Here is a 57671-nt window from a genome sequence, read left to right on the forward strand (position 1 = left end):
GCAAAGAAGACCCCGGCAAAGAAGTCGGCGGCAAGGAAGGCGCCCGCCAAGAGGGCGGCCAGCTAGCCATATCGCGACAACAGTCATTGTTACATTGGTTAGGATGGGAAAAACTCCCCTCCCAAGGAGGTACTTACACATGCCCGCCGCGAGAACCGACGACGTCCTCGACGTCCTCATTGTGGGAGCCGGTCTCTCTGGCATCGACGCCGCATACCGGCTGACCGAGCGCAACCCCGCCTTGGCCTACACGGTTGTCGAGCAGCGTGACCGGCTCGGCGGCACCTGGGACCTGTTTCGTTACCCGGGTGTGCGCAGCGACTCCGACATTTTCACGCTCAGCTTTCCGTGGTACCCGTGGAAGGGCACGCGCACCGTCGCCCTCGGCCATGAGATCCGGGAGTATCTCGCCGACGCGGCCCAACATTTCGGGATCGACAAGCACATCGACTTCGGCGTCAAAGTCATCGCCGCCAACTTCGATACCTCGACCGACCGGTGGACCGTGACCACCGAAGTCGACGGCGAGACCCGCGAATATGTCGCACGATTCCTCTACGTCTGCTCCGGCTACTACCGCTATGACCGCGGCTACGACCCGGCTTTCCCGGGCATCGACCAGTTCGCCGGGCAGGTGGTGCATCCGCAGTTCTGGCCGCGAGACCTGGACTATCGAGGCAAGAAGGTCGTCGTCATCGGCTCGGGCGCCACCGCTGTGACGCTGATTCCGTCCATGGCCGACGAGGTCGAGAAGATCACCATGCTGCAGCGTTCGCCGACCTACATGCTCGCGCTGCCGTGGGACGATCCGATGACCAAGATCGCACTCAAGGTGCTTCCCGGCAAGGCCGCCCACCACCTCATTCGTGTGCGCAACGCCTTGGGTACCTATGCGTTCTACATGTACTGCCGCCGTTTCCCGAAGTTGTCGCGTCGGACCCTGCGGCGGATGGCCAAATGGCAGCTACCGAAGGACTACCCGGTGGATGTGCATTTCAAGCCACAGTATGAGCCGTGGGATCAGCGGCTCTGCGTGATTCCGGCCGGCGATCTATACACCGCAATACGCAGTGGGAAAGCCGACGTTGTCACCGACCAGATCGAGACATTCACGCCGACGGGCCTCGACCTGAAGTCGGGCAAGCACCTCGATGCTGACATCGTCGTTACGGCCACCGGACTGGAACTCGTCGCGATGGGCGGCGCGACGGTATCGATCGACGGGGCGGAACAGAAGCCGGGCGACAAGTACGCCTACCGCGGCTACATGCTCAACGACGTCCCGAACATGGCGTGGGCCGTCGGCTACACCAATGCCTCATGGACGTTGCGCGTCGATCTGACCGCGCAGGCGGTGGCCAAGTTGATTGAGCACATGCGACGGGAAGATTACACACACGCCTATCCGAGTACGGGTGGAGCAGTCCTGCAGGATGCGCCGCTACTCGAGCTCGATTCTGGTTACGTCGCACGTGCTGAGGGCAATTTACCCAAGGCGGCGCGGACACAGCCGTGGGTCGTGCGGCATAACCTGGTGCTCGACGCGTACGACGCGCGCCGCTACGACATCACCGAATCGATGGTCTTCGGTACGGTCGAGGACCGGGAGGCCGCTGATGCCTGAGAACGACGCTGCCGGGCAGATACTGGCCCGAGTCGACTCCGGGGAGATGAACTCGCGCGAAGCGCTGGATCAACTGTGGGCGCAACTGCCGACGGTCCGGATCGACGAGATTCTCGGCGCGTGGCGCGGCGGCGAACTGCCCACCGGCCACCCGATGGACGGTCAACTGGAACAGGTCGGCTGGCACGGCAAGACATTTCGATCGGCTCTCGACGTGCAGCCGTTGGTATGTCGGGGCGCCGACGGTGAGTTGTATTCGAACAAGGAGCTCGGCAACGGTGAGGCCAGTCTGTGGCATGTCGAGTTCCGCGGTGAGGTCACCGCGTCGATGGTCTATGACGGGCAAGCGGTCATCGATCATTTCAAGCGCGTCGACGATCAGACGCTCATGGGCATCATGAACGGCAAGTCCTCACTCGTGCGCGAGCACCACTTCTACTTCTACCTGGTGCGGGACTGAGATCGTGGCACGTATTCCCAGTACTCATCGGCGATAGGCGGCGAGCGTGGACCAGGGTTGGGGCCGGGAGCGGCAGAACGCCATCTACCGGGCGGGTATTGCCGATGCGCGTCCCACGGTCCCCACTGACTTCGGCGAGCTCGAGCGGCGGGCGCGGCAGGCCATGTCCCCCAAGGCGTGGGCCTACATCGCGGGTGGGGCCGGCGAAGGCGCGACGATGCGCGCTAACCGTCGGGCCCTCGATCGGTGGGCGATCGTGCCCCGGGTGTTGCGCGATACCTCGCAGCGATCGCTGAGCATCGAACTGTTCGGCCAGACCCTTCCGGCACCACTGCTGCTGTCACCAGTCGGGGCGGGTGGGCTCGTCGCGCGCAACGCCGACATCGCGATCGGCAAGGCTGCGGCGTCGCTCGGATTGCCCTACATTCTGTCCAACCAGGGCAGTTCGGCGATGGAGGACGTCACCACCGCGATGGATACCGTCGCCGCGGGTGCGCCGCGCTGGTTTCAGCTGTACTGGTCGGTCGACGAAGGCCTCGTCGACAGCTTCCTGCGTCGCGCCGAGGCCACCGGGGCGTCGGCGGTCGCGGTGACCCTCGACACGACGATGCTGGGGTGGCGCCCGCAGGACCTCAACCTCGGCTCGTTGCCGTTCGCCCAAGGCGAGGGCATAGCGCAGTACACCGGCGATCCGCGGTTCCGGGCCATCGTCGACGAGAAGGTGGCTAACCCGGACCCCGAGGCCGAATCGCCGAAGCCGTCGCTGGGCGCGATCAAGACGCTGGTCTCGATCGCCCGCAACGCGCCGGGAGCCTGGTGGCGCAACCTCGTCGACAAGCATCCGAGGGCCGCGGTTGAGACGTTCCTGGAGATCTATTCACGGCCCAGTCTGTCGTGGACCGATATTGCGGGGTTGCGCGCGCGGACGTCGCTACCCATTGTGCTGAAGGGGATTCTGCACCCCGACGACGCGCGGCAGGCGGTCGGACTCGGGGTTGACGGAATCATCGTGTCCAACCACGGCGGGCGCCAGGTCGACGGGTCGATCGGGTCGATCGACGCCCTCGTCGACGTCGTGGATGCGGTGGGCGGTCAAACAAAGATTCTGGTCGATTCGGGCATCCGCACCGGTGCCGACGTGTTCAAGGCGCTGGCCCTCGGTGCCGACGCCGCGTGCATCGGCCGGCCGCACATGTACGGGTTGGCGCTCAGGGGGCAGGCGGGAGTGGCCGAGGTCATGGCGAACATCACCGCCGAATTGGACCTGACGATGGGGTTGTCGGGGCACACCGACGTCGCGTCGCTGGACCGAGGTGCGCTGAGCAAGCTCGACTACTAGCCAGCAGAATTCGAGTAGTCGACTACTCGAACGATCGCGAACCGGGCACAGGATGATCGAGTGTATGAAAATAACAACCACGAAGTCGACGACTCGGATTTGCGTACTCGCGACCACGCTGGCAGTGGCCGCCACGGTCTCCATCGGAGCGGGGTCCGCAAGTGCGACGACGTGCTCGCAATGGGCGTTTACCGGTAAGACCAACTTGAACCAAGAGAATGGCTGGTACACCGGGTTCACGGCGAACGGTACCAAGGTTTCCGCGCCCGCGGTTGCATCGGCTTACCACAACAGGGTGTCCTGGATCCCGTTCTCCAGCATGCTTGGCGACTCGATCAACCAGAGCTTTGGCGATGCCACCTATGAAGCGGCACGGATGCATGGGACTGCGACCGGAGGAATTGTCGGCAAGAAGTTCCAGATGACCGTGAAATGGTCTAACGGTCCGGTTGGCATCTACCGAGGCGCAGTCCAGTCTGACGGATACGCCAAGGGGACGACTTATGACGCCAAAGCCGCCAACGTCCCTACCGATTGGCAAGTCGATAAGCCACTCCGCTGCGTGAAGGCGTAGCCCAGCCTGGTACGCCGCGACTACTGGGTTAGATCAGTGGTCGGCCAGTGCGTCGGCGCCACCGGGTCTCTTCGAGGAGCAGGCGGAATGGCAGCACTTGAATCGAGTTGGGTGTCACCCGGCTGGTCAGCCGGATGGCCTTGTTGTTCGCTTGGAAGAGCCGCTGCTGGCCACGGGATGGGTACCAGTTCATCTTGTCCCGAAACTCCGGGGGCAGATAGCCAAGCGTGAGCGCTTCGCTGAACCAACTAAAGACGCGGCCGACTCGTGGTCCAAGTAGGCGGAGCTGGGTCAGCTTCATGAGGTAGTCGCGGACTTCGGGGTCGATCTCGATTCCCTCGACTGTTTCATCCCAATACCGCTGGAAATCGGCGCGGGTCGCCGGCCACATCTCCCGTGGAACCTGCAGCGTCGTACCCATCACCGCACCCTGCTGGTAAGCCTCTTCGGTCACTTCCCCCGGCTTGCCGTAGAGGAGTGCGACATCCTCCCAGCCCTTGTACAGGCACGCCGCGACCCACAGCTGAAGCTTGGGGTCCATGGCGTTGTACTTGATCGGGGAGTCGGCGGTTGAGTGAACCTGCCGGTGGGCCGAGTTCACGGCCTCGCGGTAGGCCTTACGGTCTTCGGCGTTGCCCAGTGCGGCCACCGAAAGGTAGCTCAACGTCGTTCGCGTGCGTTTCACCGGATGCTTCAGCAGGTTGCCGGATTCGACCTTGCTCTCCACCACCCCGCGACCCACCGGGGCGTTGGCGAGCTGCATGATGACGTTGGTCACGCCGGCCAGTAGTGCGGCACTGTGGATCTTGATGTCCGGCGAGGTCAGGGCATCCATGTCCTCGCGCGACATGCGTGCCGGACGCTGCTCCGGGGGGACGTAAGACTTCATGGCCATGCTCACTCCTCGGTTGTACTCATGATTGTGTCATCGGCTGGCGAGCCGCAGTGTGACAACGGTCGTTATCAGTTCAATTCAACGCGCTCGGCCCGGCGGTGTCAACGTCGATGTCACAATGGGGTGCATGCCTGCTCAATCGATGACTGCGCTGCGCACCTATGCCGGCGAGCACGGCGACGAACGTGTCGCACGGCGACGCGAACAGCTCCTGGACGCTGCGCTGGAATCCCTGGGGTCCAGTGCGGGCGGCTCGATCAGTGTGCGCGGCGTGTGCCGCGAGGCGCGCCTGACCGCGCGCTATTTCTACGAGAGCTTCGTATCGGTCGACGATCTTGTGGCCGCAACCTACGACCGGGTCATCGACGAGATCATGCGCAGTGCGAGCACGGCCTTTTCTCGGCGGGCCAGCATTCATGCCAGGGTGCGCGGAGCCGTCGCCGCCATCGTCGACGTGATCGACGGCGACCGCCGAAAGGGGCGCCTGTTGTTCACGCCGACGCTCGTCTCCGCGACGCTGGCCGCCCGTCGTCTCGCCGCGACCGAGAACCTCGCCGCACTGACCGCCCAGTCCACCGCCGGGGTACACCATCCCGCATCATCCGAGGATGTCGCGGCGGCCTACTACCGCGTCGGGGGACTGGGGAACCTCTTGGCCGCGTGGCTCGATGATCGGGTGCCGATGGCGCGCGAGGAACTGATCGGCTCCTGCACCGCGTTGCTGATCGGTGAGTAGCACGGTCAGTGGCGGGTGGCGGATCTACGGACCGCGGACACTGCCCGCACCACTGGAGGCCGCGCTGCTGGCGTTCGCCGAGCACGGCTATCACGGCACGTCGGTCCGCGAAATCGCAGCTCGGGCGAAGCTGTCGGTCCCCGGGCTCTATCATCACTACCCGTCGAAACAGTCACTGCTGCAGGGACTACTCGAGCTCACCATGCTTGATCTGGTGGCGCGCTGTGAGCAGGCCGTCGCCGAGGCCGGCGCCAAACCGGTCGCCCAATTCGATGCCGTTGTCGAGTCGCTGTTGCGCTTCCACATGTTTCGTCAGGAGCAGGCGTTCATTGGCTCCACCGAGATTCGCAGCATCGATGACGGCTACCGCGACACCTATGTCGGTTTGCGCGATCGCCAGCAGCGGATTGTCGACGACATCATTGCCGCCGGGGTGGCCGGCGGCGACTTCACGACGACCGCGGCCAAGGGGGCGGGGCGCGCGATCACGACAATGTGTGTCGGAGTGTCCACCTGGTACCGCGTCGACGGTGCGATGAGCCCCGACGAGTTGATCGCCGAGAATCTCGGCTTTGCTCGCGCGATCGTCGGGCTGACCGCGTAGCTGCTGAGAACCGCACCAGGACGACTGGTCGAGGTGATAATCACGTTCGTGGTTCGCCAGGGGGAGGTTTTCAGCAGTGGCCGACCGGTCTCGGCGCTAGGGTGACCAGCATGACTGCCACTCCCGCGAACGACGCTGTGTACGTCGACGTCCCGACGCATTGGTACAACCTCGCCGCCGAGCTCGCCGAGCCCATCCCGCCGCATCTGCACCCGGGAACCAAGGAGCCGGTCGGGCCCGACGACCTCGCCGCCCTGTTCCCGATGGGGCTGATCATGCAGGAGGTGGCCAGCGAGCCGTACATCGAGATCCCCGAGCCGGTTCGGGAGATCTACCAGATGTGGCGGCCGTCGCCGCTGTTGCGGGCACGCAGATTCGAGGAGGCGCTGAACACCAAAGCGCGCATCTACGTCAAGTACGAGGGCGTTAGCCCCGTCGGCAGTCACAAGACGAATTCGGCGGTTGCGCAGGCGTATTACAACTACGTCGACGGTGTCACCAAGCTGACCACCGAGACGGGAGCGGGCCAGTGGGGCAGCGCGCTCGCCTTCGCGGGCGCCCAGTTCGGCATCGACGTAGAGGTATGGCAGGTGCGGGCCTCCTACGACTCAAAGCCCTACCGCGGCTACCTCATGCGCACCTACGGCGCGACTGTGCACCCGAGTCCATCGGACCTCACCGAGTCGGGCCGGGCGATGCTGGCGAAGGACCCCACCACGACGGGGAGTCTGGGAATGGCGGTCAGCGAGGCTGTCGAGGTCGCCGCGAAGGACCCCTCGACGCGGTATGCCCTGGGCAGCGTGCTCAACCATGTGGTGCTGCATCAGAGTGTGATCGGGCAGGAGGCCGTCGAACAATTGGCCCTCGTCGAACCGGATGGGGCCGATGTGATCTTCGGCTGCGCGGGGGGCGGGTCGAATCTCGGTGGATTGGCCTTCCCGTTTATCCGCGAGTTGATCCATGGACGGTCCAACCCGCGCATCGTCGCGGCCGAGCCGGCGGCCTGTCCGTCGATCACCCAAGGCGAGTATCGCTACGACCACGGCGACGTCGCAGGTCTCACGCCGCTACTGAAGATGCACACGCTGGGCATGGATTTCGTACCCGACCCCATTCATGCCGGCGGTCTGCGCTATCACGGAATGGCGCCGGCGCTGAGCCACACCGTCGAGCTGGGGCTCGTCGAGGGGGTGGCGATCAGCCAGCACGACGCATTCGCCGCGGGCGTGCAGTTCGCGCGGACTCAGGGGATCGTGCCCGCACCCGAGTCGACGCATGCGATCGCGGCCTGCGCGGCTCATGTCGCCGACAGCGACAAAGAGGAAGTCGTGGTGATCGGGCTATCCGGGCATGGTCAGCTCGACCTGCCCGCCTACGCGGAGTTCCTCGACGGCAAGTTCTGACGGCCCTAGCTCCGCCGACTGGGCCCGAGCTTCGCCGACTGGGCCCGGCGACGGCAGCGCGTGCTTAGCTGAAGCCCGGCGGAAGGGATGGCATGACGCTGACTGAAGCGGAGGAATCGATGGTCGCGCTGGTGCGCGACTTCATCGACCAGCGGGTTGTCGGGAACGTCCGAGAGTTCGACGAGGACGATGTCTATCCCGAAGAGTTCATCGAGGAGATGAAAAAGCTCGGGTTCTTCGGCCTGCTCGCGCCCGCCGAGTATGGCGGCGTGGATGTCAGCATGGCGTGCTTCGCACGCGTCTGCGAAGAGTTGGCCCGCGGCTGGATGAGTCTGGCTGGAGCGATTGGCGGCCACTCGGTGATCACCTACCTGATCAAGACCTTCGGCACGCCGGAGCAGCAGGACAAGTATCTCGGTGCGATGGCAGAGGGGGCGATCCGTGCCACCATGGCGCTCACCGAACCGGGTGGCGGCAGCGACCTTCAGGCGATGCGCACCAACGCCGTCCCCACCGGCGACGGCTACGTCATCACCGGCTCGAAGACGTGGATCTCCAATGCCGCACACTCGGGCCTCGTCGGACTCCTGTGCCGCACCGACCGCGACGTCACACCGGCACACACGGGCATGAGCGTCTTGCTCGTCGAACCGGGCGAGGGGTTCGCGATATCCCGGAAGCTCCCCAAGCTCGGGTATCGCGGGGTCGAAGCCTGCGAGCTGGTATTCGACGCGATGCCGGTGCCCGCCGATGCCGTGCTCGGCGGTGAGCCGAACCGGGGGTGGGCGCACATGATGCGCGGACTGGAAGTCGGGCGCATCCAGGTGGCTTCACGTGCATTGGGCGTCGGACAGGCCGCGCTCGAGGCGGCGACAAAGTATGCACAGGAACGAGAATCCTTCGGCCAGCCGATTTGGAAGCACCAGTCGGTGGGCAACATGCTCGCCGATATGGCGACCAAGCAGCAGGCCGCGCGACTGCTCACCGTCGATGCGGCGCAGAAGCTCGACCGCGGCGAGCGGGCCGACATGGAAGCCGGCATGGCGAAACTCTTCGCGTCGGAGACGGCCATGGAGATCGCGCTGGATGCGGTCCGCGTGCACGGCGGCTACGGCTATTCCAAGGAGTTTGACGTCGAGCGGTACTTTCGGGATGCGCCGCTGATGATCGTCGGCGAGGGCACCAATGAAATTCAGCGCAACGTGATCGCCGCGCAGTTGATCGCCCGCAACAAGATCTGAGGATCCCTCGATGACCAGGCAAGAGCTTCGCCGCGCAGCCATCGTCGCCCCGCTCCGTACTCCGGTCGCCGTCTTCGGCGGTGCACTCAAGGACCTGCCCGTCGAGGATCTTGGCGCGACGATCGTGCGGGCCGTCGTCGACCGGTCCGGAATCGATCCCGGCCGTATCGACGACGTCGTCTTTGCCCAGTCGTACGCCAATTCTGAGGTGCCCTGCGTCGGACGCTGGCTGGCGCTGCACGCCGGACTGCCGATCGACGTGCCGGGCATGCAACTCGACCGTCGGTGCGGCGGCGGCCTGCAGGCGATTGTGACCGCCGCGATGATGGTGCAGACCGGTGCGGCCGATGCCGTACTGGCCGGTGGCGTGGAGTCGATGAGCCGGATCGAGTACTACTCGACGACGCACCGGTGGGGATCACGGTCGGGCAACTCGGAACTCTACGACCGGCTCGACCGTGGGCGTGCGCGGTCCCAGCCCGAGGACCGCTTCGGCAAGATTGCCGGGATGATCGAGACCGCTGAAAACCTCGCCCGCGACTTCGGAATCTCCCGGGCCGACGCCGATGTCTACGCGGCGCGCAGCCACCGGCGTGCCGCCGCGGCCTGGGCGGCGGGCAACTTCGATGACGAGACCGTCGCCGTGCCGGTCCCGCAGCGCCGTGGCGGCGTGGTCGAATTCACCCGAGACGAGGGCATTCGTCCGGACGTCACTGTCGAATCCCTGAGCCTTCTGCGCCCGATCATGCGCGGCGGCACCGTCACGGCCGGCAATGCGAGTCAGCAGAATGACGCGGCCGCGGGACTGCTCGTCGTCGCCGAAGATCAGTTGGAATCGCTGGGTGTCGAGCCGATCGGGTTCCTCACCGATTGGGCGGCTGCCGGGTGTGACCCGGCGCGGATGGGGATCGGACCGGTGCCCGCGGTCGCGAAGCTTGCGGGGCGCGCCGGTCGTTCGGTCACCGAGTTGCTCGACGCGATCGACGTCGTCGAGCTCAACGAGGCGTTTGCGGTTCAGGTCCTCGCGGTGCTCGGCGGTTGGGGGTGGGGCGATCAGGACCGCATCAACGTCAACGGGTCGGGCATCTCACTCGGTCACCCGATCGGGGCGACCGGCGTCCGAATGGTCACCACGATGCTCCATGACCTGCGCCGTCGTGGTGGTGGCACGGGCCTGGCGACGATGTGCGTCGGCGGCGGGCAGGGGCTTGCCGCGACCTTCGAGGCGGTTTAACTGCCCACTCGGCGCGGGATGACTGCCCACTCGGCGCGGTCCTACTGCCCACTCGGTGGAGTTGGGGTGCCCACTCGGCGGAAGGGCTAGGGGGTGACGACGACGAGTGTCTCGGCGACGCACGCCGGCTTCGGCGATCCTTCGGCGGTGACGACATACTTCACCGTCAGGACGGTACCGGCGGCACTTTCGGTCACCTCGGTGATGGTGGCGGTCGCCGACAGCGAGCTGTTCACCGGAACCGGCGACGGGAAGCGAACCTTGTTGGCGCCGTAGTTGATTCGTGCCCCGCCGAAGTCCATGGTGTAGAGGCTCGCCCCGAGCAGGGGGATCAGCGACAACGTTAGATATCCGTGCGCAATCGGCGCCCCGAACGGCCCGTCCTTGGCGCGCTGCGGGTCGACGTGGATCCACTGGTGGTCACCGGTCGCGTCGGCGAAGAGGTTGATCCGCTCCTGGTCGACGACCAGTGACGGGCCGGGCCCGATCTCCTCGCCGATCGCAGCGCGGACTTCGTCGAGGGACGTGAAGGTACGGGACATGGTGGCTCCTAGGTCAGGTCACCGAGCGTGAGTTCGACGGTCGCATGGGCTCCCGCCTCGGCACCGCCGGGACCCATCAGTTCGACGGTAGTACCCCCGGCGGTGGGGGTGGACACGAGCCGTCCGGACTGGCCGCAGAACAGCGGTGTCCGGATGCGATGAGTCAGCGCCGCAATCCTGCCGGCGCCGGCCAGGCGATGGGTCTCCAACAGCGCCAACGTCATCAACGGGCCGTGCACGACGAGCCCCGGGTAGCCCTCGACGCCGGTCGCATACGGCCAGTCGTAATGGATGCGGTGCGCGTTGGCAGTGGCCGCGGAGAACCGCATCAGCAGCGCCGGATCGGTGTGGAACTCCCAGTGGCCGGCACCGGCGTCGACGAGGGGCGTTCCGGCCGGAGCCATCGCCGCCGGATCGATCGGCGACCGAGATTCTGCGCGCACTCGCGCCGCGGCCGGTCGGAAGACGAGGTGCTGTTTTTCGGCGACGGCAGGCGTCCCGTCGGAGCCGTAGAGCACCGTTGACGTCACGACGATGACCAGCGGGCCGCTGCGGCCGTCCTTCTCGGTGACCGACTCGACTACCGATTCCCGCCTGATTTCGTCGCCGACCCGCAACTGCCCCTCGAACGTCGCCGACCCGCCGGCGAACATGCGCCGCGGCAAGTCGACCGGCGGCAGGAAGGAACCGCGGAACGGATGACCGTCGACATCGACCTGCGCCGACGGCGACCAGCGCGGGAGGGCGACCCAATGCCACAGCGGGGGGAGTGGGTCGCCAACGCGCGGAGCCGGCAACCCGTCGTCGAACAGCGCCGCCAGTGCCGCGACCGGACCGGGGTCGAGCAGTTCGGTGCTGACGACCGTGTGCGGTTCCCAGGCGGGCAACATCGGGGCCTCACATATACCGGCCGCCGGTGACTTCCAGAACCGTGCCGGTCATATACGACGACAGATCCGAGGCGAGGAACAAGGCGACCTTCGCGATCTCGTCGGGCTCGCCGGCCCGGCGCATCGGGATCTCGGCCAGCTTCGAATCCCATGCCTCGGTCGGCATCGCCTCGGTCATGGCGGTGCGGATCAGTCCCGGCTGGATGGCGTTGATCCGAATCCCTTTGGCGGCCACCTCTTTGGCCGCTGCCTTGCTCATGGCGACGATGCCGGCCTTGGCGGCCGCATAGTTCGTCTGACCGAAGTTGCCGACCTTGCCCGAGATCGACGACATGTTGACGATCGAACCGCCGTCGTGGGCGCCCATGATGTCGGCGGCCAGCTTCATTCCGAGCCAGGTGCCCTTGAGATGCACGTCGATCACCTGGTCGAATTGCGCCCCGGTCATCTTGCGCATCGTCGAATCGCGGGTGATGCCGGCGTTGTTGACCACCACGTCGAGGGTTCCGAATCGGTCGACCGCAGCGGCCAGCAGCGCCGCGATGTCGTCGGCGACGGTGACGTCGCAGCGCAGGCCGAACGCAACGTCGGCGCCGATCTCGGCGGCGGCGTCAGCAACAGCTTCGGCATTCAAGTCGCCGAGCGCAACGGTGGCACCCTCCGCGGCGAAACGTTTGGCGATGGCCAGTCCGATGCCCTGGGCCGCTCCGGTGATGACGGCGGTCTTGCCGTCGAGTAGTCCGGTCATGACGTGATCTCCTTCTGTGTCCGGCGCACGAGACCGCCACCGATGATGAGGCGCTGGATCTCCGAGGTGCCTTCGTAGAGTCGCAGCAGGCGCACATCGCGGTAGATCCGCTCGACCGGCATCTCCCGCATATAGCCGCTGCCGCCATGAACCTGCACGGCCTTGTCGGCCACGTCGCCGACCATCTCAGTGCAGAAGAGCTTGGCGACCGACGGTGCGATCCGACGGTCCGCGCCGCTCACCCATTTCGCCGCGGCGTCGCGGACCAGAGCGCGACCGGCCATCACTCCGGTCTGCATGTCGGCGAGCATCGCCTGGACCAGCTGAAAGTCCCCAATGGGGGTGCCGCCCTGGGTGGTCACCGCAGCATGGCGCAACGACTCGTCAAGTGCGCGCTGCGCGGTGCCGACAGCGATCCCGGCAATATGCACCCGGCCACGCGCCAGCGAGATCATTGCTGCGCGATACCCGACGTCGACGTCGCCGCCGACGAGCGCCGACGCTGGGACGCGCACCCCGTCGAAATGCACGTCGGCGGTCCACGAGCCCTCCTGGCCCATCTTCCGATCGTGCTCGGCGACGGAGACGCCGGCGGCGTTGGCCGGGATGAGGAACACGGCGATACCAGTACCGCTGGCGTCCGCTGGGCGCACCCGCGCGAAAGTGACGAAGAGATCGGCGGTCGGCGCGTTGGTGATGAAGCATTTCGAGCCGTCGACGATCCAGTCGGAGTCCGCCTGGGCCTCGTCGATGCGGACAGCTTTGGTTCGTAGCCCCGCCGGGTTGGAGCCGGCGCCCGGTTCGGTCAGAGCAAACGAGGCGACGACGTCGCCGGAGGCGATCTTGGAGAGCCACTGGGCCTTCTGCTCGTCGGTGCCGAAGTTGACGAGCACCTGCCCGGCGATGCCGTTGTTGGTACCAAACATGGAGCGCAGGGCGAGGCAGGTGTAGCCGAATTCTTGGGCGAGTTCGACGTCTTGCGCAAGGTCGAGGCCGAGGCCGCCCCACTCTTGCGGGATCGCGAAACCGAAGAGTCCGACGTCCTTGGCGGCTTGGCGCAGGTCGGCGGGGATGGCGTCACCGTCGGCGATTTCCCGCTCGCGCGGGACCACCTTGGTGCGGATGAATTCGCGGACGGTCGCGTGGATATCGGCGAAGTCGTCGGCGTCTACCTCGGCGCCGCCGATGGCCGGGCTCGCATCGGACATGCACACTCCTCGTCGCGTTGGGTCTGCGTCGGACTCTATGCGATCGTCGTCGGGCGGCGACCCACGAGTTGGCCGATCGGGGCTACCGTGCGGCGTAATTCTCCAGTAGCCGGCGGCCGATGATCATGCGCTGGATGTCGGCGGTCCCCTCGCCGATCAGGAGCATCGGCGCCTCACGGTAGAGCCGTTCGATCTCGAAGCCCTTCGCAAACCCGTAGCCGCCGTGGATGCGGAAGGAATCCTCGACAACGTCGTGGCAGTACTCCGAAGCCAGGAACTTCGCCATTCCGGCCTCCAGGTCGTTACGCTCCCCGGAATCCTTGAGTCGCGCTGCGCGCACCACCATCTGGTGTGCTGCCTCCACCTTGGTGCCCATCTCGGCGAGGCGGAACAGCACGGCCTGGTGCTCAGCAATCGGCTTGCCGAAGGTCTTGCGTTCCTGCGCGTAGGCCGCCCCTAGCTCGAAGGCCCGATGCGCGACACCGACCCCACGCGCGGCGACGTTCACGCGCCCGACCTCGACGCCATCCATCATGTGGTAGAAGCCTCGGCCGGGCTCGCCGCCGAGTACCTCCTCGGCGCCGATCCGGAACCCGTCGAAGAGCATCTCGGTGGTGTCGATGCCCTTGTAGCCCATCTTGTCGATCTTTCCGGGGATGGTCAGCCCGGGTGCGACCTCGCCGAACCCGGGCGCCTTCTCAATCAGGAAAGCCGTGAGGCTTCGGTGGCGGGCGCCCGGGGCCTGCTCGTCGTCGGCGCCCTCGGCAACTGCGCCGGGCCCCGCTCCGCTCCCGGCGCCGGGCGTGCGCACCAACACCGCAACGAGCGACGATGTCGCGCCGTTCGTCAGCCACATCTTCTGCCCGTTGACGAGGTAGGAATCCCCGTCGCGCGTCGCGCTCGTCGTAATTGCGGCGACGTCGGAACCCAGCGCCGGCTCCGACATGGAGAACGCGCCCGTCAGCTCCCCGGCCGCCAGCCGTGGCAGGTACTTGGCCTGCTGTTCCGGCGTCCCGTGCCGCTGAATCAGATAGGCGACGATGAAGTGGGTATTGATCACGCCGGACACGCTCATCCACCCGCGCGACAGTTCCTCCACGACCAGCGCGTAGGTCAGCAGCGATTCGCCCAGCCCGCCGAACTCCTCGGGGATCATCAACCCGAAGATCCCCATTTCCTTCATCTTCGCGACGATTTCGGCGGGGTATTCGTCGGCCGCCTCCAGCTCGGTGGCGACCGGAAGGATCGCGTCGTCGACGAAATCGCGGACCGTCGCGAGCATGTCGCGCTGCACGTTGGTGAGATCGGCGGTATCGCAAAGCCTGGTCATGGGTTAGAAACTAATGCATGCGCGATGCAGTGATCTGTGAACCGATCCGCACCCCGGTGGGACGCTACGGTGGTGTCTTCGCGTCGGTGCCCGCCACGGATCTGGCGTCGACGGTGGTCCGCGAACTGGTCGCGCGGACCGGGATCACCAGTGCTGACATCGACGACGCGCTGCTGGGCCAGTGCTACCCGAACGGCGAGGCGCCGGCCATGGGGCGCGTCGCGGTCCTCGACGCCGGGCTCGATGTCACCGTGCCGGGTCTGCAGCTCGACCGCCGGTGCGGCTCGGGCCTGCAGGCGGTCGTCGACGCGGCGATGCGGGTACAGACCGGGATCTGCGATCTCGTCCTGGCGGGCGGCGTGGAGAGCATGAGCCAGGCCGAGCATTACGCGCTGGGATTGCGCTTCGGGTTGACCGGCGCCGGGAGCGACGCGAGTCCGACCAGCCAAGACTTCGATCTCCTCGATCGCATCAGCCGCGGCCGGGTCACCGCCGGCGGCAAGCTCCACCCCGTCGACGGCGGGATGCTCGAAACCGCGGAGAACCTTCGCGCTGAGTACGCGATCACCCGCGAAGCGCAGGACGAGCTCGCCTACGCCTCACACCGTCGCGCGGTGGCGGCGCAGCGGGCAGGCCGGTTTGCCGACGAGATCGTGCCGATCACGGTCGGCGACACCGTCGTCGACCGCGACGAACACCCGCGCCCGGACATCTCCCTGGACGTGCTGGCCGGGCTGAACCCGGTGCGCCGCAGAATCGACCCGGACGCGACGGTGACCGCCGGCAATGCCAGCGGTCAGAACGATGGGGCCGCCGTCTGCATCGTCACCACGCGGGCGAAGGCCGGCCAACTCGGGCTGAAACCCCTGGCGCGCCTGGTCACCTGGGCGGTGGCCGGTGTTGAGCCGTCACGTATGGGCATCGGTCCGGTGCCCGCGACTACCGCAGCATTGGCGCGTGCCGGGATCGGCCTGGCCGACCTGGATCTCATCGAACTCAATGAAGCCTTCGCCGCGCAGGTACTCGCCTGTACGGCGGCACTTGGTCTGGGTGACAACGATTTCGACCGCATCAACGTCAACGGCTCCGGCATTTCGCTCGGGCACCCCGTCGGCGCGACCGGTGTTCGGATCCTCGCGACGATGCTGCGTGAACTCGAGCGTCGCGACGGCCGCTACGCGCTGGAGACGATGTGCATCGGCGGCGGGCAGGGCATTGCGGCGATTTTCGAGCGCGCCGATGGCTGACGTGCCGATGCGACCGCTCGACGGCCTGCGGGTGGTTGAGTTCGCGAGTTTCGTCGCGGGCCCGTCGGCGGGGATGACGCTGGCCCAGCTCGGAGCCGAGGTGATCCGCGTCGATCCATTGGGCGGGAACTCGGACTATCGGCGCTGGCCGCTCGCTGTCGGATCGCGCGCCGAGCGGGATCAGCGCGGCACGACGGGTGCGCCCGACGGCGAGAGCCTGTACTGGACGTCGCTGAACCGAGGCAAGAAGTCGATTGCGGTCGATGTCCGCAGTCCGGCGGGCCGGGAACTCGTGATCGCCTTGGCGACCGCCCCCGGCCCCGACGCGGGGATTTTCGTGGATAACAACGTCGGCCGACCGTGGCTCTCCCACGAGGTCTTGGCCGCTCGGCGCCCGGACCTGATCACCGTCCATTTCGAAGGCCACGCTGATGGTCGCGGTGCCGTCGACTACACGGTCAATGCCGAGGTCGGCGTACCGGAGTTGACCGGTCCGCCGGGCGTGGACCCGGTCAATCACGTCCTGCCGGCGTGGGATCTCATCGCGGGACAAACCGTGACCACCGCTCTCCTCGCCGCGGTCTATCGGCGCGGCCGCACCGGCGACGGCGCGCAGATCAACATCGCCTTGGCCGATGTCGCGGCGGCGTGGGTCGCCAATCTCGGCTGGCTCACCGAGGTGGACCAGCGCGGCGACCGTGCGCGCCACGGGAACTATCTGTACGGCAGCTTCGGCATCGACGTGGTGACTGCCGACGGTGGTCGCGTCTACGTCGTCGCGCTGACGCCGCGGCAGTGGAAGAACCTGACCGAGACAACCAGTACGACAACGGTTTTCGCCAATCTCGCCGAGTCGCTTCGCGCCGACTTCGTTACCGACGAGGGCCGCTATCTTCATCGGGAAGCCATCGCGGAGATCATCCGGCCATGGTTCCGGGAGCGGAGCACTGATCAGGTTCATCAGGCATTATCGGCCGGCGGCGTCCTCTGGGGCCCCTACCAATCCATGGGCGGCTTCACTGACGACTTTCACGCCCACCCCTCGTCGGCGCCCGTCCTCGTCGACCTCGAGCAGCCCGGCATCGGCCCGGTCATCTCCGCCAGTGCTCCCATGCGTTTCGGCGGTGAGTATTCCGGCGCGTCACCCGCCCATGAACTCGGTGCCGATACCGACGAGATTCTGGGGTCAGTGCTCGGCCTCTCCGCCGCCGAGTTGGGCGCTTTGCGCGTCGCTGGCACCATCTGACCGTCGACTGTGTCCCGAATCTCGTCGACTGTGCCCGGGTCACGGTGGATTCGACGGGGTAGCCGGTGACGAGGAGTGTTTAGCGTGTGGCAATTGGCGGTTACCAAGTCCGTGCACAGGTCGTGGCGCTACCGTTCTCTTGACCTGGGTGGAACGTCAGACTTAGGGTGGACCACAGACCGATCGATCGCTCGGTTGGAAGTGGAGCAAGAAGATGCCGATTGACCTGTCGTACTCACCTGAGGTTGACGACCTGGTAGCTCGTACCTCGGAGTTCATCGCCGAGCAGGTGCTGCCTGTGGAGAATCGGTTCGACGGCGACATCGAAGCCGCCGGCGGCGACGATCTGCGGCGGGAACTCAACGCGAAGGCGAAGGCGGCCGGCATCTTCGCCCCCCATGCGCCGGTCGAGTACGGCGGGCTCGGCCTGAACATGTCCGACCGCTCGCCGGTGTTCACCGCCGCCGGCGCCTCCACCTTCGGCCCGGTAGCGCTGCACATCGGCGCCCCCGACGAGGGCAACATTCACATGCTCGCCCACATCGCGAGCGAGCACCAACGCGACAAATACCTCGGGCCGCTGGCCACTGGGGAGGTCCGAAGTGCATTCGCGATGACCGAACCCGCGCCGGCCGGGGCGGGCGCGGACCCCAACCAACTGTCGACGACGGCGACCAAGGTCGACGGCGGCTGGACGATCTCCGGCCGCAAGCGGTTCATCACCGGCGCCGACGGGGCCGGTTTCTACATCATCATGGCGCGCACCGCCGGGCAGGTCGGCGATCGTGGCGGCGCCACGATGTTCCTGGCGCCCGCCGAGACCTCCGGGATCAGCGTTGATCGGCACGTCAACGTCATCGACAAGTCGATGATCGGCGGTCACTGCGAGGTGACGTTTGCCGACGTCTTCGTCCCCGACGAGGATGTTCTCGGTGAGGTCGACGAGGGGTATCGCTATGCGCAGGTTCGATTGGGGCCCGCGCGCATGACGCACGTGATGCGGTGGCTCGGGTCGGCCCAGCGTGCCCACGCCGTTGCCGTCGACTACGTGCGCGACCGCGACGGGTTCGGTGGCAAGCTCGCCGACCTCGGCATGATCCAGCAGATGGTGGCCGACAACGAGATTGACCTGGCCGCCGCGCGAGCCCTGCTGCAGCGAGCCTGCTACGAGCTGGATCAGGGCGAACACGCCTCGGATTCGACATCGATCGCCAAGACCTTCGGCGCCGAGGCGTTCTGCCGGGTTGCTGACCGCTCTATCCAGATGTGCGGCGGCCTGGGCGTCTCCGCGGACCTGCCGCTGGCACGCCTCGCCGATGAGCTACGACCGTTCCGGATCTACGACGGGCCGTCGGAAGTACATCGCTGGGCGATCGCCAAACGCGCCGTCGGCCGTGCCCGCAAGGCGGCCCAACGAAGGGGAGACCATGCCTGACCATCCGGGCCTGAGTGCCGAGGCGCTTCGAAAGTTGCTGACCGCCAACGGGGTTGATGTCGTCGGCGAGCTGAACATCGAGCTGATCAGCGGTGGGCGTTCCAACCTGACCTTCACCGTGTCCGACGATGAGCACCACTGGGTCGCCCGCCGCCCGCCGATGGGCGGACTGACCCCGTCGGCCCACGACATGGAGCGTGAATGGGCGGTCACCTCTGCATTGGCGGCCACTGACGTTCCCGTCCCGCCGACCGTCGCGATCGACCGAAAGGGAGAGTTCATCGGGGCGCCCTGCACGATCGTCGAGTTCGTCGACGGCCAGGTGATTCGGACGGCCGAGGACTTGCGAGCATGGACCGACGAACAGGTGCAGGCCAACTTTGACTCGCTCGTTCATACGCTTGCCCGGCTGCATGCGGTCGACTATCAGGCCGTCGGACTCGGCGACTTCGGTCGGCCCGAGGGTTTCGCCGGGCGGCAGGTCAAACTGTGGGGCCGGCAGTGGGGTTTGGTGAAGACCCGCGAACTGTCCGACGTCGAGGCACTCGTCGCCAAACTCTCGGCCCGTGTCCCGAGCGATGCGCGCAACACGATCGTGCACGGCGACTTTCGCGTCGACAACACCATCATCGGCCGGGACGATCCGGCCAGGGTGGCTGCGGTCGTCGACTGGGAGATGGCCGCGCTGGGTGACCCGCTCACCGATGCCGCGCTCATGTGTATCTATCGCCAACCCGTGTTTGCGACGGTCCTCGGCTTCGAGGCGGCGTGGACCAGCGACCGCTATCCGAATGCCGAGGAGATGGCGCAGGCCTACGCTGCGGCGACGGGAACAGACTTGGGCGACTGGGACTTCTACCTTGGCTTGGCGAATCTCAAACTCGGCGTCATCGCCGAGGGCATCACCCATCGGGCGCTGCTCGGCGGGTCATCGGGGGCAGTGGGCGCCGAGCGGGCCGCCGAGGCGACCGGTGCGTTCATCGCGGCGGGGCTGCGCGCCGTTTCGTAGTCAGCGGAAGGTCGTGATCCCGCCGTCGCGGTCGGACAGGTGCAGGTGCTCGTTGACCGACAACACGGTCACGCCCTGACGCCCGACGATGACCCTGGTGATGGACGCGTTCATCATCGAGGCGGCCAGTTGTGGCCAGTGCTGCGCGGGGACGCCCAGCTGCTGGGCGAGCCACAGCGTGATTGAACCTGCCGACGACACGACGAGAACGTTGCGTCCCGACCCCGCCGATTCGACGGCGCGCTGGCCGGCGCGTGCCACGCGCCGCGCATACGCGTCGAACGACTCCGCCGCCGACTCGGCGACCTCGCCTCGGACCCACGCGCCCAAGACCGCGTCGAGGGACTGCTGGAAGCTGCGGCCGTCGGCCAACTGGGCCGTCGTGGGCGCACCCATGAGTCCGGCGAGATCGTACTCGTCCCACCCCTCGTCGATCGACGCGTCCGGTCGTTCGGCAAAGGCGTCGAGCACCCCGGCCAGCGTCTGCTGCTGCCGGGCCAGCCCCCCGCTCACCGCGGTGGTGAACCGAGGGATCAGTCCGGACAGGACGGTACCGGTGACCTGCGCCTGCATCTGCCCGGTAGCGGTGAGGCCGCCCGAGATCGGACCGTCGTCGATGTGGTCGGCGGCGCCGTATGCCGACGCGTGCGCTTGACCGTGTCGTACCAGGTAGAGGGAACCCATGGCATCAGCGTATCGGGTGACGCGGACCACGATTCGGCGCTCGAGGGTGGTTCGCGTATTGCATCGCGCGGCCTTGCGCTGCTAACTTGGCCGACATGTCGTCGCATGCGAACTGCGCCCCGGAGGTCACCTACGTGACCACTGCGCTGGGCTGCCGTCTCCCGCTTGCGCGAATGCTGTGTTGTTGCCGAATGCACTGAACGTTCTATCCCAGTGCCCCGATCCCGGGCCGCCCGCATTCACCCCGCCGACGCTGATGAGCGCTTGCTCGCGTGGGCACACACCTCAGGACAACGCCATGACCAGCATTCTGGATCTCCCCGCCACCCCGGTCCGGCTCGCCCCGGCTCAACGCTCCCCGCACGTCCGTTCACCGCGCCCGATCGGTGCGCCGGCGCCGGCACGGCATCGGCCCGACCACCACGTGCACGTCACGACGCCGGACCTCGCACTGTCGGACAGGCCCGCCGCGAAGGTGTTGCGCGCCGTTCGCCTCGCCTCGCCGGTGTTTCGCGACGAGATCGCGGAGTCCACCGGGCTGTCCGTCTCGACGGTGAACCGCCAGGTGGGCGCCCTCCTCAAGGCCGGTCTGATCCGTGAGCGAAGCGACCTCGCACCCGCCGGCGCCGTCGGCCGGCCCCGATTACCCGTGGAGATCTCTGTCGCCGAGCATCTGACCATCGGTGTGCACATCGGCTACAAGGTCACCTCGATCACTGCACATGACCTGCTGCACCGCGTCGTCGGCGCGATCTCGGTGCCGACTCCCGCCGATGCGGGGGCCGAGAACACCCTCGTCTCCTTGGCGCACAGCGTGTCGGGCTTCCTCGCGCGGTGGCGCAACCGGGAGATCCGCTGGGTCGGGGTCACGCTCGGCGGACGGGTGCAGGACGGCGGTGTCGTCGACCACCCGCGGCTGGGCTGGTCGCAGGCCCAGGTCGGCAGAATCTTCGCACAAACCCTGGGCTACCCGGTGTCGGTGGCGTCGCACGTGGAGGCGATGGCCGCCGCCGAGTTGGTCGCCAATCCCGCTCAGCGATCGAGCTTCCTCTACTTCTATGCCCGCGAAATGGTGGGCGTCGCGTTCAGTGTCGACGGTTCGGTGCACACACCGAGCGGTGGGCCGCCGGTGATCGGGCACTTCCCGATCGGGGCGACGGCGTTGATCGACCCGCACCGCACCGGCCAGCTTGAGGCCGCGACCAGCGATACCGGCATCGTCGCCGCTGCTCGAGCCGCCGGCCTCGATCTCGCCGACATCGCCGAGGTCCACGAGGCGGCCCGCGACGGCAACGAGATCGCCCGGGACATCTTGACCGAGCGCGCCGAGGTCCTCGGTCGGGCGGTCGCGTTGATCGCCGACATCTTCAACCCCGATCATGTGGTGCTCGGCGGGCAGGCCTTCACCGATGCACCGCAGACGCTGCCGGTGGTGGCAAAGGTCATTCGGGACACCAGTGTCACCGGTCGGCGGGATGTCCGGGTGTCCCGGGCCGGGGTGACCGTTCAGCAGCAGGCCGCCGGGGCCGTCTCGCTCGATGCGCTGTACGCCGATCCGCTCGGCGCCATCGCGATCACCGACTGATCGCTGCTGAAAACCGCACCGTGGCGCCCCGCCGACGTGATAGTCACATCGGTGGGGCGCCCACGGAACGGATCTCCGCAGCGGCGGCGATCAGTCGGTCGTGCGACGGTAGTAGGCGCGCAGGGCGATCGGCGCGAAGACTGCCGTTAACACCACGGACCAGATGATGGTCGCCAGAATCGGGTGTTGCAGGGGCCACGGCGCGGTCGATGGCGCGGCCGGACCGTTGCCCCACAGCACGCGCATCGCCTGGACCAGTGCCGAGATCGGATTCCATTCCGCGATCATGCGCAGCCACGCCGGCATCGGCGCGGTCGGCACGAAGGCGTTGGACAGGAAGGTCACCGGGAACAGCGTCGTGAACATGAAACCGTTCACCGCCTCGGTGGTCTTGAGCCAAGAACCGGCCAGCAGGCCGAACCAGATCATCGAAAAGCCGAACAACAGGACCAGCGCGAAGGCGAGCACCGCTTCGGGAATCGAGTTGCGGATGCGCCAGCCGATGGCCAGACCGGTGACCGCCATGACGAGGATGCCGATCGAGGAGTGGAGCAACGCGGCGATGGCGCGGCCGATGATGACCGACGACTGGTGGATCGGCAGGGACCGGAAGCGGTCGATGATGCCCTTCTCCAGGTCACCGGTGATCCCGTTGGCGACGACGAATGCGGTGAATACGATCGTCTGGCCCATGATGCCGGGGAGCAGGAATTCCTTGTAGTTGCTGCCGGGTACCGCGATCGAGGAGCCGAACACGAAGGCGAACAGCAGCACGAACATGATCGGCTGGAACGTCACGTCGGCCAGCATCTCCGGCATGCGCTTGGTATGGATCAGGTTGCGGCGCACCATGATCCATGACTGGCGCCACAGACTGGTAGGCGCCGCCAGGACGGTCGCGGAATTGGCGGTGGTCGTGGTCATTGCCCGGGCTCCTGCTCGTTGTCGTCGGATTCGGTGCGGCGGCCGGTCAGCGACAAGAAGACGTCGTCGAGGCTCGGTCGGGCCAGGCCCAGGTCATCGACGGCGATGCCGGACTCGTCGAGCCAGCCGGCGGCGGTGGTCAGGTCGGCCAGCCCGCCGGCCGCGGTCGTGATGCGGCGGGCGCTGGATTCGATGAACACTTCGTTGCCCGACCGCCGCAGCACGGCGGCGGCGGCGGATAGGTCGTCGGCGTGGGACACGGTCAGCACGAGGCTCGCCGCGCCTGCCCGCTCCTTCAGCTGCAACGCGGTGCCGTGCTCGATGATGCGCCCATGATCGACGACGACGATATCGTCGGCGAGCTGATCGGCCTCCTCGAGGTATTGGGTGGTGAGCAGCAGCGTGGTCCCGTCGTCGACCAGCGCGCGCAGCACGTCCCACAACTCGGTGCGGCTGCGCGGGTCGAGGCCGGTCGTCGGTTCGTCGAGGAACAGGACGGGCGGCGCGGCGAGCAGGCTGACCGCCAGGTCGAGGCGTCGGCGCATGCCGCCGGAGTAGGCCTTGACCTGCTTGTCGGCGGCTGCGGTCAACGAGAACTGCTCGAGCAGCTGGTCGCCGCGTGCCGCCAGTGCCTTGCGGCCGATACCGTAGAGCCCCCCGATCATCGCGATGTTCTCCCGGCCGGTGAGGATCTCGTCGACGGTCGCCGCCTGTCCGGTCAGGCCCATACTGCGGCGCACCTCGTCGGGATGGGTCAGCACGTCGTAGCCGGCCACGCGGGCGGTGCCGCTCGTCGGCTCGGACAGCGTGGTCATCATGCGGACCGTCGTCGTCTTGCCGGCGCCGTTGGGGCCGAGCAGGCCCAAGACGGTGCCGCGCGGCACCTGGAAACTGATCCCGTCGACGGCAGTGAAGTCGCCGAACCGCTTGACGAGGTCGATGGCTTCGATGGCGAGGTCGTGGGCGTCGGTCATGGTTCTCGACGGTAGGCGAGAGGTCCGACAGTGCGCTAGCAGTTTTTTCCGAGGCCAGGCACGAGAACACCACTACCGGGGACGAAGGGCCCTGAAGTGTCGGATTCAGTGGTCTCGAGCGGCCCGCGGCCGACCGAGTGTCGACGCCTTCAGTCGGCGGTACCCCCGCACCGACAGCGGTGAGATCGGCCGGATCCGGAACTGCTCATCGTCGACGATCTGATCGGCCAGCGGCGAATCCACCAGGATCGTTCCCGGGCGCGCCGACCCGCACAGCCGCGACGCGATGTTGACCGGTTCGCCGAAGACGTCGCCGTGCCGGTTGAGGACTTCGCCGTACGCCATGCCGACCCGTAGCGCCGGCACCGGTTCGACGTCGGCGACGGTCTCTTGGATCGCCAGTGCGGTGTGTGCGGCCGCCGGCACATCGCTGTTGGTGAAGAGCACCGCATCGCCGAGTGTCTTGATGACCTGGCCGCCGTGCGCGGTGATCACTTCGTGGACCCGGTCCTCGAAGGCCTCGAGCAGGGTCTCCAGTTCGGCCATGTCGATTCGCCGGGACAGGCTGGTGAATCCGACGATGTCGGCGAAACCGACGACATCGGTGGTGCGCACGCCGGCCAGCCGTTGCGACTGTGCGGCCGCGGAGTCATCTGCTTCGGAGTCGCGGGTCAGCGCAACCTTCAGGTGCCGGCGCCACACCAGACGCTGGACGACGTCGACTGCGCGGGCCATCTGCGCCGGCGTCCATGGCACCGACTCATCGCGTGCCAGATTCAGCAGCATGTCGGCCTGCCAGTCGGCCAGTCGCGCCATCGTCTGCCCGATCGCCCGGGCGGTGGCGACCTGCTCGTCCTCGGGGATCACATCGGAGGACGCGGTGAGCATGGTCAGCGCGTCGACGTCGCGTTGGGTGAACATCTTGTCGTCGGACGGGCGCCGCGCGAAGCCGAACGCATTCCACAGTCGGTCGAGCCGCTCCGGGGTGAGGTTCAGTGCGACGCCCAGTTCGTCGCGGCTGTACCGGGGTTCGTCGTCAGCTGGAGCGTCGCCGGACTGCGACCCGTCACTCATGGCTCAACGGTAGCAACGCAGGCCCCCAGTACACCCTTCATGAGGTGGGCCATCTGCGCGCCGAACTCCGGGCGCGACGTACCGCGCCGCAGCCGCACCGCGTCGTTCACGATCGACAGCGCGGCGTGCACCCCGACCCCCGACTCGGCGACGGTCAGGCCCTGCGCGGCGGCCAGCAGATCGATCCAGCGCGCGACATACCGGCGCTGGCTGTCGAGGAGCTCGGTGGCCGCGGGTTCGTTGCGCAGGGCCGAGGAGTTGTTGAACGAGACGGACAGGTCAGGGGTTGCGGTGATCACCGTGACATACGAATCTACTAGGGCCGCAAGGATTTCCGCGGGATCGGCCGAGAGCCCGTAGGCGGCCATCACACCCACCTCCAGGCGAGCGGCGCTGCGCTGGCCGATCCCGACGAGGATCGCTGCCTTCGACGAGAAATGGTTGTAGACGCTAGGGCCACTGATCCCCACGGCCGCACCGATCTCGTCGACGCCGACGTCCGCGTATTCGCGCTCGGCGAAGAGTCGCGACGCGGCGTCGAGGATCTCGTCGCGACGGGTCGTCGACGGCGAAGCCGGCACCCCGGGCAGCCGCGGCGGAGCCTGAGCCGGACGGAGGTTCAGCAGGCGCAGTGCGCGATTGGTCAATTCGTCGATTTCACGGGTTGGTGACAGGCGCGACGTGTGCACCGCACTCGATCCGGCGACACTCAGCAGCGCCCAGACCAACTGGGAGCGTTCCCAGTCGGCCAGCTCGGCGGCGTCACGAAACAGTGCGTCCGACCACCGGCGCAGCACCGCGCGGGTGCGCAGCGCGACGTCCCGGTTCTGTTCATCGGTCAGGTAGGCGCCGGTCCACCGCCACAGCGACGCCGAGTCGGGTCGTTTGGCGATCAATTCGACCAGTGCCCGCACGCGCTCCTCGGTGGATCCCGGGGTAGCGAGGGCGCGTTCGGTGCACGCTTCCAGATCGTCAACGCCGGTGAGCACGGCCGCGCCCAGGAGGTCGCGCTTGTCGGTGAAATGTCGGTAGAGCGACGGGGCGGTAACGCCGGCGGCGCGGGCGATGTCGGCCATCGAGACATGTGGGTATCCGCGTTGCACGAACAGCTCGGCGGCACGTTCGATGAGCTGCCGGCGACGATCGGCCGGTCGGCTCGCACGGGCGGATTGGACGGTCATGGTGAACAGACCATAGCCCACGATTGCCCAAAGATGAACCAATTGACCACCGGGTATAGCCAAAAAAGTTATTGGGCGTTAGTCTTCAATTCGTAACCAACGATGGTTCGTGTGAAAGGAACATCCGTGCCTGAACAAGCATTCATCTACGAGGCGGTCCGCACGCCTCGTGGCAAGCAGCGCGGCGGCGCGCTGCACAGCGTCAAGCCGGTCGACCTCGTTTCGGGTCTGATCAACCAGCTCCTCGCCCGCCACGGCGGCCTCAACCCCGCCGACGTCAATGACGTCGTGCTGGGCGTCGTCTCGCCGGTCGGCGAGCAGGGCGCGGTCATCGCCCGCACCGCGGCCCTCGTCTCGGGCCTGCCGGAGACCGTTCCGGGTACCCAGATCAACCGCTTCTGCGCCTCGGGTCTGGAGGCCGTGAACCTGGCTGCGGCCAAGGTTGCCTCCGGCTTCGACGACCTGGTCCTGGCCGGCGGCGTCGAGTCGATGTCGCGCGTCCCGATGGGCAGCGACGGCGGTGCGCTCTTCATGGACCCCGCCACCGCTTACGACAACTACATCGCCCCGCAGGGCATCGGCGCCGACCTGATTGCCACCATCGAGGGCTTCTCCCGCGACGACGTCGACGCGTTCGCCGCCGAGTCGCAGGCCCGCGCGGCCAAGGCATGGGAGTCGGGCTACTTCGCCAAGTCGGTCCTGCCCGTCACCGATATCAACGGTGTCGTCGTTCTCGACCGCGACGAACACATGCGCCCGGGCACCACCGCCGAGCAGCTCGGCAAGCTCAAGGCCGCCTTCCAGGGCCTGGCCGACATGGCCGGGTTCGACGACGTCATCATGCAGAAGTACCCGAACGTCGAGAAGGTCAACCACGTCCACACCGGCGGCAACAGCTCCGGCATCGTCGACGGTTCCGGCCTGGTACTGATCGGTTCGGAAGAGGCCGGCAAGCGCAACGGCATGGCGCCGCGCGGCCGCATCGTCTCCTTCGCCGAGATCGGTTCGGAGCCCGCCATCATGCTCACCGGCCCCACCCCGGCCACCGAGCTGGCGCTGAAGAAGGCCGGTCTGACTGTCGAAGACATCGACGTCTTCGAGCTGAACGAGGCCTTCGCGTCGGTCGTCATGAAGTGGGAGAAGGACCTGAACATCCCGCACGACAAGGTCAACGTCAACGGCGGCGCCATTGCCATGGGCCACCCGCTCGGCGCCACCGGCGCCATGATCCTGGGCACCTGTCTCGACGAGCTGGAGCGCACGGGCGGCCGCTACGGCCTGGTCACCCTCTGCATCGGCGGCGGCATGGGCGTCGCGACCGTCATCGAGCGCCTCTAATTCACAGAAAGACTTGGAAGAAACCATGAGCGAGAACATGTTCAACTGGGAGAAGGACGCCGACGGCGTCGTCATCCTCACCATGGACGACCCCAATCAGGGCGCCAACACGATGAACGACCTGTTCGTAACGTCGCTGAACGCGACCGTCGAGCGGCTCGAAGCGGAGAAGGACGACATCGCCGGTGTCATCCTCACCTCGGCGAAGAAGACGTTCTTCGCCGGTGGCGACCTCAAAGACATGACGGCCGATAAGCCCAAGGATGTCACCAAGGCCGATATCGCCACCGCGATCACCGAGCGGGCCAACGGGATGAAGGCAACCATGCGTCGCCTGGAGACCCTGGGCAAGCCCGTCGTCGCCGCCATCAACGGCGCCGCCCTCGGCGGTGGCCTCGAGATCGCACTGCACTGCCACTACCGTGTCGCGGCCGACACGCGCGGCAGCAAGATCGGCCTGCCCGAGGTCACTCTCGGCCTGCTCCCCGGCGGCGGTGGCGTCGTGCGCACCGTGCGCCTGCTGGGTATGCAGAACGCACTGATGGGCGTGTTGCTGCAGGGCACCCAGTTCAACCCGACTAAGGCCAAGGAGACCGGTCTGGTCGACGAGGTCGTCGGCACCGTGGAGGAACTTATCCCGGCCGCCAAGAAGTGGATCAAGGACAACCCCGAGGCACAGCAGCCCTTCGACGTGAAGGGCTACAAGATCCCGGGCGGCGCCCCCACCAACCCGGCGGTGGCCGCCAACCTGCCGGCCTTCCCGGCGCTGCTGCGCAAGCAGCTCAAGGGTGCCAACATGCCGGCTCCGCGCGCGATCCTCGCCGCGGCCATCGAGGGCGCCTACGTCGACGTCGACACCGCCGACCTGATCGAGACCCGCTACTTCGTCTCGCTGGTCACCGGCCAGGTCGCGCAGAACATGATCAAGGCGTTCTTCTTCGACCTGCAGCACATCAACGGTGGTGGCTCGCGGCCCAAGGGCTTCGACAAGTACACCGCCAAGAAGGTCGGCGTCATCGGCGCCGGCATGATGGGTGCGGCCATCGCGTATGTCTCGGCGAAGGCCGGGATCGAGGTCGTCCTCAAGGACATCGACATCGACGCTGCCAAGCGCGGCAAGGACTACTCGGTCAAGCTGGAGGAGAAGGCCCTCTCGCGCGGCAAGACAACTGAGGAGAAGTCGAAGGCCCTGCTCGACCGGATCCACCCGACCGTGGACCCGGCCGACTTCAAGGGCGTCGACTTCGTGATCGAGGCGGCCTTCGAGTCCGTCGAGGTCAAGAACAAGGTTTTCCAGGAGATCGAGGACATCGTCGACGCCGACGCCGTACTCGGGTCGAACACGTCGACGCTGCCGATCACCATCCTCGCCGAGGGTGTGAAGCGTTCCGAGGACTTCATCGGCATCCACTTCTTCAGCCCCGTCGACAAGATGCCGCTGGTGGAGATCATCAAGGGTGAAAAGACCTCCGACGCCGTCCTGGCGAAGGTTATCGACTACACGCTGGCGATCCGCAAGACTCCCATCGTCGTCAACGACAGTCGTGGCTTCTTCACCAGCCGCGTCATCGGCACGTTCCTCAATGAGGCCGTCGCGGCCGTCGGTGAGGGCATCGAGCCGGCGTTCATCGAGCAGGCGGGTTCGCAGGCCGGATATCCCGCGCCGCCGCTGCAACTGATGGACGAGCTGACCCTGACGCTGCCGCAGAAGATTCGCAAGGAGACCGAGGCGGCGGCCACGGCAGCCGGCGTCGAGTTCCCGCACCACGGGTCCTACGACGTCATCGACTGGATGGTCGAGAACGGCCGCACCGCCAAGAAGGACGGCAAGGGCTTCTACGACTACACCGATGGCAAGCGCGCCCTGCTCTGGCCGGGTCTGCGTGAGCACTTCAAGTCCGGCAGCAAGGTGATCCCGCTGGAGGACATGAAGGAGCGCATGCTCTTCGCCGAGGCGCTCGAGACGGTGAAGTGCTTCGACGAGGGTGTGCTCACCTCCGTCGAGGACGCTAACATCGGTTCGATCTTCGGTATCGGTTTCCCGGCGTGGACCGGTGGCGTCGTCCAGTACATCAACCAGTACGACGGCGGGGTGGCGGGCTTTGTCGAGCGGGCCAACGACCTCGCGTCGAAGTACGGAGCGCAGTTCACCCCGCCGGCATCGTTGGTGGAGAAGGCTGCTCGCGGCGAGAAGCTGACGAACGAGACGCTGACCAAGGTCAACGCCTAGGCGCCAACACCTCGCACGATTGATCAGGTCCCGCACTCGGTTGCCGAGTGCGGGACCTGATCTGTTGGTCGGGTAGGCGGCATGAGTCACGGTTTGTGCCTACCCTCGTGGAAGTACCCCAACGAATATTCGCGACTGCGCGGTGGAACATTCGAGCCTCGCGCCGACCCTGGAAGGTCCGACATGATTCTCCGCACGATCGCCCGCCCGTTGCTCGCCTCCGCCTTCGTCGTCTCCGGCATCGACGCCCTGCGGGCCCGACCGGCGACCGTGGACACCGCACAGCCGCTGGTGGACGCCGGCCGCGATGCCCTGCCCGCCGAGGTCGCCGCCGTGGTCCCGGCGAACGCGGCGACGGCCATGCGGGTCAACGGCGGACTGCAGATCGCCGGCGGCGTCCTACTGGCGACCGGTCGGGTGCCCCGCGTCGCGTCGGCGGTCCTCGCGGGCACGTTGATTCCGACCACCGTTTACGACGGCGCCTTCTGGACCGAGACCGATCCGGTGCGTCGCGAGACCCGCAAAGTGTCCTTCATCAAGAACCTCGGGCTCCTCGGGGGCGTCCTGATCGCCAGTGCGGACACCGCCGGCCAGCCCTCGCTGGCCTGGCGCGGACGCCGAAAGGCCGATGAGGCCAAGATGGCCGTCGCAGCGGCACTGCCCATCGGCGCCAAGGCGGGGTCCTCGGCGTGGGCGCAGATGGCCGAGCGGGCCACCGATGACGCCCACGCGCTGGGCGAACACGCACACGAGTGGGGCGAGGCCGCGGCCGGCATGCTCGACCGGGGCCGCGACCAGGCTGAAGCCGTCGCAATGCGGGTGGCCGACCGCGCGCCGGCGGTATTCGAACAGGCAAGGTACCAGGCCGGCGAACTGACTGGTGCCGTCGCGGACCGTGCACCGGTCGTCGCCGATCAGTTGCGGGCGAGCGCGCAGGAGGCGGCGCGCCACGTCCGCTGCCGGCGCCGCAACTGGCGCACAGCCGGCGCATAGGCTGGTCGGTTACGGTGCGGCGGTGGACAGGCGAACCTTTCTTGCGACGCTCGCCGCCGGCACCGCCGGCGTACTGACCGGCTGCTCGTCGAACGCGGCCGCCCCGCCGCACCAATCCGCCCAGCGGCATCTGGCGCCACCGCCGCCGCGCCCGCCACTGCAAGGCGCATTGCCGACGACGCGGGCGCCGCGCCCCGATACAACGATCACGAAACTGCCTGGCCCGGGGCGCGCGTTGGCACTGACCGTCGACGACGGCGCGAATTCGAGCGTCGTGGCGGCGTATTGCCAGTTCGCCAAAGACACCGGTGCGCGGTTCACGTTCTTCGTCACCGGCCAATACGACTCGTGGCGGGAGAACCGGGCCGCGCTGCGGCCGCTCGTCGAATCCGGGCAGGTTCAGTTGGGCAACCACACCTGGAGCCACCCGGACCTGACGTCGCTGACGGCGCGTGAATGTGCCGAGGAGCTGCGTCGGACCAAGCGCTTCCTCCGCAGCGAATATGGGATCGACGGCGTTCCGTATTACCGTCCGCCGTACGGCTTTCACAACGATCAAGTCGACAAGGTTGCCGCCGATCTCGGCTACCCGGTGCCGACCCTCTGGTACGGGTCGCTGTCAGACTCGAGTGTGGTCACCGAGAAGTTCCTGATTGGTGCGGCGCGCAAGTACTTCCAGCCTCAGCGGATCGTCATCGGCCATGCCAACCACGATCCCGTCACCCACGTGTATCACCACTTCACCCAGATCATCCGCGAGCGACGGCTGCAGATGGTCACCCTGAACGACTACTTCGCCTGACCGGGGCGACGATCGGAAGCAGGCAACCGGCCGTCATGATGGCCGCCGACGCCGCCGCAATCGTCACCAGCGACGTCACCGAATCGGCCCACGCCAGGATCGCGGCGGCTTCGACCGCCGCCGCCACCCAGACCGCGATTCCGATCACCGTCCGGCGCACCGCGATTACCGCGAGAAGCAGCAGGGCGAGAATGGCGAGGATCGCCCCCGTCGCGGCGAAGAGCCAGAGACGTCCGGCCAATGGCTGGTATTCGTCGCCGGCGATGTGCGGGACGACCGGCGAGACAAGCCACGTGCCGGCAACTGTGGTCACACCGATTCCCGCGACGACGCCGAGCGCGACGAGCAACGACCGCGTCTTCGGATTAGGTGCTGCGAGCCGCGGATACACCACCGTCCCGATCGCCTGGGGCAGCCAGAACGCGGCCTTGGTGGCCACCGCCCCGAGTGCGTAGATTCCGGCGTCAGCGTCGGAGAGCACGACGCGGGCCAGGAGTAGATCGAGCGAGACGGCGACGAGCAGTGCCAGCTGCACCTGGGAGGCGGCGAGCACACTCCAAACGTCAGTGCCTCCCCGGGCGGAGCTGCCAATTTCGTCCGGGGTGGGCCCGGTCGAGGACGTATTGACCTCGGGATCCGCTCCTTCGGACGAAATTGGCGCCTTCGCCCATCGCCACGTCACACCGGTGGCCAACAGCGTCCCCGCCGCGCCGACCCACAGCGCACCCGTGGACGAAACACCCAACGCCAGTGCGACGATCATCGGTGCCGACCGCACCACCCCCACCAGCGCGAGCAACCATCCGAGCCGACGAAAATCGCCCCGTCCCTGCACAAACCCCAGTGCCGCGGCCGTCAGCGTGATCAACGGCGCCATCACCAAACCGGCCGCCGCAGCGGCCACGGGCACTCGCACCAGCGGCACCAACACCGCACCCGCAATCAGCGACAGCACCGCCACCAACGCCCCGGACTGCAACCCCAGCCCTGCCAAACCGGGCCGACCCCGCACCACCTCGCGTGCGATCACCGCCTGCACGGCCATCGACGGTGCGGCCACCACGACCATTGCGGCCATGATGACGCCGAAAACCCCGTAGTCGGCGGCCCCGAGTGCGCGGCTGGCCGGAATCGCCACCAGGTAGGCCGCGACATTCGCGACCATCGCCCCCGCCGTCACCGCGCCCACCGAGCGCACCACACCAATGAACCGCTTTGGCCCGTTCGCTTCGCTTCCGGCGCCGTGCTGATTGGGCCCGCTCGCTTCGCTCCCGGCGCCGCCTCCAACACTCACGGCGTACAGTGTGCCCGCTCAGCCCGGCCGCTTTGGCATCGCCAGGGCAGATAGGCGACGATAGAGGGCGTGTACGACCAAGAATTCGTGACCAACGCCGACGCCGACGATGTCGGATCGCGCATCGACCCCGTGCTGGCGCGCAGCTGGCTCCTCGTCAACGGTGCCCAGTTCGAACGCTTCGAACCGGCCGCGCGGTCACGTGCCGACATCGTCATCCTCGACATCGAAGATGCGGTCGCACCCAAAGACAAGGTCACCGCGCGTGACAACGCGGTGCGGTGGATGAACGAAGGTCATGACGACTGGGTCCGTATCAACGGATTCGGCACACCGTGGTGGGCCGACGACTTGGCGGCACTATCCCAAACATCGATCGGCGGCGTGATGCTCGCCATGGTCGAATCGATGGACCACGTCACCGAGACCGCGAAGCGGCTGCCGAACGTTCCGATCGTCGCGCTCGTCGAGACCGCGCGCGGACTCGAGCGGATCGGCGAGATTGCGACCGCCAAGGGCACATTCCGGTTGGCCTTCGGCATCGGCGACTTCCGCCGCGACACCGGATTCGGCGAGAACCCGGCGACTCTGGCGTACACCCGGTCGCGGTTCACCATCGCAGCGAAGGCGGCGCACCTGCCCAGCGCGATCGACGGCCCAACAGTCGGCTCGAGCGCACTGAAACTATCGGAGGCGACGTCGGTCAGTGTCGAGTTCGGAATGACCGGCAAGATCTGCCTGACCCCGGAGCAGTGTGCGCCCGTCAACGAAGGACTGTCGCCGTCACAGGACGACATCAGCTGGGCTCGTGAGTTCTTCGCCGAGTTCGACCGCGACGGCGGTGAAATCCGCAACGGCTCGGACCTGCCCCGGATCGCCCGTGCTACGAAGATCCTCGACCTCGCCCGCGCCTACGGCATCACGTCGAGCAGCTACGCCACCGATGAAGCCGGTCACTCGGCCGCCCCGTCGGACACCTACCACTTCTAGCGGCTGCCGTGTCGCGCCCGCTGCTCGCAGTCAGCGTGGGCGCCGGCGCGCTCGTCATCGGCGCCGGTCTGGGCGGCGGACCGCTGCTGATGCGCGATGCGGTGTCGACACCGCGCTCCTTCCTCACCGATGCGGCGCTGGGCCTGGGTGAGAATCCGGCCCGCGCGGTACCGCAAGATGCGCTTCTCGCCGCTGCCAGCACAGTGGTACCGGGGTCGATTCTCGTCGTCGCACTCACCTGGATCGCGCTGGCGCTCAGTGGGGTTGGCGCCGGCCTGCTCGCCGGGCGCGTCCTGATCGACGCCCGGTGGGCACCGCAGTGCGCAGCCGCGCTCGCGGCGATCTGGAACCCGTGGGTCGCCGAACGAATGATGCAGGGGCATTGGAGCCTGCTCGCCGGATACGCCGCCATCCCATGGATTTTCGTTGCCGCCGAACGGATTTGGCGGTCGGACCGCACCGGTTGGCCGCTGTTGTGGGTGGCAGTGTTCGGCGCCGGGTTGACACCGACTGGATCGGTCCTGGCCGGCATCGTGGTCCTGGCCACCGTTGTCATGCCCCGGGCCACCGGCCTTCGACAGTCCGCGCTTGCGGTGCTCGCGGTGGTCGCCGGGGCCCTTCCCTGGCTGGTGGCAACCGTCCTGAACTCAGCGGGGATCCTCGGTGACCCCGCTGGTGCGCAGGCATTCTCATTGCGCGCCGAGCCCGGGTTGGGGCGGGTGCTCACCGCCCTCGGGATGGGGGGGATCTGGAACGCCGACGCGGTCCCGGCCAGCCGGACGACGTGGTGGGCGGCGGTAGGGACCCTGCTGTTGCTGGCGCTGGTGGCCGTGGGCTGGGTTGTCGCCGGACGAGATCTCGGTCGCGATTCGTCGCGAGGCCACAGTTCACTCGACTGCCGGAACGGTGCCCCGGAGTGCGCTCATCCGGGTGATCGCGGCGCCGGTCTCCCAAGCCGAAATGCCAAGCGGATCCTCATCATCGCCGCCGCGCTCGCCCTGTCGACAGTCGCCCTGGTCGTGTTTGCCTCGACGCCGCCGGGCTTGTCGGCCATTGGCTGGGCAGTCGACCACCTGCCCGGCGCGGGCCTGTTCCGTGACACGCAGAAGTTCCTTGCCCTCCTGCTGCCTGCCACCGTGATCGGCGTCGCCGGCAGCGTGCGCGGATTGACCAGGCTCGTGCCGGCGGGCTTCGCCGTCGCCCTGGTGGCGCTGCTCGTCGTCGCTCCCCTGCCCGACGCCGCGCTGCGGTTCCACCCGGTCAACCTCCCGGCAGACTGGGTGGCAGTCGCCCAGTTGGTCCCGAAAGATCAAGGTGCCGTTGCCTTGTGGCCGCCGACCATGACGCGGGAGTACTCCTTTGCATCGACCTCGAGTCTCGATCCGGCGCGGCGGCTGCTGCGCGCGCCGGTACTCGAGTCCGGGGCGCTGGTTGTCGACGGGAAGACGGTCGACGCCGATCCGACACGAGTGTCCGCGCAGGTCGAGCTAGCCCTGGCCGAAGGCGCCGGGCCGACGGAACTGGCGTCCCACGGAGTGGGGTGGCTTCTGGTGGAGGAGCCGGAACGCAACGGTGTCCCCGCCGGCTTCGGCACGGACAGGCCGGTCTTCCAGGGTGAGTACCTGGCGCTCTACCGCATCCCGGGGCCGGTCATCGCCGCGGGCGCGTCGCCGGTCCGGCGCGGTGCCGTAGTCGGCGCGCATGTGGCGTGGGTGCTGGGGCTCGGGATCGCGCTGGCCCTCCTCGGTGCGACGTCTCGATCCGCCGGCCGGGCGCGCGCCCGGGCAACACTCGATTCGTGAAGAACAGTGTGTGATCGACCGTCGCTAACGCTGGTTGAGTGATCGCGGCGCCGGGGCGATCGGATCGAGAACCTCCGCGCCCGACCCAGATACGAACAGCGGGTTCACCCGGCCGAACACCTCATCAAAACCGTCGGCGGTCGCCGACCACGAATAGCCTTGCGCCGCTTCGCGTGCCGCGGACCCGAGTGATCTGGTGACGGCGGGATCTGCCAGCAACGTGCGCGTCGCCGCGATGAGGTCGTCGCGACTGTCGACCAGAAGTCCGGTCACCCCGTCGTCGATGGAGTCGGTGAGCCCGGCCGAGGCGCGATAGCCGATCGTTGGGACGCCGTGCTGGGCCGCTTCGATGACTGCGATACCCCAGCCTTCTTTGCGGGACGGCATGAGGTGCACGCGGGCCCCCGCGAGCAGTTCGTGCTTGCGCTCTTCCGACACGTGCCCGTGGAACACGACCCGATCGGCCACCCCCAGCGAGCGGGCGTGTGCGCGCAGCTCCGCGTCCCACCAGCCGCCACCGACGACGTCGAGCCCAAGGCCGGGCACGTCGTCGCGCAGCGCCGCGACGGCGTCGAGTGCGTGCTCGATCTGCTTGTGCGGAACCAGTCGCGAGAGCACGACCAGGCGGTGCCCGCTGGGCATTGCCTCGACACTCAGGGGCGGGTCGATGCCGGCGCGGACCACCGTGACCCGATCCTCGTCGACGCCGAGGGCGATCAACTCGGTTCGCGACGGCTCCGACACCGTCACGTAGCGGCGACGACGGTGGATCCACGGCGATAGCCGCGACTCGATCCACCAGCCCACCCGCGACAGCAGCGGACCGGCCACCGGCCACTGCTCCCGATGGCAGTGGTGGACCAGAACCACGACGCGCCGGGTCACCAGTGACGCGAAGAAGGGAACGCCGTTCTGGGTGTCGACGACGATGTCGGGGGAGGCGCCCCGCAGTGGTCCGAGTCCGACCCGGGCGCCGAGCAACAGCATCAGCGCACGTGGATACACCGAAAGCCGGCCGCCGCGCCGGACAATGCGGACCCCGTCGACGGTCACCTCGTCGTCGCAGCCGGGAAACGCCGCGGTCAGTAGCGTGACACGGGCGCCCCGTCGGGCCAGCTCGGCGCCGACGCGCTGCACGTAGCGCTCACTACCGCCACCCTGGGGGTGATCGAGGTCGCGCCAGCAGAGCAGGACGACGGCAGGGGTGGCGGCGGCAGACATAACGCCGACCAGGATACCCACCTCCTGGGCGACTACTGTTTCTGTCGTGATCGACCACCCGCCCGCAGTGCCCGGCTCGCCCCGATGGTGGGCGCAGCGAGAAGCCGCTGCGGCGCCGGTGACGGGGCGTCGCGGCCGGCCGTCGCGACCATTGGATCAGATACTGGAGAACGCGCTGGCACTCCTGTCCGAGGGGGGTACCGACGCGCTGTCGATGCGCTCGCTCGCCCGGACCCTGCGATCGTCGACGGCCACCTTGTACCGCCAGCTGCCCGGTGGCAAAGAAGAACTGGAAGCATTGATCGTCGACCGGCTGATGAGTGAGATGATGCAGGACTTGGCGGTCGAGCTGCGCGGCACGTCGGCGCAGCCGGGCGTCGAGCATCTCGGCGATCGGATCCGGATTGGCGCGCGCACCAGTTACCGGGTCCTCAAGCGTCATCCGGCCGCGGCGCGGCTATTCCTGACGCAGCGGCCGGCCGGGCCGGTGGCGCTGTACCGGCAGGAGATGGGGATGAGTCAAATGGTCCGGGACGGCCTCAGCCCGGCCGACGCCGCCGACACGTACGCGGCACTTGGGCGGCTCGTGGTTGGGGCCGCGCTGCAGGGGACCGACGATGATCAGGCCGACGTGGTCGCCATGCGCGAGTACTACGCGTCGTTGGATGCCGAGCACTTCCCGACTCTGACCAGGGTGGCCCGGTACCCACGCGCACTCGACGATGAGTTCGAGTTCGCGTTGGAGTTGCTGGTCGCGGGAGTTGTGGCGCGGGTGGATCGTGCTTGAGCGCATGCGGCGCCGCGCCACCCTGCGTCGCGCATGGAATCTGTTGCGGGACTTCAAGTATGAGCAGTCCGATCCGGCGCGCTTCTACGGTGCACTGGCCCGTGACACCGCGGAGATGGTCGGCGCCGTGATCGATATCGACGGTGCCGTCGTACTCGATGTGGGCGGCGGGCCGGGGTACTTCGCCGACGCGTTCGCCGAGCACGGCGCGCGCTACCTCGCCGTTGACCCGGACGCCGGCGAGCTGCGCGCCGCCGGACTGGCCCATCGCACGACGGTCCGTGCGGCCGGGGAAGCGCTGCCGTTTGCCGACGGATCGGTGGACGTGTGCCTCTCGTCGAACGTTGTCGAGCACACTCCGCGACCATGGGAGATGGCCGACGAGATGATTCGCGTGACGCGGCCGGGCGGCACGGTGATCATCAGCTACACGTTGTGGTGGGGGCCGTTCGGCGGTCACGAGATGGGGTTGTCGCACTACCTGGGCGGGCATCGGGCGGCCGCCCGATACACGCGCCGACAGGGACATCCGCCGAAGAACCGCTACGGGGAGTCGCTGTTCAAGGTGACCGCGGCGCAGGGGCTGGCGTGGGCGCATTCGGCTCGTGGTGCGCACCTGGCCGGGGCGTTTCCGCGCTATCTGCCGCGCTGGGCGTGGTGGGTGTTGGCTGTTCCGGGCCTGCGCGAAGTCGCGGCCACGAACCTGGTGATGGTGCTGCGCTGCGGGGGCTGCTGAAATCCGCACTGTGGCGAGACACCGGCGTGATTATCACCGAGGCGGTCCGGTGGGCCCCGGATCTCAGTAGGTGGTCCATCGCACCGACCCGGGGCGGTAGCGTGGCAGCCATCACATTCCGCTAGGCTGGCGGTCAGACAACGACCGTAGTCAGAAGGATTAGGTGCTCATGCTTTCCCTGCGCAACACGCTCGAACAGATCTCCGACACCATCGGGGCGATCAAGGTGCTGCAGAATTCCGGCGCCATCGATCTGAAGAAGCCCAAGCAGGTCGTCGAGGCGGTGAAGCTGGGCAAGTCGATCGGGCCGATCGCCACCGTCGTCGGCCATGTTGCGCGTGAGTCCCCCAACCAGGCCGCGATCGTCGACGAAGCCGGCATGCTGACCTTCGCCGAATTCGACGCCAGGGCCAACGCGATCGCCAACCAGCTCCACGCGGACGGACTCCGCGAGGGCGATGTCGTCGGCATCATCGCGCGCGATCATCGCGGACTGCTCACCGTCATCGCCGGCACCGGCCGCGCCGGACTCCGGCTCGCCATGATGAACACCGGGTTCGGCAAGCCGCAGTTCAACGAGGTCGCCAAACGCGAGGGCATCAAGGCGATGTTCTACGACGAGGAGTTCAGCGATCTGGTTGCGGACTTCCCCGCGCAGAAGCGCTATCTGACCTGGGTCGACTCCACGGGGAAGCCGCCCACGGGCGTGCGCGTCCTGGAGGAGATCGTCACCTCCGGTGATCCGTCGGCCCCACCGCTGCCCGCGGAATTCGCCGGCTTCGTCATCCTGACCAGCGGCACGACCGGTTTGCCGAAGGGCGCCCGGCGATCCAAGATCTCCCCGTTCGCGAGCGCGTTGATCCTGGACCGGATTCCGCTGCCCCAACACAAGGCGGCGGTAGTCGTGTCGCCGATCTTCCACTCCACCGGCTGGGCCATGTGGGGGGTCCTGACCGCGCTCGGCAACACGGCCGTGGTCACGCGGCGCTTCGACCCGGAGAAGACGCTGCAGGCCATCGTCGACAATCAGGCCGAAGTCCTCGTCGCCGTCCCGACGATGCTGTACCGCATCCTCGCGCTGGGCGACGCCGTCATCAGCAAGTACGACACCTCCTCGCTCAAGACAGTCGTCGTGGCGGGCTCGGCGCTGCCGCCCGCACTGTGCAACCGCTGGCAGGACACCTTCGGCGACACCCTCTACAACCTGTACGGATCCACCGAGGTCGCCGTCGCCACGGTCGCCACACCACACGACCTGCGTCTGTCCCCCGGTTCCATCGGCAAGGCCCCGATCTCGAGCTACCTGCGCCTCTACGACGACAACGACAAGCAGGTGACCGCCAAAAACGTCGCGGGCCGCCTATTCGTGCGCAACGGGGCGCCGTTCGAGGGATACACCGACGGCCGCAGCAAACAGGTCATCGACGGGTACATGTCGACCGGCGATATGGCGCTCGTCGATGAGCACGACCTCTGGCACATCGCCGGGCGCGACGACGACATGATCGTCTCCGGCGGCGAGAACCTCTACCCGCAGGAGGTCGAGAACCTGCTGGCCGCGCATGTCGAGGTCGCCGACGTGGCGGTCATCGGTGTCGACGACGAAGAGTTCGGCAAGCGACTGCGGGCATTCATCGTGCCGGTGGAGGGTGCGAGCCCGACCGAGGACGACCTCCGGGCCCACGTCAAGGCGAATCTCGCCCGATACAAGGTGCCGCGCGACATCGTCTTCGTCAATGATCTGCCCCGCAATCCGACGGGGAAGCTGGTCCGCCGCGAGTTGCCGGCGGGCCCGCTGGCCTGACCGCGGGCGGGTTCGGACCCTTCCGGCACCCGGCGAATCTACGCAAAGGGTCCGACTGTGCAGTCGGGCCCTTTGCTGGTTCGTCTGGGGTGGGTCGACTCGGTGGAATCAGCCCCAGCGCCACCGACGGTGCCGGCGGTCCTCGCGGCGGTCTCCGCGACGACGGCGCCGCGGCGGGCCGTAGGACGGGCGGTTCCCGTAAGGGGGGCGGTTCCCGTAGGGCGGGCGGTGGTGGGGAGGCATCTCGGCGTCCTTTCGTCAGCGGGCCGAACTCTTCAACCGCCCCGAACGTAACCAGCGGACCTCACCGGGAACTGAGTGTGACCTGGGCAGGATCTGGGAGTTCGGCGCGCGCCGCGCCGGATCAGATCATTCCTGCGCCCAGTCTTTTCCTTCGGAAATCGCGGCCATCGTCGACTGGCCGTCGAGCGCCTCACGAATGATGTCGGCATGACCGCAGTGGTGCGCGGTTTCGCGCAACTTGTTGACGACCAGCGAGCGCACCGACAGCCACTCGCGCTCCGGCGCCCAGGGCGCGGTGGGCATCGGGATCAACGTGTCAAGGTCGGCGTCGGCTACGGCGCGGTCGAATGCTGCCGCGCCGGCGACGAACTGGTCGCGGTAGTAGTCGAGCGTCTCGTCGGGCAACAGGGTGTAGTTGTCGCCCAGTGCCGCCATATCGAATTCCGCATCGGGGTCGGGACGCACGATCCCCGTCGCCGACCGGTGTTCGCCCGACGCCAGGTGTTTGGTGAGTCCGCCCAGGGTCAGCTCGCTGACCGTGGTGCGCGTGCGCGCCTGCTCATCGGTGATGTCGCGCACGGTGACGAGGAACAGATTGCGCTGGTCGCGCAGTACTTCGAGGAGTTCGCGTTTCTCCCCGTCGACGTCGACGGGGAGCTCGACTGCGGTGTAGAAGGCCATGATCAATCCTGTCGGTCGGGGGATGGTCGGACGCGTTTCGACGCTACGCCCGACGTCGGACACGGTCGCCGGGAAGTGCCCGGGCCACATCGCCTTGTCCACCATCTCCGACCGTCCACACCTGTGGTCTTCGGCCCGGGCGCCCGTAGGCGTCACCGCCTACCCTGGTCCCATGCCGTCGTTCGTCCCGCTCTCCTACACCCCGGACGACCTCGTCGACTTCGACCCCGGCGCTATCCAGCGGGGGCTCGCCTATGCCGACAAACGGCACATCATGAACCGCGTCTGGTCCAGCGGCGGATTGCTGTTGCGGGCCAAGTCCATCGGGTCGGGTGCCATCTACGATGTCGCCGCGCGATTCACCCCCGACGGGCGCGGCGATCGTCTCCTGGCCGGCACCAGCTGTACGTGCCCGGTCGACGGGTATTGCAAACATGCGGTCGCACTCCTGCTCACCGAATCACGCCAGCCGGCGCTCGAATCGCTCGATCAGCCGGCCGCCCGGCCGTGGCGCTCGGTGCTGGGCGGCTTTTCGTCCGACCCGGCGCCGGAGACTTCGCTGTCCGGTCCGGTTCGGCCGTTGGCGATCCAATTCCACCTGCCCAAGGGCACCCGTTATGCGCAGCATCCCGCGCCGAGCATCACGTTGCTGACCGTCGGGCGTACCGGGAACTGGATCAAGACCGGGATCAGCTGGAATGCAACGCTTACCGGAATGGGCTACGCACTCGGCCGGACGCCGCAGGTCGACCCAGACGCGTACGACGACCGGCAGTTGCGTGCGGCGCGCGCGATCGCCCGTGCCTTCGTGTCGAACTATCAGGCGCAGAATGCCGGTGCCATCGCCCTCGGATCGTCACCGTCCGACATCTGGGACCTGCTGGCCGATGCCCGCGACGCCGGAATTGTCCTGCTTCCGTCGCCGGCGCTCGGTATCACGGCGGTGGAACTGGTCGAGACTTCCGGTGTCGGACTGGAGGTATCGCGCGCCGCGGATGGCAGCGGTATCACGGTGAAGACCTTCGTCCACGTCAATCACGAGGCCTACCCGGGTGGGCCGGTCGGCCTCATCGGCGTGCCACGCCCGCACGGCATGTACGCCATCGGCGACGACGTCATGCTTATCGGCCGGTTCGAGTCCCCGGGCAACGACCGCGGACTCGAGCGGCTGCTCGCCGCGCCGGCCATGCACATCCCGGAGGCCGAGGTCGCCGAGTTCGCCACCGAGGTTGTGCCCAGCCTGCCGGCGTCGCTGCCGGTGCTCATCGACGACGAGGCCATTGTGAAGCCGACGATTGCCGGGCCGTTCGCGGCCCTGCGCGTCGACCTCAACGACCAGGGCGCCCGCGTGCAGTGGAAGGCGACCTATGAGATCAACGGGCGCCTGAAGGCGGTCGACGACGGCACCGGCGCGCTGGCCTACCGCGACGCGGGTGCGGAGGCGGCGGTGCTGGCGACGGCGCGCGATGCGATGCAAACGGTGGCCGGCGTATGCGCGCGGTGGCGCAACCAGGCGATTCACTACCTGCAGCAAGACATGCGGCACGCCGACTCCGCCGGCCGGGAGTCGCTGCTGGACTACGTTCAGACGCTGTCCGCCGCGCCGTCGATTCCCGCGGCCGTGCGCGCCGCCGACGTGGACCTGCTCCGCCGCGTCTTCACCTATTCCCCGATCGACGCCGCGGTGCTGTGCTACGAGGTCCTGCCGCTGCTGCGCGAGCGCGGGGTGCGCGTCGAGGTGAACGGCGACGCCGATCGGTTCCGCGCTGCTCAGGGCGACCCGGACATCACCTTGAGCGCCGACGACGACGGCCGCAACGACTGGTTCAACCTGCACGTGCGGGTTGAGGTCGACGGGGCCATCGTGCCGCTCGACCGGCTCATCGTCGAACTCAACAGCAGCGCTACGCACATGCTGCTCGACGACGGAACGTACTTTCCGCTCGATCATCCGGCCCTGGCGCGGCTGACCGACCTGCTCGACGAGGCGCGGGCGCTCGGTGAGATCGAGGGTTCGCGGGTGCGCCGTGAGTCGTACAACGCGACGCTGTGGGAGGAGTTGCTGTCGCTCGGAGTGGTCGACGGCGACCTCGCGCGGTGGCGCGAGCGGATGGTGCGACTCGCTTCGGCGACGTTGCCGCGACGCAGCGAACCGCCGGCCTCGCTGCAGGCGCAGCTGCGGGACTACCAGATCGACGGGTTCAACTGGTTGAAGTTCTTGTGGGACAACCAGATAGGCGGAATCCTCGCCGATGACATGGGGTTGGGCAAGACGGTGCAGGCATTGTCGCTGATCGCCAGCGCGCTGGACGAGGATCCGGCGCTGCGGTTCCTGGTGATCGCACCGACGAGTGTCGTGGGGAACTGGGTGCGGGAGGCCGCGAAGTTCCTGCCGTCGGCCAGTGCCGCGGCGGTGGCATCGGTGCGCACCGACGGGCCGATCGACGAGCAGATCGGCGCCGCCCGGATCGTGGTCACCTCGTACACGCTGTTCCGGTTGCAGTTCGAGGCGTTCGACGAGTTCGACTGGGCGGTTGTGCTTTTCGACGAAGCGCAGTTCATCAAGAACCACCACGGCAAGACCCACCAGGTTGCGCGCCGGATCAACGCGCGGTGCAAGGTCGCCATGACCGGCACGCCGATGGAGAACGGCCTGATGGAGTTGTGGGCTTTGCTGTCGGTCAGTGCGCCCGGACTGTTCCCGTCGCCGAAGGCCTTCACCGACTACTTCCGCAAGCCGATCGAGTCGGGGGCCGAGCCCGACCGGCTTGCCCTGCTGCGACGGCGGATGAAGCCGGTGATGCTGCGTCGTACCAAAGACCAAGTGGTCAAAGACCTTCCGCCGAAGCAGGAGCAGGTCCTTGCGCTCGACCTGAATCCCAAGCACGAGAAGATCTATCAGACGCGGTTGAACCGGGAACGGCAGAAAGTCCTTGGTCTGCTGGGGGATTGGGAACGCAATCGCTTTGAGATCTTCCGGTCGTTGACGATGCTCCGACAGTTGAGCCTGCATGCCGGACTGGTCGAGGAGAACGATGCCGGCGTGGCGTCGGCAAAGATCGATCATCTCGCCGAGCAACTTCCCGAGTTGATCGCCGAGGGGCATTCGGCGCTGGTGTTCAGCCAGTTCACCGGCTTCCTCGCACTGGTGCGCGCGAAGCTCGACGAGGCCGGTATCGCCTTCGCCTATCTGGACGGGTCGATGACGGCGACGGCGCGCTCGGTGCAGATCGCCGAGTTCACCCGCGGCGGCGTCCAGGTGTTTCTGATCAGTCTCAAGGCCGGCGGTTTCGGCTTGAACCTGACCGAGGCCGACTATTGCTTCGTCTGCGACCCGTGGTGGAACCCGGCCGCTGAGGCGCAGGCCGTCGACCGCGCCCACCGTATCGGCCAGACCCGCCCGGTCACCGTGTATCGACTGGTGTCGACGGGGACGATCGAGGAGAAGGTCATCGCGCTGCAGGACCGCAAGCGCGAACTGTTCAACGCGGTGCTGGACGACGGCGACCTGTTCGGCTCCGGGATCACCGAGAGCGATATCCGCGAGTTGCTCGACGGGTGAGCCGACGAGCAACTCGCGGATGGCTGCACCGTGCCGATCAGCTCAGGTGGTGCACCTCCTGCACCCCGTACACCGGGGTGTCGAGGCCCTCGTAGCGCGCTTTGAGCTGTAGTGCGAGATACAGCGAGTAGTGCCGCGACTGGTGCAGGTTGCCGCCGTGGAACCACAGGCCCGGCTGCTGCGTGGGTTTCCACATGTTGCGCTGCTCGCCCTCCCATGGCCCGGGGTCCTTGGTGGTGTCCGAACCCAGGCCCCACACTTTGCCGACCCGGTCGGCGACCTCTTGGCCCATCAGGTCGGCGGCCCAGCCGTTCATCGATCCGTAGCCGGTGGCGTAGACGACGACGTCGGCGGGCAGCTCGGTGCCATCGGACAGGACCACCGACCCCTGGGTCAGATGGTCGACGCCGCCCTTGGCGAGCTTGATGGTGCCGTCGGCGACCAGTTCGCTGGCACCCACGTTGATGTAGTAGCCCGAGCCGCGTCGCAGGTACTTCAGGAACAGTCCCGAGTCGTCGTCGCCGAAGTCCAAGTCGAAACCGGCGGCGGTCAGGCTGTCGTAGAAATCCTTGTCGCGCTCGCGGATCTCGTCGTAGATCGGGACCTGCCACTGGTGCATGATGCGGTACGGCATCGAGGCGAAGACCATGTCGGCCTTCTTGGTGGTCATGCCCGAGTCGACGGCCTGCTGGCTGTAGAGGGCGCCGAGACCGATCTCCATCAGTGACTCGGACTTCACGATGTGGGTGGAGGAGCGCTGCACCATGGTGGTGTCCACCCCGTTCTCCACCAGTGCCTTGCAGATATCGTGCGCCGAGTTGTTCGCGCCGATCACCACGACCTTCTTGCCGGCATACGCATCGGGGCCCGGGTGCTCGCTGGAATGGTGCTGCTCGCCGGCGAAGAGCTCCTGGCCGGGGAAGACCGGCGTGTTCTTCTTGCCCGACATGCCGGTGGCCAGAACCAGCTGGGTCGGGTGCAGGGTCAGTTGCTCGCCGTCGCGGTCGAGCTCGACGGTCCAGCGCTGGGCCGCCTCGTCGTAGGTCGCCCCGGTACAGGTCGTCTTCGACCAGTACGGCACCTCCATCACGCGGGTGTAGAACTCGAGCCAGTCGCCAATCTTGTCCTTGGGGGCGAACACCGGCCAGTTCTCCGGGAACGGCAGGTAGGGCAGGTGGTCGTACCAGACCGGGTCGTGCAGGCACAGCGACTTGTACCGCTTGCGCCATTGGTCGCCGGGGCGGTCGTGGCTGTCGACGACGATCGACGGCACCCCGAGTTGACGCAGTCGCGCGCCGAGGGCGATTCCGCCCTGGCCGCCGCCGATGATCAGTGCATAGGGCTGTGCGGTGCGACCGAGTTCGGCCTCCTCGTCGTCGCGCTTCTGCGCCCAGGAACGCCGGTCGGCGTCGGTCCCGTGCACCGCGCCCAGCGGGCGGCCGTGCCCCTGGGGCTCCTCGTGCCCTTTGAGTTCCTGCAGGGTGGTGAGCAGTGTCCAGGCCTCGTCGTTGCCGTCGGCAGCGGGTCGCAGCCGCAGGTGCGCGCTCCCGCGCCCGGACTGTGTCTCGAATTCAACGAAGGCCTCGGCCACCCCGTCGGGGGTTTCGGTGGGCGGCTCGGCGGTGACCCAGTTCGACGGTCCGGTGTCGGCGAGGCGGGCGCCGAGCATGTCGGCGATCTGGTCGCGGCCCTCGGACGTCGTGAGATTCCAGGTGAATGCCACCAGGTCGCGCCAGAAGCCGTCGACGGCGAACAGGCCGGCGACCTCGGCCGGGTCGCCCGCCGAAAGTGCGGAGTCGAACCGCGCCAGCCAGTCGTCGACCCGTTGCTGCGGGGTGCGCGGCGCCGTGCCGGTGCGGGGTTCCAGTGTTTGTGTCATGCGGTCCTCCAAGGCCCGTTGTTCCAAGTGCTTGTGATCCAGAACACAACCGCTGGACCGGGCCGGCAAGGGTTGCAGGGGGTTGCAGGTTGCGTGGCTTGACTTGGCGGCTTTGCCGTCGCACCCTCGATGTGACCCGAACCACATCGATTGGACGACGCCCATGACGGCGATTTCGGCCCCGGAACCGGCGTTGGCCGCCGGTGAGGACCCGCGTGCCTACGCCGCGGTGCTCCATGCCGTGTACGACGCCGAGATGGCTGGCGAGCGTGCCCCGGCCCGGCCCCGCGAGGTCATCAGCGACTCGTGGCGGCGCGTCAAAGAGGCCGGCGTGGACCCGGATTCCGGCGGCGCCGAACCGACGTTGGACGGCGGACAGGTGCAGTCGCGCCGCGCCGACTCCGGGCTCGGCGAGGTCCTCGAGCCGGTCATGCGCAACCTCGACACCCTCATCGTTGACGGGGAGAACGTGCTGGTGGTGGCCGACGCCCACGGCCGGGTGCTGTGGCGCAACGGGTCCGCCCGGGTCCTCGGCCAGGCCGACCGGCTCGGCTTCACCGAGGGTGCTTCGTGGGCGGAGACGGCGGTGGGCACCAACGCGATAGGCACTGCGCTGGCCTCGGGCCGGGCCGTCCAGGTGTTCTCCGCCGAGCATTTCGTGCGCACCCACCACAATTGGACCTGTGCGGGTGCTCCGATCCGCGACCCGCGCACCGGTTCGGTGCTCGGCGTCGTCGACGTGAGCGGCCCGGCGGTCACCATCCACCCGACGACGCTGGCGCTGGTGGACACCGTCGCCAAGCTTGCGCAGGCGCAGCTGCGCGAGCAGCACCGCGCCCGTCTCGACGCGCTGCGCGCGGTCGCCGCGCCGATCCTGGCCCGCTCCGGCGGGCCGGCGCTCGCCGTCGACGGCTTTGGCTGGGTGGCGGCCGTCGACGGGGTCGCCCCGCGCGAAAAGATGCTGCTGCCGCGGGAGTGCACCCCGGGCCGGTGGTATGTGCACGGACTGGGCGACTGCGAATTGGTGCCGATGCCCGGCGGGTGGCTCGTGCGGGTCCAAGAGGCCGCCGATACCCGCGTGCTGGTCCGGCTGAGTGCCGCGGGCGCCGCCGAACAGCAGGTACAGGTGTCCGGCGCCGACGGTGCGTGGGTGCACCGGCCCTCGCCGCGCCACGCGCAGATTCTGCGGCTGCTCGCTGAGCATCCTGCCGGGATGACCGCCGGCGCGATCGCCGTCGCCCTCTTCGGCGACGCGGCGCGGACGGTTACGGTGCGCGCCGAGATCTCCCGCCTGCGCAAGCGACTCGGTGGCGTGCTCGCCGCTGAGCCCTACCGTTTCGCCGAAGGCGTCGACGTCGTCGTGGGCGCGGCCTGATTCAGTTCAGCACGCGCTCCGGCGGGGTGGTGCGGGTGCGGGCCATCGCCGCGCGCAGCTTGCGGTCCATCCGGGCTACCAGGTTGGGCCGGTAGGCGCGGGCGTTGGCCGGATCGGCCAGGTTGTTCAGCTCGTGCGGATCGTTCTCGAGGTCGTAGAGCTCCCGTTGGGGGCGGGTTGATCCGCGGGGGTCGAAGTAGACCGCGTACTTCCAGCGCCTGGTGCGGATCGCGCGCAGGTGATTGGGCTGGCGCACGATGTTCTGCCCGTCGGGGGTGGCGACGTTGTCGTCGTCGAAGGTGAACAGGACGCTGTCCTGGACCTCGGTCCGCGGCGACCCCGGCGCGGCGACGGCGTCGGCGATGACCGGTGTCAGATCGGTCCCGCGGAACGTCCACCTGTCGCGGTCGGGGACGCCGGCCAGGGTGGCGAAGGTGGGCATGAGGTCGACGAGGGAGGCCATTGCCTCGGTGGTGGCACCGGTCGGGAACATCACCGGGTTGCTGATGATCAGCGGCACGCGCAGCGTCTCGTCGTAGGCGTTGAAGATCTTCTGACGGAGCCCGCCGTGGGACATGCCCATCTCGCCGTGGTCGGAGATGCGGACGATGAGCGTCTGGTCGCGCACGGCCGGGGCCTCGTCGAGGGTGTTCAGGACGGTGCCGAGGTGCTGGTCGACCACCCTGTGCAGGTAGGCGTAGAAGTTGGCGTAGTCGGTGGCGGCCTGCGGGGTGAACAGCGGACCCAGGCCGCCGGCCAGTAGCAGCTGCGACTGGACCTGGGCGCTGGGCTTGAAATTCGTCAGCAGGTTCTCCGGGTAGGAGGCCGGCAGGGTGATGCCCTGACGGAAGGCGCCGGGGGCCTTCGACGCGTAGTTGTCGCAGGCACCTTCGCGCCGGTTCCACGTCTGCGGGTAGGACAGGATGTCGTGCGGGTTGGCCAGCGACACGATCAGCGCGAAAGGCTGTGCAGCATCGGCCTTTTCGTTTCGGAGGAAGTCGACAGCCTGCTGGGTCACCGAGCCGTCGTGGTCGGCGCAGCCACCGCCGAAGTTGGCCGGTGAGGTATCGCCGCCGAAGTCGGGGGAGCGCCAGCCGGCAAAGCCGTAACGGGCGATGTCCGACGGGCGCGGGCCGTGGCCGTCGGGGCTCTTGCTCATATGCCACTTGCCGCGGTAGTGGACCCGGTAGCCGGCTGAGCGCAGCAGCTTGGCCATGTTCTGCTCGTCGACGGGCAGCGTCGGCTCGGTCGGCGACAACGTCCCACCCTCGGTGAGGGTGCGGGTCACGCCGTGTTCGGCGGGGTACTTACCGGTGAAGAAGGTGCTGCGGCTCGGCGAGCACATGGCGGCCGCGCAGAAGGCGTTCTCGAAGGTGAGGCCGTGGTCGACCAGGCGCTGCCGATTGGGCAGGTTGCGCGCCGCCCAGCCCGTGGGCCAGTGCATGGGCTTGCGTTCCTGGTCGGTGATGAACAGCACGATGTTGGGGCGCCGCAGCATCGACCCGGATCGTGGTTGGCCGGGGGCGGCCGCGGTGGTGCCCGTGCCCCCCACGGCCCCGCCCAGCGCCATGGCGCCCGCGCCGGCGGCCATCGACAGGAAGCCTCGCCGGGTGACGGGGAGGCCCGGCTGCTCGCTCGCGGGGACGTTGCGGGGGAGGTTTGCCATGGGGACATCATTACCGGTCGTGGCCAACACTCCGCTATTTCGGGCGAAGTCGGCGACCGGTGAGGCATGGTGGAGCTATGCGCAAACTGATCGTGCTGGTGGGCGCCGGGTTACTCGCCGCCGGGTTGGCCGGCTGTGACGTTCGGCCGGGCCCGGGACCGGAGAAGACGACGAAGATCGACACGATCGTTGCCGTCGTCGGCGGTAAGCCGGCCAAGGGCTTTCGGGTCGAACCGATGCAGGGCGACAATTCCATCGACTGCCAGTTCGCCCAGATCAGCCGGTCGGCGACGACGATGGGCGTGTTCGGCGGGTGTGGCGCATCAGCCCAGTCGGCCGATGTGTGCTGGCCGGGTACGGGCCACAGACTCTTGTGCGGCACCGAACCGTGGGACCGGACGCTGATCGAATGGGAGATCACCTCGGGCCGGTTGCCGCTGCGCGCGGAACCGTCGGCGACCCCCGAACCGTGGGGGCTCGAGTTGGCCGACGGACGGCGGTGCCGGGTCCGGGTCGGCGGCGCCTGGGGCGGACGGGCCGACGGAATGGTTGGGGCGTACTCGTGTACCGGTGGTCAGAATCAAGTCGTGCTGCAGGGCGCCGACGCGACGACGGCGATCGATCGGTCGACGGCGATCTGGACGGTGCAACTCGGCCGACTCGGCGCGGGCAACCCTGATCTCGGCAGCCCGGTGAAGGTGTCGGTGCGCACCGCCTACTTCGCCGGCTCGCAGGTCGGCGGCTGACCGCCGGCGGCTACTTCGTGCGGGTTCCGGGCACGATACCGGCGTCGATGACCGCCTTCACCAGCGGGTGGGTCGCCTCGAGGAGTGAGTCGACGCCGCTTGTGGTCCAGACACTTTCACCGAGCGCATCGGTCATGGCCTCGATGTCGTCGTAGCGTTCCGCACCGTCGGGGGTGAGGCGGTGCGCGATGCCGGACTCGTTGGGGCCGGTTCGCTCGGCCAGGCCCCGCTCGACGAGGCGGTCCACCGAGAGTTCCCAATCGTCGTCGCACCAGCCGCGGGTCAGCATCGACATTCGCTTGCCGAGCGTGACCCGGCGGATCCCCGGATCGAGCAGCTGGGACTCATGGAACGTGCGGGCGTCGATGCCGTCGAGCCCGTGTACGACCAGTGCCGCGATGTGGTTGTCGCCGCGCCATTCCCGCAGAACCGCGATGTTGTGCCACAGGGCCACGATCGGTTCGTCGGGGATCGCAGCACTCGCCCACGCGGCGGCCAGCGCGCGTCCGTTCAGCGGTAGCGAAGCGGCGAGAGCGCCGTAGCGCGCGGCGAGATCGGCAATGGCGGGCTGCTCGCCGAGGTCGCCGAGGATGGCATGGAACTGTTCGCCCAGCATTGCGTTGCGACGATCGACGACGGCGTCGAGCCCTACCGCGCATGCCGACGCCCACGCCGTGCCGATCAGCGCCGGGGAGAAGTTGAAGAAGGCCGACGCAACGACCGAACCGGCGCATGGTCCCAGGGGCGCGCCACGGGCGCCGACGTAGAAGGCGTGCGGGTCGAGTCGGGTGTCGGCCTGGGCGGCCTGGAGGCCGGGGTTGAAATAGGCCAGGAGGTGAAAGGGTTCGAGGGCTTCGTGCGCGCGGCGGGCGGCACTGGTCATGGCGATCTCCTCGCGGTCGGGTGCTGCCAGCGTAACGCGGGCGCCGTGGTAGGAGAGGCGATGAAACTGGGCAATCAGGGTCGGGAATCGGATGCCAGCCGGGCCTTCACCTCCGGTTTGACGACCTTGCCCACCTTTGAACGCGGCAGGTCGGGCCACACGTGCACAATCTTGGGCGCCTTGACGCTGCCGATTCGAGCTTTGACAAAGGCGACGAGCGCCGCCGGCTCGACGGGATGGCCCGGCTTCGGCTGGACGACGGCCTCGACCCGCTCGCCCCACTTGTCGTCGGGTCGGCCGATGACTGCGCAGTCCTGGACGCCGGGGTGCGCGAGCAGAGCCTGCTCCACCTCCACCGAGTACACGTTGAAGCCGCCGGTGATGATCATGTCCTTGGCCCGGTCGACGATGAAGAGGAAGCCGTCGTCGTCGAGGTATCCGACATCGCCGGTGTGATGCCACCCGAACTCCGACGCTTCGGCGGTCGCCGCCGGGTTGCGGTAGTAGCCCGGCGTCACGAGCGACGATCGGACGACGATCTCGCCCCGCTCACCGCGCGGTAGGAGGGCGCCGCGGGAATCCATGATTCCCATCGTGACGAGCGGTGACGGTCGCCCCGCGGACGAAAGCCGATGCGCCGCCACCGCTCCATCTGGATGGAAATGCTCTGCCGGGGCCATCGTCGACAACATCATCGGCGCCTCGGTCTGCCCGAACAGTTGCGCCATCACCGGCCCGATGCGAGTCAGCGCTTCCGCGAGACGAGCCACCGACATCGGGGCCGCGCCATACCAGAAGCATTGCAAGGACGAGTGATCCGTTTCATCGAGGGCGGGATGCGTCAGCACCATGTAGAGCAGCGTCGGCGGCAGGAACGTGACGATGTTCGACGGGTTGTTCGAGAACTGTCTGATCCGGTACACGCCAGACGACACCTCGGTCGTCGACACCCTGCGTCGGCATGCAGTGTGGGTACTCGACGCGGTGTGCGGTTAGCTCGCAGCAACGGGAGTAGCGTGACGCCCATGCAGATCGTGAACGTCCGCTTCCACGTCAAACCAGAACTCGCCGACGCCTTTCCCGCGGCCATTGCCGACCTCGTCGACGCGACGCGCGCCGAACCGGGCAACCTGTGGTACCTGTGGTCGCGCAGCCTCGACGATCCGAGCGAGTTCGTCGTTCTGGAGGGTTACACCGACGATGGCTTCGCCGCGCACGCGCAGAGCGCCCACTTCCAGGCCGGCGGCGCCAAGATCCATCCGTTCTTGGTGAAGACCCCGGAGATCATCGTGCGTCAGGTGCCGGGCGACGGCTGGGATCAGCTCGGCGTCCTCGCCGTCGACTGACGTATCGGCGGTGCGCGGTCAGGACCAGACGGCCCGCGCGCCGGTGTCCCCGACCAGGAACACCAGCCAAATTGCAGCGATCGCGGCCAGCATGACGGCCAGCGCAAGTCCGCGGCGCGCCCAGATCAGGGCGGCGGCGCTGAGCGGGATCCGCTCGTAGCAGGCGGGCCGGTCCAGCAGCCACTGCGCCAGCATCATGAGGAACAGTGGCGCGACAGCAAGGATCAACTTGTCGCCGAGTTCAGCGTGGTCGGCGATGGACGCGGGATGGCCGAGCTTCTCTTCGAGCGCTTCGCCGGCGTTGGAGGCGATCGGCACTGCGATCAGGGTGACCAGGGCCAGCAGGGGCGGGAACCAGCCCAGGTGGGTGCGCGCCCGTGGCCACAGTGAGACAACGATGCCGACCAGAGCGGTGACCGGAACGGCCACGACCACGAAGTGAACGATCAGTGGGTGCAGCGGCAGGCCGGCAATCGAATCCATGCCGGGAGCGTAGCGCGGCGGCCCGCTCACCGCGCAGTAGGGACGCCAACCCTTGCTTGCGGTCGTGCCGGGAATCAGTGCACCGTAGGGGCTATGACCGAGACTGCGGCAACTGTCCCGCATGCGCACCCCGACGAACCGCACACCGGTGGCTTGGCGAACCGGCTCAACTGGCTGCGGGCCGGCGTGCTCGGTGCGAACGACGGCATCGTCTCGACGGCGGGCATCGTCGTCGGTGTCGCCGCTGCCTCGGCTGACCGTACCGCCTTGTTCACCGCGGGAATCGCGGCCCTGGCCGCGGGGGCAGTCTCGATGGCCCTGGGCGAGTACGTTTCGGTGAGCACCCAGCGCGACACCGAGGCCGCCTTGCTGACCAAGGAGCGGCGGGAGCTGCGCGAGGAACCGGAAGCAGAGCTGGCCGAGCTCGCCGGCCTCTACGAGGCCAAAGGGCTGTCGTCGGCGACGGCCCACCTGGTGGCCGCCGAGCTGACCGAGCATGACGCGCTCGCCGCCCACGCCGACGCGGAGCTGAAGCTGGATCCAGACGACCTCGCCAACCCGTGGCTGGCGGCCTTGTCGTCGGCGATCGCCTTCACCGTCGGCGCGCTGCTCCCGCTGATCGCGGTGCTGCTGCCGCCGGTTGCCTGGCGCATCCCGGTGGTGTTCGTGTCGGTGTTGCTGGCCCTGATGCTGACGGGCACCATCGGCGCCCTCCTCGGCGGCGCCAAGGTACTCCGGCCGACGATGCGCGTGGTGATCGGTGGCGCGCTCGCCATGATCGTCACCTACGGGATCGGCAGCCTGGTCGGGACTGCCGTCGGCTGATGCCTCGGGGCGTCCACGCAGTGGGTTCTGGCACCACCGTCGACGGCGCTTGACCGTCGCGTACTGAGGGGCTCCAGGTCGGTCAGTGCACCGCCTCGGTGAACAGGTGGCGCTGGCCTTCGCGCTCGGCGACGGCGGCGACGCGCAGGATGTTCTCGTGATCGAAGCCGGTCCACCGCTGGGTGCGTTGGCGCTGGTACTCCGACCAGGACGGTACGACGAACTGCTCGATGTAGGTGTCGGGCTCCTCCCCGGTCTGATATAGCCGCCACGATCGGCCGCCGGTCCGGCGCCGAGAGCCGGCCAGCGGCGTCATCGCGGTGAGGAAAGCCTGCCGATTCTCCGGTTCGACGCGGTAGGTCACCTCGATCTGCACCGGACCGTCGGACGGGCCCGGTTCGAAGACGAGGTTGGGCACCGGCCACGTCACAAAGAGGGTGCGGTCGAGCTGCGCGGTCATCGGGTGCAGCGGCAGAACCGTCGCGGTTGCCGCTGCGGACACCAGCAGGCCGGCGGCGATCGCCAGGGCGGTGCCCGGGCTCAGCGACTGTCCCAGTAATCCCCAACCGAAGGCACCCAGACCCTGTAGCCCCATGAAAACCAGCAGGTACATCGACATTCCGCGGGCGCGCACCCATTGCGGCAGGGTCAGCTGCATGGCCGCGTTGAGGGTGGAGAGCTGCGCGGTCCAGCCGAAGCCCGCCAGGAACAGCGGGACCGCCGCCCAGCCGAACGGTGCGAATCCGGCTGCGACGGTGCCGCCCGCGAACAGTAGTGCCGACCCGGCGAGCAGCAGATCCGATGAGATGGTCGCCCGGATCGCCGGCAGCACGAACATGCCGCACACCGCGCCGACGCCGAGTAGTCCGAGCAGGACGCCGTAGCCGGTGGAATCGAAGTGGAAGTGCGACCTGGCCACCACCGGCAGCAGCGCCCAGAGCGCCGACGCCGGGAGGGCGAACAACGCGGCCCGCAGCAGTAGCCGCTGCACCACTGGCGCCGCCGCGAGGTACCGCATCCCGACCGTCATGGACATCGCGATGTGTTCGCGCTCCACGTCGGCTGCCTTGGGCGGCCGGCGCCAGGTCAGCAAGGCGAATAGCACCGCCACATAGGACACCGCATTGACGGCGAAGACCGTGCCGGCACCGCCGAAGGTGAACAGCACCCCGGCCAGAGCGGGGCCGACGGCCCGCGCGGTGTTCATCGCGACGCTGCCGAGCGACGCCGCGTCGGCAATCTGATCGCGCGGCACCAGTTCGGGCTGGATGGCCTGGAACGCGGGGGCGCTGAGCGCGGCGCCGGAACCCAGGAGGAAGGTCAGCACCAGCAGGATGGGCGGGGTCAGCAGACCACTCCACGCCAGGCCCGCCATCACGCCGGCGATCACCACGGCGTACACCGTCATCACGATGAGCAGGCGCTTCGGATTCAACACGTCGGCCAGCACGCCGGCCAACAGTGAAAAGACAAGGGTGGGAAGCAGGCTCGCGGTCTGCACCAGCGAGATGACCGCCGGCCCGGCATTGGCGTCGACGAGGAACCACTGGGCGCCCACCGTCTGCATCCACAGCCCGATGTTCGAGATCATCAGCGCCAAGAACAGATTCCGGAACACCTCGTTCTGCAAGGGGGCGGTACCCAACTTCAACGCCATGGGCATCAGCTTAGGTTCGCCGGCGAGCCGGTTGACGTTGATCTGGCCGGTTGTGGTCGCGCTTAGGCGGCGGCAGCCCAATCGAGGGCATGGACGGCGTGCTTGCCCGGGATTCCTTTGAGATCAACATTCCTGGTCTGCAGCACCGAATAGGTGTCGCCGAGTTCGTCGAGCACGGCGTCGCTGACCAGGATTTCCGCACCGTCGGCCTGTCCGGCGACGCGCGCAGCCATGGCGACGTTCTGCCCGAACAGGTCGTTGTCGCGGTGGACCGCCGGTCCGCGGTGGATGCCGATGCGCACCCGCACCGGGCTCAGGCGCGAGCCGGGTCGAACGCCGGTGATCGCGCGCTGAACGTCGACTGCCGCACCGACCGCATCGGCCGGGGAGCGGAAGGCGACCATGAAGCCATCGCCCTGGGTTTTGACGACGTAGCCATTGTGATGTTCGACGGCGCGGTTGATGATGCGATCGTGCTTGTCGAGCAGATGGACCCACACCTTATCGCCGAGTTGGGTGTTGAGGGTCGTCGAATCCTCGATGTCGGAGAACAGGATTGTGACCGTCCCGTCGTGATCGGCGATGCGGACGAGGTCGGGACGCTGCACGTTTGCCCAGCCGGCGATCTCCTCGACGGAGCTCCGAACCACGCGGCCGAGACCTTGGTCGGCCACCTTGATGGCCGTTCCGACCGCGCCACGGGCCAATTCGGACGCCGTCGGCACCCGCAGTCGGCGTTTGCGTGGCGGCTGCTGCAACTCGGTGAGCGTGCGCTGCAACGAGTGCGACCGCCGGCGCGCGCTCAACCACAAGACGGTGGTGGTCGTCGCCAGCGCAGCGAGCGCGGCCGCCACTACCGCGAGCGAAATCTCGAGTGTGGTCATCGGAGTCAACGTACCCTGCACACATGGCGTTCACCGACACCGAACTCGCATACTTGAAGTCCCAGCGACTCGGACGGCTCGCAACACAGAAGCCCGACGGGACTCTGCAGAACAGTCCGGTCGGGTACAAGGTCAACGCCGACGGCACCATCGATGTCGGCGGCTACAACATGAGTGCGAGCCGCAAGTATCGCAATGTCGCCGACAACGGTCGCGTGGCACTGGTCGTTGACGACCTTGCCTCCATCGATCCGTGGCGCGTCCGCTGCCTCGAGATTCGCGGGCGTGCCGAAGCTGTGCCGGCAACGGCCGAGTCGGGCGCGGTCATCCACATCCATCCCGAGCGTGTGATCGGCTTTGGTCTTGACGAAGACAAGGACGCCCACGGCCTGAAGGTCAACGCGCGCGACGTGTAGCCGGTTTCCACACGCCGGTTGTGTTGGTGGCGCCGCGGGAGGCATTCACTGAGCGGGATTTGCCGGGGGGCGCCGTTGCTTGCGGTTGAGGTGTTGTCGCCGTCGACGCGGAGCATTGACTTGTTGTTGAAGAAGGATCGATTGCGTCGTGCTGGGTGCGCGAACTATTGGGTCGTCGATCCGGATGAGCGTCGATCATCGCGTGGGCGTTGCGCGACGGGCAATATGTCGAGGTTGGTCATGCGGCCGGTGACGAGGAACTGCGAATCACCGAGCCGTTTGGCATCGCATTGACGCCGTCAGAGTTGGTCCGTTGGTCGAGCTGACCTATGACCCGAATGGCGAGGTCTGCCGGGGGGACGGCTTCGGCTTGCGCCAGGTGATGGACCAGGTGGCCAGCCGATCACCTAAGGCACCTTCGTAGGCGATCAATGTCGGCCGAGGCCCATCGATGTCGAAGGCGACAGTGCCGCGGGCGCGTTCGCCGGCCGGAAGGCTACCGGATCCAAGTGTCGTGCTTGAGTAGTCTGGGCTGCTGTACATCGTGCCGTCGGCGGCCTTTGCCGACCAGTACAGCGGATTGACGGCGAGCGACCCGCGGGTTGCGGTGATAGTCGCGGTGAAACTGAAGGTGCTCCCACTCATCTGGATGTCAGTGACATCGACATAGCCTGCGTCGTCGTAGTCGGAGATGTACTTGCCCTCGGCCGCTGCGGCCTGGCCGCTGGGGGCAAGAAGCGCGATGAGAGCGAGACTCAGTGCGATCGCCAAGCGGGCGATGCGGGTGGACGAAATAATTGTGGACCTCCTAGGTTGCCGACGGTTCACATCTCCGGTGATC

Annotated in this window: 50 protein-coding genes and 2 pseudogenes; 30 read left to right on the plus strand and 22 right to left on the minus strand. The window is 67.6% G+C overall.

Translation table 11 applies throughout. The features are described 5' to 3' along the window. The first annotated feature begins 139 nt into the window (after positions 1–139). The 4 genes from B4M62_RS14385 (at position 140) to B4M62_RS14400 (ending at position 3997) form a co-directional block, all read left to right on the plus strand. Complete coding sequence (locus B4M62_RS14385) at positions 140–1624, plus strand: flavin-containing monooxygenase (RefSeq protein WP_290714241.1); 1485 nt, start codon at positions 140–142, stop codon at positions 1622–1624. A gap of 46 nt (positions 1625–1670) precedes the next feature. Beyond that, positions 1671–2084 (plus strand): DUF4334 domain-containing protein, encoded by a 414-nt coding sequence (locus B4M62_RS14390; RefSeq protein ID WP_414651859.1) that lies wholly within the window; start codon positions 1671–1673, stop codon positions 2082–2084. A 46-nt stretch (positions 2085–2130) separates the two neighbouring features. Continuing rightward, a complete protein-coding gene (locus B4M62_RS14395; protein WP_290714243.1) occupies positions 2131–3423 on the plus strand; it encodes an alpha-hydroxy-acid oxidizing protein in 1293 nt (430 codons plus the stop codon). Positions 3424–3487: 64 nt separating this feature from the next. After that, entirely contained in the window at positions 3488–3997 is a 510-nt protein-coding gene (locus B4M62_RS14400; RefSeq protein ID WP_290714244.1) for a hypothetical protein, read from the plus strand. Between the two features lie 28 nt (positions 3998–4025). On the opposite strand, the gene B4M62_RS14405 is transcribed toward B4M62_RS14400, so the two are convergent. Further along, on the minus strand, positions 4026–4892 hold the full coding sequence (locus B4M62_RS14405; RefSeq protein WP_290714245.1) for an oxygenase MpaB family protein: 867 nt from the start codon (positions 4890–4892) through the stop codon (positions 4026–4028). A gap of 127 nt (positions 4893–5019) precedes the next feature. Between B4M62_RS14405 and B4M62_RS14410 the strand changes: the two genes are divergently transcribed. From B4M62_RS14410 to B4M62_RS14430, 5 genes are all read left to right on the plus strand, one after another. Further along, a complete protein-coding gene (locus B4M62_RS14410; RefSeq protein ID WP_290714246.1) occupies positions 5020–5628 on the plus strand; it encodes a TetR/AcrR family transcriptional regulator in 609 nt (202 codons plus the stop codon). Further along, positions 5621–6232, plus strand: coding sequence for a TetR/AcrR family transcriptional regulator (locus tag B4M62_RS14415; RefSeq protein ID WP_290714247.1), 612 nt, complete (start codon positions 5621–5623; stop codon positions 6230–6232). The genes B4M62_RS14410 and B4M62_RS14415 overlap by 8 nt, the downstream gene beginning before the upstream one ends. 110 nt (positions 6233–6342) lie before the next feature. Beyond that, complete coding sequence (locus tag B4M62_RS14420) at positions 6343–7635, plus strand: TrpB-like pyridoxal phosphate-dependent enzyme (RefSeq protein ID WP_290714248.1); 1293 nt, start codon at positions 6343–6345, stop codon at positions 7633–7635. Between the two features lie 92 nt (positions 7636–7727). Then, a complete protein-coding gene (locus tag B4M62_RS14425; protein WP_290714249.1) occupies positions 7728–8876 on the plus strand; it encodes an acyl-CoA dehydrogenase family protein in 1149 nt (382 codons plus the stop codon). A 10-nt stretch (positions 8877–8886) separates the two neighbouring features. Next, positions 8887–10110: an acetyl-CoA C-acetyltransferase gene (locus B4M62_RS14430; protein ID WP_290714250.1), complete on the plus strand. Its 1224-nt coding sequence runs from the start codon at positions 8887–8889 to the stop codon at positions 10108–10110. A gap of 86 nt (positions 10111–10196) precedes the next feature. On the opposite strand, the gene B4M62_RS14435 is transcribed toward B4M62_RS14430, so the two are convergent. From B4M62_RS14435 to B4M62_RS14455, 5 genes are all read right to left on the minus strand, one after another. After that, positions 10197–10652, minus strand: coding sequence for a MaoC family dehydratase (locus B4M62_RS14435; protein WP_290714251.1), 456 nt, complete (start codon positions 10650–10652; stop codon positions 10197–10199). Positions 10653–10660: 8 nt separating this feature from the next. Further along, positions 10661–11542, minus strand: a complete 882-nt coding sequence (locus B4M62_RS14440; protein ID WP_290714252.1) for an FAS1-like dehydratase domain-containing protein — start codon at positions 11540–11542, stop codon at positions 10661–10663. A gap of 7 nt (positions 11543–11549) precedes the next feature. Continuing rightward, positions 11550–12290, minus strand: a complete 741-nt coding sequence (gene fabG / locus B4M62_RS14445) for a 3-oxoacyl-ACP reductase FabG (protein WP_290714253.1) — start codon at positions 12288–12290, stop codon at positions 11550–11552. Next, entirely contained in the window at positions 12287–13498 is a 1212-nt protein-coding gene (locus tag B4M62_RS14450) for an acyl-CoA dehydrogenase family protein (protein WP_290714254.1), read from the minus strand. Before B4M62_RS14450 ends, fabG begins: the two co-directional genes overlap by 4 nt. Before the next feature lie 82 nt (positions 13499–13580). Beyond that, positions 13581–14828: an acyl-CoA dehydrogenase family protein gene (locus tag B4M62_RS14455; protein WP_290714255.1), complete on the minus strand. Its 1248-nt coding sequence runs from the start codon at positions 14826–14828 to the stop codon at positions 13581–13583. A 17-nt stretch (positions 14829–14845) separates the two neighbouring features. Between B4M62_RS14455 and B4M62_RS14460 the strand changes: the two genes are divergently transcribed. The 4 genes from B4M62_RS14460 (at position 14846) to B4M62_RS14475 (ending at position 19765) form a co-directional block, all read left to right on the plus strand. Then, positions 14846–16075 (plus strand): acetyl-CoA C-acetyltransferase, encoded by a 1230-nt coding sequence (locus B4M62_RS14460; RefSeq protein WP_290714256.1) that lies wholly within the window; start codon positions 14846–14848, stop codon positions 16073–16075. After that, positions 16068–17321 (plus strand): CoA transferase, encoded by a 1254-nt coding sequence (locus tag B4M62_RS14465; protein WP_290714257.1) that lies wholly within the window; start codon positions 16068–16070, stop codon positions 17319–17321. Before B4M62_RS14460 ends, B4M62_RS14465 begins: the two co-directional genes overlap by 8 nt. 214 nt (positions 17322–17535) lie before the next feature. Further along, positions 17536–18756: an acyl-CoA dehydrogenase family protein gene (locus B4M62_RS14470; protein WP_290714258.1), complete on the plus strand. Its 1221-nt coding sequence runs from the start codon at positions 17536–17538 to the stop codon at positions 18754–18756. Next, positions 18749–19765 carry a phosphotransferase family protein gene (locus B4M62_RS14475; protein WP_290714259.1) on the plus strand — a complete coding sequence of 339 codons (1017 nt, stop codon included), beginning with the start codon at positions 18749–18751 and terminating at the stop codon, positions 19763–19765. Before B4M62_RS14470 ends, B4M62_RS14475 begins: the two co-directional genes overlap by 8 nt. Here B4M62_RS14475 and B4M62_RS14480 read toward each other — a convergent pair whose 3' ends face one another. Continuing rightward, entirely contained in the window at positions 19766–20449 is a 684-nt protein-coding gene (locus B4M62_RS14480; protein ID WP_290714260.1) for a histidine phosphatase family protein, read from the minus strand. Positions 20450–20747: 298 nt separating this feature from the next. Between B4M62_RS14480 and B4M62_RS14485 the strand changes: the two genes are divergently transcribed. Next, complete coding sequence (locus B4M62_RS14485) at positions 20748–22034, plus strand: ROK family transcriptional regulator (protein ID WP_290714261.1); 1287 nt, start codon at positions 20748–20750, stop codon at positions 22032–22034. Between the two features lie 90 nt (positions 22035–22124). Here B4M62_RS14485 and B4M62_RS14490 read toward each other — a convergent pair whose 3' ends face one another. From B4M62_RS14490 to B4M62_RS14505, 4 genes are all read right to left on the minus strand, one after another. Then, on the minus strand, positions 22125–22958 hold the full coding sequence (locus tag B4M62_RS14490; protein ID WP_290714262.1) for an ABC transporter permease: 834 nt from the start codon (positions 22956–22958) through the stop codon (positions 22125–22127). Then, the gene (locus tag B4M62_RS14495; RefSeq protein ID WP_290714263.1) at positions 22955–23932 is read right to left on the minus strand and encodes an ATP-binding cassette domain-containing protein; all 978 of its coding nucleotides are present in this window, start codon (positions 23930–23932) and stop codon (positions 22955–22957) included. Before B4M62_RS14495 ends, B4M62_RS14490 begins: the two co-directional genes overlap by 4 nt. Before the next feature lie 105 nt (positions 23933–24037). After that, positions 24038–25006, minus strand: a complete 969-nt coding sequence (locus B4M62_RS14500; RefSeq protein ID WP_290714264.1) for an adenylate/guanylate cyclase domain-containing protein — start codon at positions 25004–25006, stop codon at positions 24038–24040. Next, the gene (locus B4M62_RS14505; protein WP_290714265.1) at positions 25003–26187 is read right to left on the minus strand and encodes a TetR/AcrR family transcriptional regulator; all 1185 of its coding nucleotides are present in this window, start codon (positions 26185–26187) and stop codon (positions 25003–25005) included. Before B4M62_RS14505 ends, B4M62_RS14500 begins: the two co-directional genes overlap by 4 nt. Before the next feature lie 126 nt (positions 26188–26313). On the opposite strand from B4M62_RS14505, the gene B4M62_RS14510 reads away from it, so the two are divergent. From B4M62_RS14510 to B4M62_RS14525, 4 genes are all read left to right on the plus strand, one after another. Then, positions 26314–27525, plus strand: coding sequence for an acetyl-CoA C-acetyltransferase (locus B4M62_RS14510; RefSeq protein ID WP_290714266.1), 1212 nt, complete (start codon positions 26314–26316; stop codon positions 27523–27525). 25 nt (positions 27526–27550) lie between these two features. Continuing rightward, a complete protein-coding gene (locus B4M62_RS14515) occupies positions 27551–29755 on the plus strand; it encodes a 3-hydroxyacyl-CoA dehydrogenase NAD-binding domain-containing protein (RefSeq protein WP_290714267.1) in 2205 nt (734 codons plus the stop codon). A gap of 183 nt (positions 29756–29938) precedes the next feature. Continuing rightward, a complete protein-coding gene (locus tag B4M62_RS14520) occupies positions 29939–30748 on the plus strand; it encodes a DoxX family protein (RefSeq protein ID WP_290714268.1) in 810 nt (269 codons plus the stop codon). A gap of 22 nt (positions 30749–30770) precedes the next feature. Next, the gene (locus tag B4M62_RS14525) at positions 30771–31550 is read left to right on the plus strand and encodes a polysaccharide deacetylase family protein (RefSeq protein ID WP_290714269.1); all 780 of its coding nucleotides are present in this window, start codon (positions 30771–30773) and stop codon (positions 31548–31550) included. Here B4M62_RS14525 and B4M62_RS14530 read toward each other — a convergent pair. Beyond that, entirely contained in the window at positions 31525–32844 is a 1320-nt protein-coding gene (locus B4M62_RS14530) for a polysaccharide biosynthesis protein (protein WP_290714270.1), read from the minus strand. The genes B4M62_RS14525 and B4M62_RS14530 overlap by 26 nt on opposite strands. 69 nt (positions 32845–32913) lie before the next feature. Here B4M62_RS14530 and B4M62_RS14535 point away from each other — a divergent pair, with 69 nt between their 5' ends. Further along, the gene (locus tag B4M62_RS14535) at positions 32914–33834 is read left to right on the plus strand and encodes an HpcH/HpaI aldolase/citrate lyase family protein (protein ID WP_290714271.1); all 921 of its coding nucleotides are present in this window, start codon (positions 32914–32916) and stop codon (positions 33832–33834) included. Positions 33835–33842: 8 nt separating this feature from the next. Beyond that, entirely contained in the window at positions 33843–35636 is a 1794-nt protein-coding gene (locus tag B4M62_RS14540) for a hypothetical protein (protein ID WP_290714272.1), read from the plus strand. Positions 35637–35660: 24 nt separating this feature from the next. On the opposite strand, the gene B4M62_RS14545 is transcribed toward B4M62_RS14540, so the two are convergent. Then, complete coding sequence (locus B4M62_RS14545; RefSeq protein WP_290714273.1) at positions 35661–36857, minus strand: glycosyltransferase family 4 protein; 1197 nt, start codon at positions 36855–36857, stop codon at positions 35661–35663. 46 nt (positions 36858–36903) lie between these two features. On the opposite strand from B4M62_RS14545, the gene B4M62_RS14550 reads away from it, so the two are divergent. The 3 genes from B4M62_RS14550 to B4M62_RS14560 all read left to right on the plus strand — a co-directional run bounded on the left by B4M62_RS14550 (position 36904) and on the right by B4M62_RS14560 (position 40184). Beyond that, positions 36904–37644: a TetR/AcrR family transcriptional regulator C-terminal domain-containing protein gene (locus B4M62_RS14550; RefSeq protein ID WP_290714274.1), complete on the plus strand. Its 741-nt coding sequence runs from the start codon at positions 36904–36906 to the stop codon at positions 37642–37644. Between the two features lie 4 nt (positions 37645–37648). Next, positions 37649–38380 (plus strand): class I SAM-dependent methyltransferase, encoded by a 732-nt coding sequence (locus tag B4M62_RS14555; protein ID WP_290714302.1) that lies wholly within the window; start codon positions 37649–37651, stop codon positions 38378–38380. 169 nt (positions 38381–38549) lie between these two features. Next, positions 38550–40184, plus strand: coding sequence for an AMP-binding protein (locus B4M62_RS14560; RefSeq protein WP_290714275.1), 1635 nt, complete (start codon positions 38550–38552; stop codon positions 40182–40184). Positions 40185–40553: 369 nt separating this feature from the next. On the opposite strand, the gene B4M62_RS14565 is transcribed toward B4M62_RS14560, so the two are convergent. Further along, the gene (locus B4M62_RS14565; protein ID WP_290714276.1) at positions 40554–41108 is read right to left on the minus strand and encodes a DUF664 domain-containing protein; all 555 of its coding nucleotides are present in this window, start codon (positions 41106–41108) and stop codon (positions 40554–40556) included. 172 nt (positions 41109–41280) lie between these two features. Between B4M62_RS14565 and B4M62_RS14570 the strand changes: the two genes are divergently transcribed. Beyond that, on the plus strand, positions 41281–44670 hold the full coding sequence (locus B4M62_RS14570) for a DEAD/DEAH box helicase (protein WP_290714277.1): 3390 nt from the start codon (positions 41281–41283) through the stop codon (positions 44668–44670). Between the two features lie 37 nt (positions 44671–44707). Here B4M62_RS14570 and B4M62_RS14575 read toward each other — a convergent pair whose 3' ends face one another. Next, positions 44708–46549 carry a flavin-containing monooxygenase gene (locus B4M62_RS14575; RefSeq protein WP_290714278.1) on the minus strand — a complete coding sequence of 614 codons (1842 nt, stop codon included), beginning with the start codon at positions 46547–46549 and terminating at the stop codon, positions 44708–44710. A 163-nt stretch (positions 46550–46712) separates the two neighbouring features. Here B4M62_RS14575 and B4M62_RS14580 point away from each other — a divergent pair, with 163 nt between their 5' ends. Beyond that, entirely contained in the window at positions 46713–47924 is a 1212-nt protein-coding gene (locus B4M62_RS14580; RefSeq protein WP_290714279.1) for a GAF domain-containing protein, read from the plus strand. 1 nt (position 47925) lies between these two features. On the opposite strand, the gene B4M62_RS14585 is transcribed toward B4M62_RS14580, so the two are convergent. Next, complete coding sequence (locus B4M62_RS14585; RefSeq protein WP_290714280.1) at positions 47926–49590, minus strand: sulfatase-like hydrolase/transferase; 1665 nt, start codon at positions 49588–49590, stop codon at positions 47926–47928. Positions 49591–49667: 77 nt separating this feature from the next. Between B4M62_RS14585 and B4M62_RS14590 the strand changes: the two genes are divergently transcribed. Further along, a complete protein-coding gene (locus B4M62_RS14590) occupies positions 49668–50336 on the plus strand; it encodes a hypothetical protein (protein ID WP_290714281.1) in 669 nt (222 codons plus the stop codon). 10 nt (positions 50337–50346) lie between these two features. Here B4M62_RS14590 and B4M62_RS14595 read toward each other — a convergent pair whose 3' ends face one another. Continuing rightward, positions 50347–51219, minus strand: a complete 873-nt coding sequence (locus tag B4M62_RS14595) for an SCO6745 family protein (RefSeq protein ID WP_290714282.1) — start codon at positions 51217–51219, stop codon at positions 50347–50349. A gap of 74 nt (positions 51220–51293) precedes the next feature. Further along, a pseudogene (locus tag B4M62_RS14600) lies at positions 51294–52097 on the minus strand (AMP-binding enzyme); the annotation flags it as partial. Between the two features lie 147 nt (positions 52098–52244). On the opposite strand from B4M62_RS14600, the gene B4M62_RS14605 reads away from it, so the two are divergent. Continuing rightward, a complete protein-coding gene (locus B4M62_RS14605) occupies positions 52245–52565 on the plus strand; it encodes a putative quinol monooxygenase (RefSeq protein WP_290714283.1) in 321 nt (106 codons plus the stop codon). A gap of 18 nt (positions 52566–52583) precedes the next feature. On the opposite strand, the gene B4M62_RS14610 is transcribed toward B4M62_RS14605, so the two are convergent. Then, positions 52584–53048, minus strand: a complete 465-nt coding sequence (locus B4M62_RS14610) for a DUF2231 domain-containing protein (protein ID WP_290714284.1) — start codon at positions 53046–53048, stop codon at positions 52584–52586. Positions 53049–53141: 93 nt separating this feature from the next. Between B4M62_RS14610 and B4M62_RS14615 the strand changes: the two genes are divergently transcribed. Further along, the gene (locus tag B4M62_RS14615) at positions 53142–53873 is read left to right on the plus strand and encodes a VIT1/CCC1 transporter family protein (protein ID WP_290714285.1); all 732 of its coding nucleotides are present in this window, start codon (positions 53142–53144) and stop codon (positions 53871–53873) included. Positions 53874–53955: 82 nt separating this feature from the next. On the opposite strand, the gene B4M62_RS14620 is transcribed toward B4M62_RS14615, so the two are convergent. Next, entirely contained in the window at positions 53956–55530 is a 1575-nt protein-coding gene (locus B4M62_RS14620) for an MFS transporter (RefSeq protein WP_290714286.1), read from the minus strand. A gap of 62 nt (positions 55531–55592) precedes the next feature. After that, positions 55593–56414 (minus strand): adenylate/guanylate cyclase domain-containing protein, encoded by an 822-nt coding sequence (locus tag B4M62_RS14625; RefSeq protein WP_290714287.1) that lies wholly within the window; start codon positions 56412–56414, stop codon positions 55593–55595. 23 nt (positions 56415–56437) lie between these two features. Between B4M62_RS14625 and B4M62_RS14630 the strand changes: the two genes are divergently transcribed. Next, positions 56438–56830: a PPOX class F420-dependent oxidoreductase gene (locus tag B4M62_RS14630; RefSeq protein ID WP_290714288.1), complete on the plus strand. Its 393-nt coding sequence runs from the start codon at positions 56438–56440 to the stop codon at positions 56828–56830. Between the two features lie 14 nt (positions 56831–56844). Then, a pseudogene (locus tag B4M62_RS14635) lies at positions 56845–57156 on the plus strand (Uma2 family endonuclease); the annotation flags it as partial. 1 nt (position 57157) lies between these two features. Here the strand turns inward: B4M62_RS14635 and B4M62_RS14640 are convergent. Then, on the minus strand, positions 57158–57601 hold the full coding sequence (locus B4M62_RS14640) for a DUF1942 domain-containing protein (RefSeq protein WP_290714289.1): 444 nt from the start codon (positions 57599–57601) through the stop codon (positions 57158–57160). Positions 57602–57671 lie beyond the last annotated feature (70 nt).

Origin of the sequence: Gordonia sp. UBA5067, assembly GCF_002414845.1 — a bacterium.
Taxonomy (GTDB): domain Bacteria; phylum Actinomycetota; class Actinomycetes; order Mycobacteriales; family Mycobacteriaceae; genus Gordonia; species Gordonia defluvii.

Excerpts from the sequence above, each read along its gene's own strand:
- B4M62_RS14405 (WP_290714245.1), bottom strand. The coding sequence starts at position 4,892 with ATGGCCATGAAGTCTTACGTCCCCCCGGAGCAGCGTCCGGCACGCATG.
- B4M62_RS14420 (WP_290714248.1), top strand. The coding sequence starts at position 6,343 with ATGACTGCCACTCCCGCGAACGACGCTGTGTACGTCGACGTCCCGACG.
- B4M62_RS14625 (WP_290714287.1), bottom strand. The coding sequence starts at position 56,414 with ATGACCACACTCGAGATTTCGCTCGCGGTAGTGGCGGCCGCGCTCGCT.
- B4M62_RS14500 (WP_290714264.1), bottom strand. The coding sequence starts at position 25,006 with ATGAGTGACGGGTCGCAGTCCGGCGACGCTCCAGCTGACGACGAACCC.
- B4M62_RS14390 (WP_414651859.1), top strand. The coding sequence starts at position 1,671 with ATGAACTCGCGCGAAGCGCTGGATCAACTGTGGGCGCAACTGCCGACG.
- B4M62_RS14620 (WP_290714286.1), bottom strand. The coding sequence starts at position 55,530 with ATGGCGTTGAAGTTGGGTACCGCCCCCTTGCAGAACGAGGTGTTCCGG.
- B4M62_RS14580 (WP_290714279.1), top strand. The coding sequence starts at position 46,713 with ATGACGGCGATTTCGGCCCCGGAACCGGCGTTGGCCGCCGGTGAGGAC.
- B4M62_RS14400 (WP_290714244.1), top strand. The coding sequence starts at position 3,488 with ATGAAAATAACAACCACGAAGTCGACGACTCGGATTTGCGTACTCGCG.
- B4M62_RS14560 (WP_290714275.1), top strand. The coding sequence starts at position 38,550 with ATGCTTTCCCTGCGCAACACGCTCGAACAGATCTCCGACACCATCGGG.
- B4M62_RS14555 (WP_290714302.1), top strand. The coding sequence starts at position 37,649 with ATGCGGCGCCGCGCCACCCTGCGTCGCGCATGGAATCTGTTGCGGGAC.
- B4M62_RS14515 (WP_290714267.1), top strand. The coding sequence starts at position 27,551 with ATGAGCGAGAACATGTTCAACTGGGAGAAGGACGCCGACGGCGTCGTC.
- B4M62_RS14470 (WP_290714258.1), top strand. The coding sequence starts at position 17,536 with ATGCCGATTGACCTGTCGTACTCACCTGAGGTTGACGACCTGGTAGCT.
- B4M62_RS14435 (WP_290714251.1), bottom strand. The coding sequence starts at position 10,652 with ATGTCCCGTACCTTCACGTCCCTCGACGAAGTCCGCGCTGCGATCGGC.
- B4M62_RS14495 (WP_290714263.1), bottom strand. The coding sequence starts at position 23,932 with ATGACCGACGCCCACGACCTCGCCATCGAAGCCATCGACCTCGTCAAG.
- B4M62_RS14575 (WP_290714278.1), bottom strand. The coding sequence starts at position 46,549 with ATGACACAAACACTGGAACCCCGCACCGGCACGGCGCCGCGCACCCCG.
- B4M62_RS14615 (WP_290714285.1), top strand. The coding sequence starts at position 53,142 with ATGACCGAGACTGCGGCAACTGTCCCGCATGCGCACCCCGACGAACCG.
- B4M62_RS14475 (WP_290714259.1), top strand. The coding sequence starts at position 18,749 with ATGCCTGACCATCCGGGCCTGAGTGCCGAGGCGCTTCGAAAGTTGCTG.
- B4M62_RS14565 (WP_290714276.1), bottom strand. The coding sequence starts at position 41,108 with ATGGCCTTCTACACCGCAGTCGAGCTCCCCGTCGACGTCGACGGGGAG.
- B4M62_RS14630 (WP_290714288.1), top strand. The coding sequence starts at position 56,438 with ATGGCGTTCACCGACACCGAACTCGCATACTTGAAGTCCCAGCGACTC.
- B4M62_RS14605 (WP_290714283.1), top strand. The coding sequence starts at position 52,245 with ATGCAGATCGTGAACGTCCGCTTCCACGTCAAACCAGAACTCGCCGAC.
- B4M62_RS14490 (WP_290714262.1), bottom strand. The coding sequence starts at position 22,958 with ATGACCACGACCACCGCCAATTCCGCGACCGTCCTGGCGGCGCCTACC.
- B4M62_RS14450 (WP_290714254.1), bottom strand. The coding sequence starts at position 13,498 with ATGTCCGATGCGAGCCCGGCCATCGGCGGCGCCGAGGTAGACGCCGAC.
- B4M62_RS14485 (WP_290714261.1), top strand. The coding sequence starts at position 20,748 with ATGACCAGCATTCTGGATCTCCCCGCCACCCCGGTCCGGCTCGCCCCG.
- B4M62_RS14455 (WP_290714255.1), bottom strand. The coding sequence starts at position 14,828 with ATGACCAGGCTTTGCGATACCGCCGATCTCACCAACGTGCAGCGCGAC.
- B4M62_RS14520 (WP_290714268.1), top strand. The coding sequence starts at position 29,939 with ATGATTCTCCGCACGATCGCCCGCCCGTTGCTCGCCTCCGCCTTCGTC.
- fabG (WP_290714253.1), bottom strand. The coding sequence starts at position 12,290 with ATGACCGGACTACTCGACGGCAAGACCGCCGTCATCACCGGAGCGGCC.
- B4M62_RS14480 (WP_290714260.1), bottom strand. The coding sequence starts at position 20,449 with ATGGGTTCCCTCTACCTGGTACGACACGGTCAAGCGCACGCGTCGGCA.
- B4M62_RS14425 (WP_290714249.1), top strand. The coding sequence starts at position 7,728 with ATGACGCTGACTGAAGCGGAGGAATCGATGGTCGCGCTGGTGCGCGAC.
- B4M62_RS14585 (WP_290714280.1), bottom strand. The coding sequence starts at position 49,590 with ATGGCAAACCTCCCCCGCAACGTCCCCGCGAGCGAGCAGCCGGGCCTC.
- B4M62_RS14570 (WP_290714277.1), top strand. The coding sequence starts at position 41,281 with ATGCCGTCGTTCGTCCCGCTCTCCTACACCCCGGACGACCTCGTCGAC.
- B4M62_RS14430 (WP_290714250.1), top strand. The coding sequence starts at position 8,887 with ATGACCAGGCAAGAGCTTCGCCGCGCAGCCATCGTCGCCCCGCTCCGT.
- B4M62_RS14465 (WP_290714257.1), top strand. The coding sequence starts at position 16,068 with ATGGCTGACGTGCCGATGCGACCGCTCGACGGCCTGCGGGTGGTTGAG.
- B4M62_RS14545 (WP_290714273.1), bottom strand. The coding sequence starts at position 36,857 with ATGTCTGCCGCCGCCACCCCTGCCGTCGTCCTGCTCTGCTGGCGCGAC.
- B4M62_RS14595 (WP_290714282.1), bottom strand. The coding sequence starts at position 51,219 with ATGACCAGTGCCGCCCGCCGCGCGCACGAAGCCCTCGAACCCTTTCAC.
- B4M62_RS14610 (WP_290714284.1), bottom strand. The coding sequence starts at position 53,048 with ATGGATTCGATTGCCGGCCTGCCGCTGCACCCACTGATCGTTCACTTC.
- B4M62_RS14460 (WP_290714256.1), top strand. The coding sequence starts at position 14,846 with ATGCGCGATGCAGTGATCTGTGAACCGATCCGCACCCCGGTGGGACGC.
- B4M62_RS14440 (WP_290714252.1), bottom strand. The coding sequence starts at position 11,542 with ATGTTGCCCGCCTGGGAACCGCACACGGTCGTCAGCACCGAACTGCTC.
- B4M62_RS14410 (WP_290714246.1), top strand. The coding sequence starts at position 5,020 with ATGCCTGCTCAATCGATGACTGCGCTGCGCACCTATGCCGGCGAGCAC.
- B4M62_RS14590 (WP_290714281.1), top strand. The coding sequence starts at position 49,668 with ATGCGCAAACTGATCGTGCTGGTGGGCGCCGGGTTACTCGCCGCCGGG.
- B4M62_RS14385 (WP_290714241.1), top strand. The coding sequence starts at position 140 with ATGCCCGCCGCGAGAACCGACGACGTCCTCGACGTCCTCATTGTGGGA.
- B4M62_RS14505 (WP_290714265.1), bottom strand. The coding sequence starts at position 26,187 with ATGACCGTCCAATCCGCCCGTGCGAGCCGACCGGCCGATCGTCGCCGG.